General features: G+C 56.7%; 52 protein-coding genes, 1 tRNA gene and 2 pseudogenes (2 of these 55 only partly in view). 30 read left to right on the top strand and 25 right to left on the bottom strand.

All coding sequences use genetic code 11. From position 1 onward, the window contains the following. Window positions 1-948, bottom strand: partial view of an inorganic triphosphatase gene (locus tag ACOTX4_RS01105; RefSeq protein WP_045345585.1) — the 5' portion only. 354 nt of this gene lie to the left of the window's left edge; only the first 948 of its 1302 coding nucleotides appear in the window; the start codon lies at window positions 946-948; its stop codon lies beyond the left edge, outside the window. A gap of 237 nt (window positions 949-1185) precedes the next feature. On the opposite strand from ACOTX4_RS01105, the gene ACOTX4_RS01100 reads away from it, so the two are divergent. Further along, window positions 1186-1806, top strand: a complete 621-nt coding sequence (locus ACOTX4_RS01100) for a TIGR04211 family SH3 domain-containing protein (RefSeq protein WP_001303390.1) — start codon at window positions 1186-1188, stop codon at window positions 1804-1806. A 60-nt stretch (window positions 1807-1866) separates the two neighbouring features. Continuing rightward, window positions 1867-3108, top strand: coding sequence for a multifunctional CCA addition/repair protein (locus ACOTX4_RS01095; RefSeq protein ID WP_047654220.1), 1242 nt, complete (start codon window positions 1867-1869; stop codon window positions 3106-3108). 13 nt (window positions 3109-3121) lie between these two features. Here ACOTX4_RS01095 and bacA read toward each other — a convergent pair whose 3' ends face one another. Continuing rightward, window positions 3122-3943 carry an undecaprenyl-diphosphate phosphatase gene (bacA, locus tag ACOTX4_RS01090; protein ID WP_003862545.1) on the bottom strand — a complete coding sequence of 274 codons (822 nt, stop codon included), beginning with the start codon at window positions 3941-3943 and terminating at the stop codon, window positions 3122-3124. Between the two features lie 105 nt (window positions 3944-4048). Then, the gene (gene folB / locus ACOTX4_RS01085) at window positions 4049-4417 is read right to left on the bottom strand and encodes a bifunctional dihydroneopterin aldolase/7,8-dihydroneopterin epimerase (RefSeq protein WP_003862547.1); all 369 of its coding nucleotides are present in this window, start codon (window positions 4415-4417) and stop codon (window positions 4049-4051) included. Between the two features lie 107 nt (window positions 4418-4524). Between folB and plsY the strand changes: the two genes are divergently transcribed. From plsY to ureG, 10 genes are all read left to right on the top strand, one after another. Further along, window positions 4525-5139 (top strand): glycerol-3-phosphate 1-O-acyltransferase PlsY, encoded by a 615-nt coding sequence (gene plsY, locus ACOTX4_RS01080; RefSeq protein WP_003862548.1) that lies wholly within the window; start codon window positions 4525-4527, stop codon window positions 5137-5139. A gap of 92 nt (window positions 5140-5231) precedes the next feature. Next, complete coding sequence (locus tag ACOTX4_RS01075) at window positions 5232-6698, top strand: MFS transporter (protein ID WP_045332901.1); 1467 nt, start codon at window positions 5232-5234, stop codon at window positions 6696-6698. A gap of 156 nt (window positions 6699-6854) precedes the next feature. Continuing rightward, the gene (locus ACOTX4_RS01070; RefSeq protein ID WP_045332902.1) at window positions 6855-7682 is read left to right on the top strand and encodes an urease accessory protein UreD; all 828 of its coding nucleotides are present in this window, start codon (window positions 6855-6857) and stop codon (window positions 7680-7682) included. An 11-nt stretch (window positions 7683-7693) separates the two neighbouring features. Continuing rightward, window positions 7694-7996 (top strand): urease subunit gamma, encoded by a 303-nt coding sequence (locus ACOTX4_RS01065; RefSeq protein WP_003862556.1) that lies wholly within the window; start codon window positions 7694-7696, stop codon window positions 7994-7996. A gap of 10 nt (window positions 7997-8006) precedes the next feature. After that, a complete protein-coding gene (locus ACOTX4_RS01060; RefSeq protein WP_003862557.1) occupies window positions 8007-8321 on the top strand; it encodes an urease subunit beta in 315 nt (104 codons plus the stop codon). Then, window positions 8314-10017: an urease subunit alpha gene (ureC, locus tag ACOTX4_RS01055; RefSeq protein WP_045332903.1), complete on the top strand. Its 1704-nt coding sequence runs from the start codon at window positions 8314-8316 to the stop codon at window positions 10015-10017. The genes ACOTX4_RS01060 and ureC overlap by 8 nt, the downstream gene beginning before the upstream one ends. Before the next feature lie 9 nt (window positions 10018-10026). Next, window positions 10027-10491, top strand: coding sequence for an urease accessory protein UreE (ureE, locus tag ACOTX4_RS01050; RefSeq protein ID WP_421635352.1), 465 nt, complete (start codon window positions 10027-10029; stop codon window positions 10489-10491). Window positions 10492-10500: 9 nt separating this feature from the next. Then, window positions 10501-11040, top strand: a complete 540-nt coding sequence (locus tag ACOTX4_RS01045; protein ID WP_003862561.1) for a HupE/UreJ family protein — start codon at window positions 10501-10503, stop codon at window positions 11038-11040. Then, on the top strand, window positions 11040-11714 hold the full coding sequence (locus tag ACOTX4_RS01040; RefSeq protein ID WP_023314875.1) for an urease accessory protein UreF: 675 nt from the start codon (window positions 11040-11042) through the stop codon (window positions 11712-11714). The genes ACOTX4_RS01045 and ACOTX4_RS01040 overlap by 1 nt, the downstream gene beginning before the upstream one ends. A gap of 9 nt (window positions 11715-11723) precedes the next feature. After that, on the top strand, window positions 11724-12341 hold the full coding sequence (gene ureG / locus ACOTX4_RS01035; RefSeq protein ID WP_003862566.1) for an urease accessory protein UreG: 618 nt from the start codon (window positions 11724-11726) through the stop codon (window positions 12339-12341). Between the two features lie 32 nt (window positions 12342-12373). On the opposite strand, the gene ACOTX4_RS01030 is transcribed toward ureG, so the two are convergent. After that, window positions 12374-14149 carry a S8 family peptidase gene (locus tag ACOTX4_RS01030; protein ID WP_228463676.1) on the bottom strand — a complete coding sequence of 592 codons (1776 nt, stop codon included), beginning with the start codon at window positions 14147-14149 and terminating at the stop codon, window positions 12374-12376. 558 nt (window positions 14150-14707) lie between these two features. Here ACOTX4_RS01030 and ACOTX4_RS01025 point away from each other — a divergent pair. After that, window positions 14708-15388, top strand: a complete 681-nt coding sequence (locus tag ACOTX4_RS01025; RefSeq protein ID WP_045332905.1) for a LuxR C-terminal-related transcriptional regulator — start codon at window positions 14708-14710, stop codon at window positions 15386-15388. 31 nt (window positions 15389-15419) lie between these two features. On the opposite strand, the gene tsaD is transcribed toward ACOTX4_RS01025, so the two are convergent. Next, on the bottom strand, window positions 15420-16433 hold the full coding sequence (gene tsaD / locus ACOTX4_RS01020) for a tRNA (adenosine(37)-N6)-threonylcarbamoyltransferase complex transferase subunit TsaD (protein WP_022651877.1): 1014 nt from the start codon (window positions 16431-16433) through the stop codon (window positions 15420-15422). A 236-nt stretch (window positions 16434-16669) separates the two neighbouring features. On the opposite strand from tsaD, the gene rpsU reads away from it, so the two are divergent. The 3 genes from rpsU to rpoD all read left to right on the top strand — a co-directional run bounded on the left by rpsU (window position 16670) and on the right by rpoD (window position 20743). Continuing rightward, window positions 16670-16885 (top strand): 30S ribosomal protein S21, encoded by a 216-nt coding sequence (gene rpsU, locus ACOTX4_RS01015; RefSeq protein WP_001144069.1) that lies wholly within the window; start codon window positions 16670-16672, stop codon window positions 16883-16885. Between the two features lie 115 nt (window positions 16886-17000). After that, entirely contained in the window at window positions 17001-18749 is a 1749-nt protein-coding gene (gene dnaG / locus ACOTX4_RS01010) for a DNA primase (RefSeq protein WP_045332906.1), read from the top strand. Window positions 18750-18901: 152 nt separating this feature from the next. Then, window positions 18902-20743, top strand: a complete 1842-nt coding sequence (gene rpoD, locus ACOTX4_RS01005; RefSeq protein WP_063841075.1) for an RNA polymerase sigma factor RpoD — start codon at window positions 18902-18904, stop codon at window positions 20741-20743. 101 nt (window positions 20744-20844) lie between these two features. Here rpoD and mug read toward each other — a convergent pair whose 3' ends face one another. Next, a complete protein-coding gene (gene mug, locus ACOTX4_RS01000; protein WP_032607936.1) occupies window positions 20845-21351 on the bottom strand; it encodes a G/U mismatch-specific DNA glycosylase in 507 nt (168 codons plus the stop codon). A gap of 124 nt (window positions 21352-21475) precedes the next feature. On the opposite strand from mug, the gene ACOTX4_RS00995 reads away from it, so the two are divergent. Then, window positions 21476-21551, top strand: a tRNA-Ile gene (locus ACOTX4_RS00995). Window positions 21552-21700: 149 nt separating this feature from the next. Here ACOTX4_RS00995 and ACOTX4_RS00990 read toward each other — a convergent pair. From ACOTX4_RS00990 to ACOTX4_RS00980, 3 genes and pseudogenes are all read right to left on the bottom strand, one after another. Further along, window positions 21701-21886 (bottom strand): hypothetical protein, encoded by a 186-nt coding sequence (locus ACOTX4_RS00990; RefSeq protein ID WP_126523712.1) that lies wholly within the window; start codon window positions 21884-21886, stop codon window positions 21701-21703. After that, window positions 21849-22493: a hypothetical protein gene (locus ACOTX4_RS00985; protein ID WP_045332907.1), complete on the bottom strand. Its 645-nt coding sequence runs from the start codon at window positions 22491-22493 to the stop codon at window positions 21849-21851. The genes ACOTX4_RS00990 and ACOTX4_RS00985 overlap by 38 nt, the downstream gene beginning before the upstream one ends. A 615-nt stretch (window positions 22494-23108) precedes the next feature. Continuing rightward, window positions 23109-23839 (bottom strand): annotated as a pseudogene (locus ACOTX4_RS00980) (hypothetical protein); the annotation flags it as partial. Between ACOTX4_RS00980 and ACOTX4_RS00975 the strand changes: the two are divergent. Next, a pseudogene (locus ACOTX4_RS00975) lies at window positions 23838-23960 on the top strand (site-specific integrase); the annotation flags it as partial. The pseudogenes ACOTX4_RS00980 and ACOTX4_RS00975 sit on opposite strands and share 2 nt — an antisense overlap. On the opposite strand, the gene ACOTX4_RS00970 reads toward ACOTX4_RS00975, so the two are convergent. From ACOTX4_RS00970 to ACOTX4_RS00960, 3 genes are all read right to left on the bottom strand, one after another. Continuing rightward, the gene (locus ACOTX4_RS00970; protein WP_045332911.1) at window positions 23917-24327 is read right to left on the bottom strand and encodes a hypothetical protein; all 411 of its coding nucleotides are present in this window, start codon (window positions 24325-24327) and stop codon (window positions 23917-23919) included. The pseudogene ACOTX4_RS00975 and the gene ACOTX4_RS00970 sit on opposite strands and share 44 nt — an antisense overlap. A gap of 1163 nt (window positions 24328-25490) precedes the next feature. Further along, window positions 25491-25955, bottom strand: a complete 465-nt coding sequence (locus tag ACOTX4_RS00965; protein ID WP_003862587.1) for a hypothetical protein — start codon at window positions 25953-25955, stop codon at window positions 25491-25493. Continuing rightward, on the bottom strand, window positions 25933-26325 hold the full coding sequence (locus ACOTX4_RS00960) for a polymorphic toxin type 44 domain-containing protein (RefSeq protein WP_003862589.1): 393 nt from the start codon (window positions 26323-26325) through the stop codon (window positions 25933-25935). Before ACOTX4_RS00960 ends, ACOTX4_RS00965 begins: the two co-directional genes overlap by 23 nt. Before the next feature lie 206 nt (window positions 26326-26531). Between ACOTX4_RS00960 and ACOTX4_RS00955 the strand changes: the two genes are divergently transcribed. Next, complete coding sequence (locus ACOTX4_RS00955; RefSeq protein ID WP_003862590.1) at window positions 26532-27023, top strand: Hcp family type VI secretion system effector; 492 nt, start codon at window positions 26532-26534, stop codon at window positions 27021-27023. Window positions 27024-27478: 455 nt separating this feature from the next. Then, a complete protein-coding gene (locus ACOTX4_RS00950; protein WP_045332912.1) occupies window positions 27479-28648 on the top strand; it encodes a DNA repair protein in 1170 nt (389 codons plus the stop codon). On the opposite strand, the gene ACOTX4_RS00945 is transcribed toward ACOTX4_RS00950, so the two are convergent. After that, window positions 28649-29413: a siderophore-interacting protein gene (locus tag ACOTX4_RS00945; protein ID WP_421635344.1), complete on the bottom strand. Its 765-nt coding sequence runs from the start codon at window positions 29411-29413 to the stop codon at window positions 28649-28651. Between the two features lie 145 nt (window positions 29414-29558). Between ACOTX4_RS00945 and ACOTX4_RS00940 the strand changes: the two genes are divergently transcribed. After that, the gene (locus tag ACOTX4_RS00940) at window positions 29559-30053 is read left to right on the top strand and encodes a PadR family transcriptional regulator (protein ID WP_022651881.1); all 495 of its coding nucleotides are present in this window, start codon (window positions 29559-29561) and stop codon (window positions 30051-30053) included. Here the strand turns inward: ACOTX4_RS00940 and ACOTX4_RS00935 are convergent. Together ACOTX4_RS00935 and ACOTX4_RS00930 are read right to left on the bottom strand one after the other, a co-directional pair. Then, window positions 30050-31609, bottom strand: a complete 1560-nt coding sequence (locus ACOTX4_RS00935; protein ID WP_022651882.1) for a methyl-accepting chemotaxis protein — start codon at window positions 31607-31609, stop codon at window positions 30050-30052. The genes ACOTX4_RS00940 and ACOTX4_RS00935 overlap by 4 nt on opposite strands. 240 nt (window positions 31610-31849) lie before the next feature. After that, window positions 31850-33370: a methyl-accepting chemotaxis protein gene (locus tag ACOTX4_RS00930; RefSeq protein ID WP_045332915.1), complete on the bottom strand. Its 1521-nt coding sequence runs from the start codon at window positions 33368-33370 to the stop codon at window positions 31850-31852. A gap of 422 nt (window positions 33371-33792) precedes the next feature. Here ACOTX4_RS00930 and ygjG point away from each other — a divergent pair, with 422 nt between their 5' ends. Further along, the gene (gene ygjG / locus ACOTX4_RS00925; RefSeq protein ID WP_022651884.1) at window positions 33793-35172 is read left to right on the top strand and encodes a putrescine aminotransferase; all 1380 of its coding nucleotides are present in this window, start codon (window positions 33793-33795) and stop codon (window positions 35170-35172) included. Between the two features lie 85 nt (window positions 35173-35257). Here the strand turns inward: ygjG and ACOTX4_RS00920 are convergent, their stop codons facing one another. Further along, window positions 35258-35860, bottom strand: a complete 603-nt coding sequence (locus tag ACOTX4_RS00920) for a helix-turn-helix domain-containing protein (RefSeq protein WP_023314879.1) — start codon at window positions 35858-35860, stop codon at window positions 35258-35260. A 42-nt stretch (window positions 35861-35902) separates the two neighbouring features. Between ACOTX4_RS00920 and ACOTX4_RS00915 the strand changes: the two genes are divergently transcribed. Continuing rightward, window positions 35903-36592, top strand: coding sequence for a B3/4 domain-containing protein (locus ACOTX4_RS00915; protein WP_003862604.1), 690 nt, complete (start codon window positions 35903-35905; stop codon window positions 36590-36592). Window positions 36593-36686: 94 nt separating this feature from the next. Here ACOTX4_RS00915 and lsrG read toward each other — a convergent pair whose 3' ends face one another. From lsrG to lsrA, 6 genes are read right to left on the bottom strand one after another with little or no spacing between them, the layout of a single operon-like run. Further along, the gene (gene lsrG / locus ACOTX4_RS00910) at window positions 36687-36980 is read right to left on the bottom strand and encodes a (4S)-4-hydroxy-5-phosphonooxypentane-2,3-dione isomerase (protein ID WP_003862606.1); all 294 of its coding nucleotides are present in this window, start codon (window positions 36978-36980) and stop codon (window positions 36687-36689) included. Beyond that, entirely contained in the window at window positions 36977-37864 is an 888-nt protein-coding gene (lsrF, locus tag ACOTX4_RS00905; protein WP_032660401.1) for a 3-hydroxy-5-phosphonooxypentane-2,4-dione thiolase, read from the bottom strand. Before lsrF ends, lsrG begins: the two co-directional genes overlap by 4 nt. 11 nt (window positions 37865-37875) lie before the next feature. After that, window positions 37876-38877, bottom strand: a complete 1002-nt coding sequence (gene lsrB, locus ACOTX4_RS00900) for an autoinducer 2 ABC transporter substrate-binding protein LsrB (RefSeq protein ID WP_003862610.1) — start codon at window positions 38875-38877, stop codon at window positions 37876-37878. A gap of 1 nt (window position 38878) precedes the next feature. Further along, window positions 38879-39856, bottom strand: coding sequence for an autoinducer 2 ABC transporter permease LsrD (lsrD, locus tag ACOTX4_RS00895; RefSeq protein WP_063937866.1), 978 nt, complete (start codon window positions 39854-39856; stop codon window positions 38879-38881). Continuing rightward, complete coding sequence (gene lsrC, locus ACOTX4_RS00890) at window positions 39857-40888, bottom strand: autoinducer 2 ABC transporter permease LsrC (protein WP_023314884.1); 1032 nt, start codon at window positions 40886-40888, stop codon at window positions 39857-39859. It lies immediately after the preceding gene. Then, the gene (gene lsrA / locus ACOTX4_RS00885) at window positions 40885-42372 is read right to left on the bottom strand and encodes an autoinducer 2 ABC transporter ATP-binding protein LsrA (RefSeq protein ID WP_045332917.1); all 1488 of its coding nucleotides are present in this window, start codon (window positions 42370-42372) and stop codon (window positions 40885-40887) included. The genes lsrC and lsrA overlap by 4 nt, the downstream gene beginning before the upstream one ends. 215 nt (window positions 42373-42587) lie before the next feature. Here lsrA and lsrR point away from each other — a divergent pair, with 215 nt between their 5' ends. From lsrR to ACOTX4_RS00870, 3 genes are all read left to right on the top strand, one after another. Further along, window positions 42588-43559: a transcriptional regulator LsrR gene (gene lsrR / locus ACOTX4_RS00880; protein ID WP_023295481.1), complete on the top strand. Its 972-nt coding sequence runs from the start codon at window positions 42588-42590 to the stop codon at window positions 43557-43559. A gap of 32 nt (window positions 43560-43591) precedes the next feature. After that, window positions 43592-45187, top strand: coding sequence for an autoinducer-2 kinase (gene lsrK / locus ACOTX4_RS00875; RefSeq protein WP_045332918.1), 1596 nt, complete (start codon window positions 43592-43594; stop codon window positions 45185-45187). A 178-nt stretch (window positions 45188-45365) separates the two neighbouring features. Beyond that, entirely contained in the window at window positions 45366-47387 is a 2022-nt protein-coding gene (locus ACOTX4_RS00870; RefSeq protein WP_045332920.1) for an NADPH-dependent 2,4-dienoyl-CoA reductase, read from the top strand. On the opposite strand, the gene rlmG is transcribed toward ACOTX4_RS00870, so the two are convergent. Then, on the bottom strand, window positions 47384-48520 hold the full coding sequence (gene rlmG / locus ACOTX4_RS00865; RefSeq protein ID WP_045332921.1) for a 23S rRNA (guanine(1835)-N(2))-methyltransferase RlmG: 1137 nt from the start codon (window positions 48518-48520) through the stop codon (window positions 47384-47386). The genes ACOTX4_RS00870 and rlmG overlap by 4 nt on opposite strands. An 83-nt stretch (window positions 48521-48603) precedes the next feature. Here rlmG and ACOTX4_RS00860 point away from each other — a divergent pair, with 83 nt between their 5' ends. From ACOTX4_RS00860 to sstT, 4 genes are all read left to right on the top strand, one after another. Then, entirely contained in the window at window positions 48604-49107 is a 504-nt protein-coding gene (locus ACOTX4_RS00860; RefSeq protein WP_003862622.1) for a YgjP-like metallopeptidase domain-containing protein, read from the top strand. 70 nt (window positions 49108-49177) lie between these two features. Continuing rightward, entirely contained in the window at window positions 49178-50176 is a 999-nt protein-coding gene (locus ACOTX4_RS00855; protein WP_003862623.1) for a Gfo/Idh/MocA family protein, read from the top strand. Between the two features lie 251 nt (window positions 50177-50427). Next, window positions 50428-51393 carry a TerC family protein gene (locus ACOTX4_RS00850; protein WP_045332922.1) on the top strand — a complete coding sequence of 322 codons (966 nt, stop codon included), beginning with the start codon at window positions 50428-50430 and terminating at the stop codon, window positions 51391-51393. 274 nt (window positions 51394-51667) lie between these two features. Next, window positions 51668-52909: a serine/threonine transporter SstT gene (sstT, locus tag ACOTX4_RS00845; protein ID WP_003862628.1), complete on the top strand. Its 1242-nt coding sequence runs from the start codon at window positions 51668-51670 to the stop codon at window positions 52907-52909. Between the two features lie 138 nt (window positions 52910-53047). Here sstT and ACOTX4_RS00840 read toward each other — a convergent pair whose 3' ends face one another. Further along, window positions 53048-54535: a UxaA family hydrolase gene (locus ACOTX4_RS00840; RefSeq protein ID WP_045332923.1), complete on the bottom strand. Its 1488-nt coding sequence runs from the start codon at window positions 54533-54535 to the stop codon at window positions 53048-53050. A 17-nt stretch (window positions 54536-54552) separates the two neighbouring features. Continuing rightward, window positions 54553-55955: the 3' portion of a glucuronate isomerase gene (gene uxaC / locus ACOTX4_RS00835; protein WP_003862632.1), read on the bottom strand. The gene runs 10 nt beyond the window's last position; the window shows 1403 of its 1413 coding nt (coding positions 11-1413); the start codon falls outside the window, past its right edge; it ends in the stop codon at window positions 54553-54555.

Here is a 55955-nt window from a genome sequence, read left to right as displayed (position 1 = left end):
AAATTCGGTCAGCGCCAGTTTCGCGCTGGCGTTTTGCGGGCTGTAGATCGCCGTTTGTGCCGACACGTCGGAAAGCATCAGCGTTTCGGTTTGAGTGAGCAAATCACGTAAGTGAGTGCTGGCTTTACGCGGTACAATGCCGCCAAAGAGCGTCAGGGTATGACGTACCAGCCCCATAGCGGCCAGCACCTGTTTTTTGGCATTTTTCACGTTACGCGCCCACAGCTCCTCGTGGTACTGCCACTGAGAGAGTGCCAGCTCCAGCGCCGCTTCCATCCCCTGCTCAACGGAGGCTTTCGGCACAACGCGCAGAATCGGGGTTTCTCGCAGCACGCGCGGCGCATTCCCGGCGGCCAGGTGATAGCCGCGTGCCGCTTTACTCAGGCTGCCCTGACGCAGTCCAGGCTGGTTCACCAGCTTGCGCGCCAGCTTCAGCACATCGCTCGCGTCGCCATCAAGCAGTTCGAGTTCCAATTCGCAGATCGGCTCCTGCTCTTCACCAGCCTTAATTTCACCCCGATCAAACGCGATCTCAATGCGGCTCTTGCCTTCCGTCACCAGCCATTTCTCGCGCCAGAAATCGGTGCTGAACAGCGGTTGCGCCTCTGCCGACAGCGTTGCGGGCAGCGTTCCTTCCGGCCACACTTCCGCCGGAAAACGATCCAGCTCAAGTTCTGGCTTACTGATGTCGATATTGTATTCCGGACGCTGGTGTAAACCGCCCACCACGCGACCGGCGATTTTCATCGTCATCTCGTAGCGCCCGTTCGCACCCCGGATGCGCAGGCCCATATCATGGTTGCGCAGCCAGTTGTCCGGCGTTTCGTAATAGATGTTGAGCAGCTGTACGGGTTCATGGTGCTCGCCGGACAGCGTATTCAGATGCTGGCGGAGCGCGTCAGCGCTGTCTTTTTCGACGATAAACTTTAATTCGATCTCTTGTGCCATAGCCTTGTACTTTTGCGTGCGTCACAGACGCGTCGATGAAGGCGAACTTCCTCGCCATTTGTTTGTCAGTACATAGTATTTTGCGCCAAATTGCCACGCAATGAGCAATTTGACGGGCGTAAAAGTTTAAAGCGGTGGAAATCATGACACAGATGATTCCGATTGATGATGAATCCTTTGCGTAGCGACACTGATACCACTACTATCGTTCCACTTTTTATGAAAATAACGACTGATATGCTTAAATTACGCCTGATTGGACTTACTTTACTCGCTTTTAGCGCCGCAACCGCGGTCCACGCTGAAGAGAAACGTTACGTTTCTGATGAACTGAATACCTGGGTACGCAGCGGCCCTGGAGACAATTATCGCCTCGTGGGTACGGTAAATGCCGGCGAGGAAGTGACTCTGCTGCAAACCAATGCAGACACCAATTACGGTCAGGTTCGTGACAGCTCTGGCCGCACCTCATGGATCCCGCTGAAAGAGCTGAGCACGGTGCCAAGCCTGCGCACCCGCGTGCCGGATCTGGAAAATCAGGTGAAAACCCTGACTGACAAGCTGAACAACATCGACGGCACCTGGAACCAGCGCACCGCAGAGATGCAGCAGAAAGTGGCGCAAAGCGACAGCGTGATCGCCGGTCTGAAAGATGAAAATCAGAAGCTGAAAAATGAGCTGATCGTCGCGCAGAAGAAAGTGAACGCCGCGAATCTACAGCTGGATGACAAACAACGCACCATCATCATGCAGTGGTTTATGTATGGCGGCGGAGTGCTGGGCGTCGGTCTGGTGCTGGGTCTGGTGCTTCCTCACCTTATCCCAAGCCGTAAACGTAAAGACCGCTGGATGAACTAACTCGTCTTCTCTGCCACACTTACGTATCATCTTGCGAAAAGAGAAAACGGGAGTGTTGGCGTGAAGAGTTATCTGGTCGGTGGTGCGGTACGTGATGCGTTATTAGGTCTGCCGGTCAAAGATAAAGACTGGGTCGTGGTCGGTGCCACGCCCGAAGCGATGATTGACGCGGGCTACCAGCAGGTAGGCCGCGATTTTCCTGTGTTCCTCCATCCGAAAAGCCGGGAAGAGTACGCCCTGGCGCGAACCGAACGGAAATCCGGTTCCGGTTATACCGGCTTCACCTGCTATGCCGCGCCGGATGTGACGCTGGAGCAGGACTTACTGCGCCGCGATCTCACCATTAATGCCCTGGCGCAGGACGAAAACGGCCATATTATCGACGTCTACGGCGGCCAGAACGATCTGCGCGACCGTCTTTTACGCCATATTTCCCCCGCCTTTTCTGAAGATCCGTTACGCGTACTGCGCGTGGCGCGTTTTGCCGCCCGTTATGCCCATCTCAGCTTCCGCATCGCCGACGAGACGATGGCGCTGATGACGGCCATGACCGACGCGGGCGAGCTGGAACACCTGACGCCAGAACGCGTCTGGAAAGAGACCGAAAACGCCCTGACTACCCGTAATCCGCAGATCTTTTTCCAGGTTCTGCGCGACTGCGGGGCGCTGAAAGTGCTGTTCCCGGAAATAGATGCGCTGTTTGGCGTGCCCGCCCCGGCGAAATGGCACCCGGAAATTGATACCGGCATTCACACCCTGATGACGCTGAGCATGGCCGCTATGCTCAGTCCTGAAGTGGACGTGCGCTTTTCCACTCTCTGCCATGACCTCGGCAAAGGGTTAACGCCAAAGGAATTGTGGCCACGCCATCACGGGCACGGTCCGGCTGGCGTAAAGCTGGTTGAAGGGATTTGCCAGCGCCTGCGCGTGCCGAATGACATTCGCGATCTGGCAAAGCTGGTCGCCGAGTTCCACGACCTGATCCACACCTTCCCGATCCTGAAACCCGCCACCATCGTCAGGCTGTTCGATAACATCGACGCCTGGCGCAAGCCGCAGCGCGTGGAGCAAATTGCGCTGACCAGCGAAGCCGACGTGCGCGGCCGCACCGGGTTTGAAGCGTCCGATTATCCGCAGGGTCGTTTGCTGCGTGAGGCGTGGGACGTAGCGAAAGCGGTGCCAACGAAAGAGGTGGTGGAGGCAGGGTTTAAAGGCCCGGAGATCCGCGAAGAGCTGACGAAGCGGCGGATTGATGCGGTTGCGGCGTGGAAGGAAAAACGTTGCCCTCAGCCGAAAGACTGAGGGCGGTCGGTCATCAGAAGAAGACCACGTACACGGCAGCCGCGACGATAAAGCGGTAGATCGCGAACGGAATAAACGAAATACGCTTAATCAGTTGCAGGAAGGTTTTGATGGCGATCAGCGCCACAATGAAGGCGGTGATAAAGCCCACGGCGAACATCGGAATGTCACCCACGGTCAGGAAGCCGATGCTTTTGTAGAGATCCAGCGCGGTGGCGCCCATCATCATCGGCACCGCCAGCAGGAACGAGAACTCAGACGCCGCGTAACGGCTCACGCCCATCAGCATCCCGCCGGAAATGGTTGCCCCTGAACGGGAGAAGCCCGGCCACAGCGCCAGACACTGGAAGCAGCCAATCATAAACGCCTGACGATACGTCATATCGTCCAGACCTTCCGCACGCGGGGTTTTTGGCTTCAGCACTTCGGCGGCAATCAGCAGGAAGCCGCCGACAACCAGCGCGTACATCACGTTAATCGGGTTGAAGAGCGATTTAATGGTGTCGTGGAACACCAGCCCCAGCACCACTGCCGGGATCATCCCGAGCAGAATATGAATCAGCGTCAGACGCCCCTTGCCCTCTCCTTCACGCTGCGGCAAACGCCCGAAGTGGATGCCGATCAGACCAAACAGACGACGCCAGAACATCACAACCACCGCCAGGATAGAGCCCAGCTGGATCACCACCTCAAACGTCTTTGCGGTATCGCCTTCAAAGCCCAGCAGATGGCCAACGATAATCATATGGCCCGTACTGGACACCGGCAAAAACTCCGTCAATCCTTCGACCACACCCAGTATTGCCGCCACCAGCAGCGAGTGCATATCGCTCATCTATAAACCCCTAAAAAGATATAAAAAAACGGTTGCCACAACGGCTACCGTGAAACATACAGCTCTAAGACCGATATAACCTAAAATGGTTTAGCTATTATGACGTTAAATCTTTCCTTTCAGATTTGTGCCACGCTCGATAATCACGCCCACGTTGGCGGCGCGCGCCACCGCGCCCGGCTTGCTTAGCTTAATGCGCACCCACGGGGAGTTAAATTTGCTCAGCAGCAGGTCTGCCACCTCTTCCGCCACGCGTTCTACCAGCGCAAATCGTTGCCCTTCCACATGGCCGATGACCGTTTCACTGATGTCGGCGTAGCTCAGACAATCATTCACATCATCGCTTTTCGCTGACTTGCGGTTATCCCAGCCCATTTCGATATCGAACACCAGTTTCTGCTCGATGGTCTGTTCCCAGTCGTAAACACCAATTGTGGTGATTACCGAAAGTTGCTCTATAAATACAATATCCATCACGACCTGCCTGCTTTTTGGCTAAACCGGATACCACTTCCGGCGAATTATGCGTATTATCCACAGATGCTGAGAATACAGATACATTTTCAAAACGGAACAGCGTTATGAGTGCAATCGCGCCTGGAATGATTATCCTCGCCTACCTTTGCGGCTCAATCTCCAGCGCCATTCTGGTCTGCCGCATCGCCGGGTTGCCTGACCCGCGTGAAAGTGGTTCCGGGAATCCGGGGGCGACCAATGTACTACGAATTGGCGGCAAGGGAGCAGCCGTAGCGGTTTTGATTTTTGACGTTCTGAAAGGAATGCTTCCCGTCTGGGGCGCGTATGCGCTCGGCGTCACACCCTTCTGGCTGGGGCTGATAGCCATCGCCGCCTGCGTCGGCCACATCTGGCCTGTTTTCTTTGGTTTTAAAGGCGGTAAAGGCGTGGCCACTGCGTTTGGCGCAATTGCGCCGATCGGCTGGGATCTCACCGGCGTGATGGCGGGCACCTGGCTGCTGACCATCCTGCTGAGCGGTTATTCGTCGCTGGGCGCCATCGTCAGCGCACTGATCGCCCCGTTCTATGTCTGGTGGTTTAAACCGCAGTTTACCTTCCCGGTGTCGATGCTCTCGTGTCTGATCCTGTTGCGCCATCACGACAACATTCAACGCCTGTGGCGTCGTCAGGAAACGAAGATCTGGACGAAGCTCAGACGTAAAAAGAAAGACGCTCAGTAAACCGTTCGTTATGCCTTATAACTAAATGTGATTTTTGTCACCTTCTGCCTGTGGTAACTGTTAGAGACACAACACAACCACACAAAAAGAAAATGGCAGAAATCACAGATTCAACTCCCCTTCCAGCGGCAGGAAACACCCCGGATGGCGACATCAGGTGGGTACGCAGCGCATCGGACGTTTCACGTCTCGTTAATGACGGCTCTCAGGGCCGGGCCAATGCCCGCATCGTGGTCGGTATCGCGCTCGGGGGAATTTTTCTCGATGCCTACGATCTCGGCGCGCTGGCATTCGGCATCAAAGACATCACCCGCGAATTTAACCTGACGCCCGCCGGTACCGGCATGGTGGCTTCAGCCATTACGTTTGGCGCGATTGTCGGGGCGCTGCTCGGCGGCTATCTTACGGATAAAATCGGGCGCTACCGCGTCTTTATGGCCGACATGGTATTCTTTGTCGTTGCCGCTATCGCCTGTGCGCTGGCCCCGAACGAATATGTGCTGGCGGGCGCGCGCTTTGTGATGGGTCTTGGCGTTGGGATCGACCTTCCCGTCGCGATGGCGTTTCTCAGCGAGTTCGCCAGACTGAAAGGCCCGGGGAATAAAGCCTCCAGCGTCGCGATGTGGTGTCCCACCTGGTATGCGGCCATCAGCATCTCTTATCTTCTGGTGCTCTTCTTTTACGCCGTGCTGCCGGAAAGCCACAGCGACTGGCTCTGGCGTCTGATCCTTGGCTTTGGCGCGGTGCCCGCGCTGGTGATTATCGCCATCCGCAGCCGCTATATGAGCGAATCCCCGGTCTGGGCGGCGAATCAGGGCAATCTGAAGGAGGCGGCGTCTATCCTGCGGCAGTCTTACAACATTAATGCCCACGTACCGCAGGATGCGCTCGACCAGCCCGCGCCTGTTGTGAACAAGGCAAAATGGTCGAACTACCTGAACCTGTTCCGCGGTATCTATCTGCGGCGTACCACGCTCGCCACGCTGCTGTCGGTCGTCTCCTCGTTCGCCTATAACGCCGTAGCCTTTGGCCTGCCGGTGATCATCTCCAGCTTCTTTGTGCAGTCGATGCTGACGACCATTCTGATCTCGCTGGCGCTTAATCTGCTGTTCGCGTTTGTCGGCGGGCTGCTGGCGGTGCGCTATGTTCCGCGCTTCGGCGCATGGCGGATGTCACTGGCGGGTTATGCGTGCCAGCTGGCGGCGCTGCTCGGCCTGGCGCTGATTGGCCGCCCTGACGGGTCCACGGAAGGCGTGGTCGCCATCGCGATGCTGGCGCTGTTCCTGTTTGGCCAGGGTTTTGGTCCGGGTGCGCACACCATGACGTTTGCCTCTCTGAGCTACCCGACCTCGCTGCGCGGTGTGGGTGTGGGGCTTAACCAGACGCTGATGCGCAGCAGTTCAACGCTATCACTGTTTCTGTTCCCGCTGCTGGTCGCCTCGCTGGATACCGCCGTGTTCTGGGTGATTGCGCTGGCGCCGTTTATCGGCCTGGCCTCGCTGCTGGCGATCCGCTGGGAGCCGTCGGGGTATGATGTGGATGCAGAGGATTATCGCTAGCCTTTCTTGCCGGGTGGCGCTGCGCTTACCCGGCCTACATTACTGAAACCGGCTCACATGAGCCGGTTTTTTTATCCATAAGCGACTCATATGACAGCCTTCATTTCCGCCAGGGCATACTGAAACGTATCCCGATAGTGCGGAAGTGGAAGCACCATGTTAGCAACTCAGGTCACTGATAATTCATACAAAGGCTGGCAGGCCTCGCTTGCCCTCCAGTTTTGTCATACCCCTGAGAGAACCCTCCTCCATTCCGCGCGTCACACCGGGCCACTTACCGTTCAGCGTCCGTTTTATCCCGAAGGGGAAACCTGCCACCTTTACCTGCTGCACCCGCCAGGCGGAATTGTGGGCGGGGATACGCTGGATATTTCCGTGCGGCTCGACGCCAAAAGCCATGCCCTCATCACCATGCCCGGCGCCAGCAAGTTCTATCGCAGCAGCGGCCCGCTGGCCTGCCTCAGTCAGCATTTTCACCTCGACGAAGAGGCCACGCTGGAGTGGCTGCCGCAGGACACCATTATTTTCCCCGGCGCTAACGCCGCGCTGCGTTCCGTCTTTCACCTGCACGCCACCAGCACGCTGCTGGCGTGGGAGCTGTACTGTCTGGGCCGTCCGGTGATAAACGAAACCTTCAGCCAAGGCACGCTGGAGAGCCGCCTTGAGGTGTGGGTGGATGGCGAGCCGCGTCTGATTGAGCGACTGCATCTCAGCGGTGGCGATCTGACGCCCGTCGCGGACCATCCGTGGGTCGGCACGCTGCTGTTCTATCCGGCCCGGGAAGCACATCTCGACACGGTGCGCGAGCGGCTCGCCCCGCTGGAAAACTTTGGCGGGGCGACGCTCACCGACGATCTGCTGTCGGTGCGTTTTCTCTCGCACGACAACCTGATTTGTCAGCGGGTGATGCGCGATATCTGGCAGTCGCTTCGCCCGCTTTTAACCCCCAAAACCGCCTGTTCGCCGCGCATCTGGCAGACATAAAGAGAAACGCTATGGAACTGACTCCCAGAGAAAAAGACAAGCTGTTGCTGTTCACCGCCGCGCTGGTTGCCGAACGCCGCCTCGCGCGCGGGGTAAAGCTCAACTATCCGGAATCGGTCGCGCTGATCAGCGCCTTTATTATGGAAGGCGCGCGCGATGGCGAAACCGTCGCCTCGCTGATGGAAGCCGGCCGCCACGTCCTGACGCGCGATCAGGTGATGGAGGGCGTACCGGAGATGATCCCGGATATTCAGGTGGAAGCCACCTTCCCGGACGGATCCAAGCTCGTCACCGTCCACAACCCGATCGTGTAAGGAGCGCGTGATGATCCCAGGTGAATACCGGATCCAGTCCGGCAACATTGCTCTCAACGTCGGGCGCGAAACCCGAAGTGTGATAGTGGAAAACCACGGCGACAGGCCGATCCAGGTCGGATCGCACTACCACTTTTACGAGGTCAACCCGGCGCTGAAGTTCGATCGCGAGGCCACCCGAGGCTACCGGCTGAACATCCCGGCGGGCACCGCTGTGCGCTTCGAGCCCGGCCAGAAGCGGGAAGTGACGCTGGTGCAGGTGACGGGCGCACAGCGCATTTTCGGTTTTCGCGGCGAGATCATGGGCGAGGTGAAACATGGCTGAGATTTCACGCCAGGCGTATGCCGATATGTTTGGCCCCACGACCGGGGATAAAGTGCGGCTGGCCGACAGCGAACTGTGGATCGAAGTAGAAGACGATCTCACGATCTACGGAGAAGAGGTTAAATTCGGCGGCGGAAAAGTGATCCGCGACGGCATGGGACAGGGGCAGATGACCGCCGACGACTGCGTGGATCTGGTGCTCACCAACGCGCTGATCGTCGATCACTGGGGGATCGTGAAAGCGGATATCGGCGTAAAAAATGGGCGGATCTTCGCCGTCGGCAAAGCCGGAAACCCGGACATTCAGCCCGGCGTGACGATCCCGATTGGCGCAGCAACGGAGGTGATCGCCGCCGAAGGCAAGATTGTCACCGCTGGCGGGATCGACACCCATATCCACTGGATCTGTCCGCAGCAAGCGGAAGAGGCGCTGGTCTCTGGCGTCACCACCATGATCGGCGGCGGCACCGGGCCCGCGGCAGGTACAAACGCAACCACCTGCACGCCGGGGCCATGGTATATCGCCCGCATGTTGCAGGCTGCCGATACGCTGCCGGTGAATATTGGCCTGCTGGGCAAAGGGAACGGTTCAAACCCGGACGCGCTGCGCGAGCAGATCGCGGCAGGTGCCATCGGGCTTAAGATCCACGAAGATTGGGGTGCGACGCCTGCGGCCATCAACTGCTCGCTGGAGGTCGCTGAAGAGATGGATATCCAGGTGGCGCTGCACAGCGACACGCTGAACGAGTCCGGTTTTGTCGAAGATACGCTGGCCGCCATCGCCGGGCGCACCATCCACACCTTCCACACCGAAGGGGCGGGCGGCGGCCATGCGCCAGATATCATCACCGCCTGCGCGCACCCGAATATTCTGCCCTCCTCCACCAACCCGACGCTGCCCTACACGGTCAACACCATCGACGAGCACCTGGACATGCTGATGGTTTGCCATCACCTCGACCCGGATATCGCCGAGGACGTGGCGTTTGCCGAATCCCGCATTCGCCGGGAGACCATCGCCGCCGAAGACGTGCTGCACGATATCGGCGCGTTCTCACTCACCTCGTCAGATTCACAGGCAATGGGCCGCGTGGGGGAAGTGATTATCCGCACCTGGCAGGTCGCGCACCGCATGAAGGTTCAGCGCGGCGCGCTGCCGGAAGAGACCGGCGATAACGACAACTTCCGGGTGAAGCGCTATGTCGCCAAATACACCATTAACCCGGCGCTGACCCACGGCATCGCCCATGAAGTGGGCTCGATTGAGGCGGGCAAGCTGGCGGACCTGGTGGTCTGGTCCCCGGCGTTCTTCGGCGTCAAGCCCGCCACCATCGTCAAAGGTGGGATGATCGCCTGCACACCGATGGGCGATATCAACGCCTCGATCCCCACGCCGCAGCCGGTGCATTACCGCCCGATGTTTGGATCGCTGGGCGCCGCGCGCCACGCCACGCGGCTGACGTTTATCTCGCAGGCCGCCAGTGCGAACGGCATCCCGCAGCAGCTCAACTTGCAGAGCGCCACGGCGGTGGTGAAAGGTTGCCGGACGGTGAAAAAGGCGGACATGATCCACAACGCTCTGCAACCGAACATCACCGTCGACTCGCAAACCTACGAGGTGCGCGTCGACGGCGAACTGATTACCAGCGAACCGGCTGACGTTCTGCCGATGGCACAACGCTATTTCCTGTTTTGAGGAGTGATGATGATTTATCTGACCCAACGCCTGGACCACGCACACCCGACTACCGCCAGCGTCACGCTGCCGATTGACGTGCGGGTGAAAAGCCGCGCCCGCGTGGCCCTGAACGACGGTCGCGAAGCCGGGCTGATGCTGCCGCGCGGTTTGCTGCTGCGCGGCGGCGATCTGCTGACCACCGACGACTGCAGCGAGGTGATCGAAGTGATCGCGGCCCCGGAGTCGGTTTCCGTGGTGCGCTGCGCCGATCCGTTCCTGCTCGCCCGCGCCTGTTACCACCTGGGCAACCGTCACGTGCCGCTGCAAATTATGCCATGCGAGCTGCGCTACCACCACGACCACGTTCTTGACGACATGCTGCGTCAGTTCGGGCTGGAGGTGACCTTCGCCAGCCTGCCGTTTGAACCGGAAGCGGGGGCTTACACCAGCGATGCCCACAGCCATGGCCACTCCCACGCTCATTCACATTAAGGACTCATCATGCGCAAGTATTTACCGCTGTTTCTGCTGGCCTTTTCCGTTCCGGCGCTTGCCCATCCGGGCCACGGGACCGACAGCTTCCAGGCCGGATTTCTCCATCCGCTGACCGGGCTGGATCACCTGCTGATGCTGACGGGGGCTGGCGTGCTGTCCGCCCTGAGCGGCCGCAAGCTGCTGCTGCCGTTAGCAACGCTCGGCATGATGCTTGCTGGCGCCGTTGCGGGCAGCCTGCTCGGCGGTTTTAGCGGCATGGAAATGCTGATTATCGCCTCGCTGGCGGTCTGCGGCGTAATGATGTTCAAGACTGAAAATCGCCTGCTGCTGGCGGTGCCAGCCCTGGCGATGTTCCACGGCTGGGCGCACGGCGTGGAGATGTCCGGCCACAGCTTCTGGCTCTTCACCAGCGGGTTTATGTTAGCCAGCGCCACGGTGCTGTGCGCCAGCTTCGCGGCAGGGCTGCTGCTGCGCCGTCACGACGGCCTGCGTAAAACCTTCGGTGGCGGGCTGATCGTCTCTGCCCTGCTGGCGCTGATGAGCTGATGGAGCACGCCCGCCAGCGGCTGCGCCTGATGCAGCTCTCCAGCAGTAGCCTGCCGGTCGGATCGTTTACCTGGTCGCAGGGGCTGGAGTGGGCCGTTGAGGCCGGGTGGGTCACGGACGCTGAGGCCTTCAGGCGCTGGCAGATCCAGCAGATGGAGCAGAGCTTTTTCTGCGTCGACCTGCCGCTGTTTATCCGCCTTTATCGTGCCTGCGAGAAGCAGGACGTCGCGACAGCAAAACGCTGGACGGCATACCTGCTCGCCTGCCGGGAAACGCGCGAGCTGCGCGATGAAGAACGCAACCGTGGCGCGGCCTTTACGCGCCTGATTAAAAGCTGGGAACCCGCCTGCCCGCCAGAATGGTTGCCGCTGTTGACGCAGAGCCAGCTCTGCGGTATGGCGTGGCTCGGCGTGCGCTGGGGCATTAGCGCGCGCGAGCTGGCGCTAAGCCTGGGCTACAGCTGGATTGAGAGCGCGGTGATGGCGGGCGTCAAGCTGGTGCCGTTTGGGCAGCAGGCCGCACAACAGCTGATTATCGACCTGAGCGACCATTTTGCCGCCGGGTTTGAACAGGCATTTTTACGTGGCGACGACGCGCTGGGGGCCGCTACGCCGCTGTCCGCCATCGCCTCCGCGCGCCACGAAACCCAATATTCACGACTATTCCGTTCCTGAGGAGTCAATATGGCTGATTACAAACATCCCCTGCGCGTTGGCGTGGGCGGCCCGGTAGGGTCGGGCAAAACCGCCCTGCTGGAAGCGCTCTGCAAGGCGATGCGCGATACCTATCACCTGGCGGTGGTGACTAACGATATCTACACCAAAGAGGATCAGCGCATCCTGACCGAGGCGGGTGCGCTGGAGCCAGAGCGCATCGTGGGCGTGGAAACGGGCGGCTGTCCGCACACCGCCATCCGCGAAGATGCCTCAATGAACCTGGCGGCGGTGGAAGCACTCAGCGAGAAGTTCGGCAATCTGGATCTGATCTTCGTCGAAAGCGGCGGGGATAACCTGAGCGCGACCTTCAGCCCGGAGCTGGCGGACCTCACCATCTACGTCATCGACGTGGCCGAAGGGGAAAAAATCCCGCGCAAGGGCGGGCCGGGGATCACCAAATCCGATTTTCTGGTGATCAATAAAACCGACCTCGCGCCGTACGTGGGGGCGTCGCTGGAGGTAATGGAACGCGACACTAACCGCATGCGCGGCGAGCGTCCGTGGACCTTTACCAACCTGAAAGCGGGTGACGGGCTGGCGACGATCATTGCGTTTCTGGAAGAGAAAGGGATGCTGCGGATCTGAAAAAGGCCTGGCATAACGCCAGGCCGTGATGGTTATTTGCAGCTGTTATTGGAAGACCCTTGTTCGCGCCATGCGCCCCACTGGCCGCCGGTTCCCGGCGTTTCTTGCCCCGGGTTGACATACCACTGGTTGAGCCAAACTTTACCGTTGTAGGACACTTTGGTGCATCGGGTTGGATAGGCAATTTTGGCGTTATAGGCCGGTGCCGCAGGATTTACCGGTGTGTCATCTTTTGCCGGGGTGTCATCCTTAGCCGGTACCGCTGGCTTACTGACGGTGATGGTCATGCTGTCTGTCGCGGTTCGCCCAACCGCGCCGGTCGTCGTCAGCGTAAAGGTCGCTTCCCCCTCGCTGTTGGCAGGAATGACGGCATAGGCATGCGCGCTGTCCACGCTCTTCACCAGCGCGCCGTTCAGTGTCGCCTCAAGCGAGAAGGTTTCTGCCCCTTTTGTCACACGCCAGTTATACGATTTGGCATTCAGGCTCTTACTGCCGTCCAGCGCGTAGGTGATCACCCCCGTGGTCGGAGAAACCAGAGCGTAATCTGCGCCTGCCACAGCCGTTGGCGCCGGCGCGACAGGCGTGCTACCGTCTTTGAGCGCCATAATACGGGCCACCGCACGCTCCATGTCAGGTTGAGTACCCACTTTTGCCGAATCTCCGTTGGCCAGTGGCGTACCGGTCTCTGCCAGAATCTGACGCATCTGACGCGGTGTCACGGTAATACCGTTGGCTTTGGCGATGCCTGACAGGCTGGCTACCACACCCGCAATAATCGGGTTCGAGGAAGAAGTTCCGGCAAACGTCGCGGTATAAGAATCGTTAACGCCGCCATTTTTATAGAGATCGCCATAACCTGTGCTCACTACGTCCCAGCAGCCCCATGCAGAGCTGGTGACGCGCGAACCATAGGTGCTGAACGACGCTTTTTTACCGTCTTTTGCACAAAACGCGCCCGCCAGGATAGCCCCGGAGTCACGCACGTTCACGTCAAACTCCCCCTGGAAGCCTGGGCTATCCAGGTTGACGTTCCCGTTACCTGCCGCCTCAATAACGTGAACGCCTTTATCCGTCAGCGCTTTAATCACATCGTAATAGGCGGGTTCGGACTCCATTGCCACCCAGCAATCCTTTTGGCAACCCGCTGGATAACCGCCCGCTACGTGTACCCCGATCTGCACCACATCGCCAGCTTTTAGCAACGGAATTAAATTATAGAGGTTATTATGCGCTGAGGCCGCGTACCCCAGTCGGCTTTTCCAGCTTATCCCTCGAATACCGGTGCCAATATCTTTCGCTGCCATAATCCCGACAGAAGCGGTGTCATGATCTTGCTTTTCAACATACGTTGTCTTTCCAGAGCTGAGGCTCATTGGCGGTAAGTTGAGGTGCTGGGTATTCCAGGGATAAATTTCCGTTGAAATAATCGTCACCCCTTCACCCGCACTGCCTGCATAGTGATCTACGCTTTCGCGGTTTACGCCCCCCATATAATAACCGGCGCGCTTAACATCAGGTGCTTTGAGATAATCCTGCTTATTGCGAAAATCCGGAACGGCGGCAGACGTTAAATTATTATTTACCGAAGATTTAACCTGCGGCGTAAGGGCGTTTTCATCCAGCGACACCGGTTCGGCCTCCGGATAAACTAACTCTACGTTCTGATTCTGCTCCAGCTCAGTAATAATATGGTTAATGTAGGTTTTATCCTGACGTTTATCTTGCGGTAACGCGATACGCAGATAACGGTCAAAGCCATAGCGTTTATTGAGTTCCGTTAACTCGGATGACTGATTTGAACTCCGCAAATTAGTCGGCCTAAACATATTTGTGGTGATAAGGGAAGGATCATTCAGGGCAATTTTATTGTTTGTCGCTTTTAGCAAACCTGTAGTGGGTTTTAGCTTGAGTACAATTGCTGTGTAGGTCGCATTGTCATGTGCAAACTCATTTTGCACCTGATTTTCTGCCGCAGCGGAAAATGAAATTGCTGCACAAATAAAAAGGGACAAGGTACTTTTTTTCATGGTAATCACGGTTCCTTTGTGAATCGACATTTCTCCTTTTTCAGTATCTGTGATACATGCACCGTGATGAATAAGAGCATCCTAATCTGGGGGAACGATCTTTCTATAATTGAATAAGAAAAATCTTTAACTCGTTTCTTTATATTTCGCAACGCGAGGATACACCTGGATACAAAAACCGTAAAGATTAATCATAATGAAATAATCAACATCCACCGCCGTTAAAAATACTCTCATTGTTACTGCTATTTTACCGCAGTCTGGATTTTAATAAGGATATATCTTGCGAGGGATTCCAACCCCGCCATTATCATGTAAGGGTTAATACGACGCATCATTATGGACATTAAAATCGTTATCGCTGAAGAATCCTCGTTGATTCGCCGCGGCTTATCCTCAATGATGCAAGCGCTCTCGTTACCCGCCTCAGGCATGAATCAGAGATGTGTTTTGACCGGTGAAGCAACCTCTTCCGCAGAACTTCTGTCGCTTCTGGGTCAGCATAACCCCGATATCGTTATCCTCAGCTATTCACTGACAACCAGCTTTAATCGCTCTCCTCTCACGGGTATGGACGGTCTGAAGCTGTTGAGATGGCTCCATCAGACTTATCCTGCGCTCAGCATTATCCTGCTCTCGCCCTATGCAAACACCATGTTTATTCGTCAGGCGCTAAAGGAAGGCGTCAGATCGTATTTGTCGCGGGATATCAACGAGAAAACATTAAGCCAGGCGATTGCTACAGTTCTTAAAGGTGAGATCTTTATCGAAAGCCAGCTGGTAAATATGCTTTTTCGTCATGAGATGACAGATATAGAGAAACTCTCGCCGCGGGAAATCGATGTGCTGCGTCTGATATGTAACGGATTAAATTTGAAGGAGATTGCACAACATATGCACCTGAGCATCAAAACAGTCAGTGCGCATAAGATCCGGGCGATGGAAAAGCTGGATGTGCAAAACGACTGCCAGCTTTACTCGCTGATCATCAAGAACCAGATTTTCGACATCAGGATATAAAACTCCCCCGCCGCGATGACGGGAGAGCCGTTCACGCCTCAGGCAGCTCCGCCAGCGGCCAGCGCGGACGCACGGACACGCTCAGGTCAGCCGTGGCGCCAGCGTTCAGGCGCACCATCCCGGCGTAGGCGATCATCGCCCCGTTATCGGTACAAAATTCAGGACGCGCGTAGAACACTTCCCCACGACGCTTTTGCATCATCTCTGCAAGCTTCGCGCGCAGCGTACGGTTGGCGCTCACGCCGCCTGCCATCACCAGGCGCTTAAAGCCGGTCTGATCCAGCGCGCGTTTGCACTTGATCATCAGCGTATCCACCACCGCATCTTCGAACGCACGAGCGATGTCGGCACGCGTCTGCTCGCTGTCGTCGTTATTGCGGATGGTGTTCGCCGCGAAGGTTTTCAAACCGGAGAAGCTGAAATCCAGCCCCGGACGATCAGTCATCGGCCGTGGGAAGACAAAGCGCCCTTCCGTGCCCTGTGCGGCCATTTTCGAGAGCATCGGGCCGCCCGGGTAATCCAGCCCCAGCAGCTTGGCGGTTTTGTCGAAGGCTTCACCGGCTGCATCGTCAATTGACTCGCCCAGCAGCTCATACTTGCCAATACCCGTTACGCTGATCAGTTGGGTATGACCACCGGAAACCAGCAGCGCCACAAACGGGAACGCTGGCGGATTGTCTTCCAGCATCGGCGCCAGAAGGTGCCCTTCCATATGGTGAACCGGAATGGCCGGAACATCCCACGCGAAGGCCAGTGAACGCCCTACCGTTGCGCCGACCAGCAGCGCGCCGACCAGGCCCGGTCCTGCGGTATAGGCCACGGCATCAATATCTTTTGCACTCAACCCGGCCTCTTTCAGCGCCGCCTGGATCAGGGGAACCGTTTTACGCACGTGGTCACGAGAGGCCAGTTCAGGCACGACGCCGCCGTAGTCAGCGTGCAATTTCACCTGACTATACAGTTGGTTGGCCAGAAGCCCTTTTTCGTCGTCGTAAATCGCGATGCCGGTTTCATCGCAGGATGTTTCAATACCCAGTACACGCATGACTTGTTTTACCTCGTTTCAATACCGCGCAGTGTAGAGCCTGGGCGGATTGTTGTAAAACTTTGTTCGCCCCAGGAAGAAGCCTCGTGTATACTCCTCACCCTTATTAAAGTCCCTTTCAAAATCGCATCGGTGCTTTACAAAGCAGCAGCATTTGCAGTAAAATTCCGCACCATTTTGAAATAAGCTGGCGTTGATGCCAGCGGCAAACCGAATTTATTAAAGGTGAGAGTTACATGCCGGTAATTAAAGTACGTGAAAACGAGCCGTTCGACGTAGCACTGCGTCGCTTCAAACGTTCATGCGAGAAAGCAGGTGTTCTGGCTGAAGTTCGTCGTCGTGAGTTTTATGAAAAACCAACGACCGAACGTAAGCGCGCTAAAGCTTCCGCTGTGAAACGTCACGCGAAGAAACTGGCTCGCGAAAACGCACGCCGTACTCGTCTGTACTAATCTGTTGAGGGCCACAGCCCTCAATTGACAGACAGAGTTGTAGTCGTAAGGCCGTGCTTCCGGAAGGAATGCGCGGCTTGTTTTCGTTTATAAGTCGCTTAAATTTTTGGGGCATATGGCCGGAAGAATCCCACGCGTTTTCATCAATGACCTGCTTGCCAGAACCGACATCGTCGATCTCATCGACGCGCGGGTGAAGCTAAAAAAGCAGGGCAAGAACTACCATGCGTGCTGTCCGTTCCATAACGAAAAAACCCCCTCTTTCACCGTAAACGGTGAAAAGCAGTTCTACCATTGCTTCGGCTGTGGCGCACACGGTAATGCCGTCGATTTTTTGATGAACTACGACAAGCTCGAGTTCGTTGAAACCGTCGAAGAGCTGGCGGCGATGCATAACCTTGAAGTGCCGTATGAAGCGGGCAGTGGGCCAAGTCAGATCGAGCGCCATCAGCGGCAAACGCTGTACCAACTGATGGATGGCCTGAATTCGTTTTACCAACAGTCTCTTAAGCACTCTGCGGCTGAGCCTGCGCGTCAGTATCTGAACAAGCGCGGACTGAGCGACGATGTGATTGCGCGTTTCGCTATTGGTTACGCCCCGCCCGGCTGGGACAACGTGTTAAAGCGTTTTGGCGGCAATAATAGCGAAGATCGTAAATCCCTCATCGACGCAGGCATGCTGGTCACCAACGACCAGGGACGAAGCTACGACCGCTTCCGTGAACGGGTGATGTTCCCGATCCGCGACAAGCGTGGCCGGGTGATAGGTTTTGGTGGTCGCGTGCTGGGTGATGCCCTGCCGAAATACCTTAACTCCCCGGAAACCGATATTTTCCATAAGGGCCGCCAGCTTTACGGTCTTTATGAGGCACAGCAGGATAATGCGGAACCTCCGCGTCTTCTGGTCGTCGAAGGCTATATGGATGTTGTTGCGCTGGCGCAGTACGACATTAACTATGCCGTTGCGTCGCTGGGAACGTCCACCACGGCGGACCATATCCAGCTGCTGTTCCGCGTCACCAACAACGTGATTTGCTGTTACGACGGTGACCGCGCAGGACGCGACGCCGCCTGGCGAGCGCTGGAAACCGCGTTGCCGTATATGACCGACGGGCGTCAGTTACGCTTTATGTTCCTGCCCGACGGTGAAGACCCGGATACGCTGGTGCGTAAAGAGGGCAAAGCGGCGTTTGAAGCGCGGATGGAGCAGGCTCAGCCGCTCTCCACGTTTCTGTTTAACAGCCTGATGCCGCAGGTTGATTTGAGTACCCCTGACGGGCGCGCGCAGCTCAGCACGCTGGCGCTGCCGTTAATCAGCCAGGTGCCCGGCGAAACGCTGCGCATCTATCTGCGTCAGGAGTTAGGCAACAAGCTCGGCATTCTGGATGACAGCCAGCTTGAACGTTTAATGCCGAAACAGGCTGAAAACGGCACGGTACGCCCCGCGCCTCAGCTAAAACGCACAACCATGCGTATACTGATAGGGTTGCTGGTGCAAAACCCCGAACTTGCTCCGCAAGTGCCGTCGCTGGCGGGTTTGAACCACGAAAAATTGCCCGGGCTTGGCTTATTTTCAGAATTGGTCAACACTTGTTTGTCTCAGCCAGGTCTGACCACCGGACAACTTTTAGAGCATTATCGCGGCACAAAAGAGGCCGCTACCCTTGAAAAACTGTCGATGTGGGACGATATAGCAGATAAGGATATCGCAGAAAAAACGTTCACCGACTCACTCAACCATATGTTTGATTCGATGCTTGAGTTGCGCCAGGAAGAGTTGATAGCTCGCGAGCGCACCCATGGCCTAAGCAGCGAAGAACGCCGGGAGCTCTGGATGATTAACCAGGAACTGGCGAAGAAATAAAAAATTTAACGGCTTAAGTGCCGAATATCGATCGGGAAGCCCCCGGCAGCCGCACTGAGAGGCAGCGGCAAAAATATAAGTACGCCCTCGCTTTAAAGGTTGGCAGCCCATCGCCGACACCAATCAAACGAATTAAGTGTGGATACCGTCTTATGGAGCAAAACCCGCAGTCACAGCTGAAACTTCTTGTCCAACGCGGTAAGGAGCAAGGCTATCTGACCTATGCCGAGGTCAATGACCATCTGCCGGAAGATATCGTCGATTCAGATCAGATCGAAGATATCATCCAAATGATCAATGACATGGGCATTCAGGTGATGGAAGAAGCACCGGATGCCGATGATCTGTTGCTGGCTGAAACCTCCAACAACACTGACGAAGATGCGGAAGAAGCTGCTGCACAGGTCCTGTCCAGCGTGGAATCTGAAATCGGGCGTACCACTGACCCGGTCCGCATGTACATGCGCGAAATGGGTACCGTTGAACTGTTGACCCGCGAAGGCGAAATTGACATCGCAAAACGCATCGAAGACGGGATCAACCAGGTTCAGTGCTCTGTTGCCGAATACCCGGAAGCGATCACCTATCTGCTGGAGCAGTACGATCGCGTTGAAGCAGAAGAAGCGCGTCTGTCCGATCTGATCACTGGCTTTGTCGACCCGAACGCTGAAGAAGATATGGCGCCAACCGCCACTCACGTCGGTTCTGAGCTGTCTCAGGAAGAGATGGATGACGACGAAGACGAAGATGAAGAAGACGACGACAGCAGCGATGACGACAACAGCATCGACCCTGAACTGGCGCGTGAGAAATTTGCCGAGCTGCGTACCCAGTACGAAGTGACGCGTGACACCATCAAAGCGAAAGGCCGCAGCCATGCCGCCGCTCAGGAAGAGATCCTGAAGCTGTCTGAAGTGTTCAAACAGTTCCGCCTGGTGCCAAAACAGTTCGACTACCTGGTGAACAGCATGCGCGTGATGATGGATCGCGTACGTACCCAGGAACGTATCATCATGAAGCTGTGCGTTGAACAGTGCAAAATGCCGAAGAAGAACTTCATCACCCTCTTCACCGGCAACGAAACCAGCGAAACCTGGTTCAACGCCGCTATCGCGATGAACAAGCCGTGGTCTGAAAAGCTGCACGACGTGAAAGAAGACGTACAGCGCGGCCTGCAAAAACTGCATCAGATTGAAGAAGAGACCGGCCTGACCATCGAGCAGGTAAAAGACATCAACCGTCGTATGTCCATCGGTGAAGCGAAAGCCCGCCGTGCGAAGAAAGAGATGGTTGAAGCGAACTTACGTCTGGTTATCTCTATCGCCAAGAAATACACCAACCGTGGCCTGCAATTCCTGGATCTGATTCAGGAAGGCAACATCGGTCTGATGAAAGCGGTAGATAAGTTTGAATACCGTCGTGGTTACAAGTTCTCCACCTATGCTACCTGGTGGATCCGTCAGGCGATCACCCGCTCTATCGCAGACCAGGCGCGCACCATCCGTATTCCGGTGCATATGATTGAGACCATCAACAAACTCAACCGTATCTCTCGCCAGATGTTGCAGGAGATGGGCCGCGAGCCGACGCCGGAAGAGCTGGCTGAACGCATGCTGATGCCGGAAGACAAGATCCGTAAAGTGCTGAAAATCGCTAAAGAGCCAATCTCCATGGAAACGCCAATCGGTGATGATGAAGATTCGCATCTGGGTGATTTCATCGAGGATACCACCCTCGAGCTGCCGCTGGACTCTGCCACCACCGAGAGCCTGCGTGCCGCTACGCACGACGTGCTGGCTGGCCTGACCGCCCGTGAAGCCAAAGTGCTGCGTATGCGTTTCGGTATCGACATGAACACCGACCACACGCTGGAAGAAGTGGGTAAACAGTTTGACGTGACCCGCGAACGTATCCGTCAGATCGAAGCGAAGGCGCTGCGTAAACTGCGCCATCCGAGCCGCTCTGAAGTGCTGCGTAGCTTCCTGGACGATTAATCGGTCCTGAAATGAAAAAGCTCCCAATCGGGAGCTTTTTTTTGTTTATTCCCTCTCCCTGTGGGAGAGGGTCAGGGTGAGGGCATCAGGCCGCAGAGGAGCTAAAGCCCCCTCACCACAAGCGCCTCATCAAGTTCCCGATACGCCTCCACCAGCTTGTCCAGCGTCGCCCTGTTCAGCCCGCTGGGGTTCGGCAACACCCAAACCTGCGTTACGCCAATGGTAATGTTCTGCTTACCCCACTTCACACCGCGCTGGCTGAACGCCTGCTCGTAGGCCTGCTTGCCGAGGATCGCCAGCGCCGCGGGCTGATAGTCTTCAATTTTCGCGATCAGCTCACGCCCGCCAGCGCGCAGCTCATGCAGATTCACTTCGCTCGCCTGCACCGTGGGTCGCTCGACCAGCATGGTGATGCCACAGCGCGTATCCAGCAGCTGCTGCTCTTCTTCCGGCTTAAGCTGTTTGTCGGTAAATCCGGCCTGGTGGATCACCTTCCAGAAGCGATTTCCCGGATGAGCAAAGTGAAAACCGGTGTGCGCCGATGACTTGCCCGGATTAATACCGCAGAACACCACCCGCAGGCCAGGGGCCAGAATATCGTTGATCATCTCTACTCCTGTCTATGCATCTTAAGATAAGTATAAAGGATTGATTATGCGTTGTTTATAAAAACAGCAGGCAGGTGTGAATGGCTGGATTGCTGAGGGGAGTTACTTTATAATTCACCGCCACGGCCCCTTAGCTCAGTGGTTAGAGCAGGCGACTCATAATCGCTTGGTCGCTGGTTCAAGTCCAGCAGGGGCCACCAAATTTTTGCTTTAAAATCATATAATTAAGCCACTCGAAAGAGTGGCTTTTTTGTTAACGGAATTGCGGGTGTCCCCTTTTTGTCCCCTCACTATTTTTTGCAGGCATCCGCCAGGCCGCATTCTGCATAGCAGTGCATGATTTTTTTTATTATCCGCCTCTGATTTTTGCCGCTCCGTATGAAAGCAAGTAGCCGACTAACAATGCGCCAAAACACCCGGCGAATTTCATCCATGTGCTTTCAAACCAGAAGAATGACCCCATAGCAAAAATCACAGCCAGAAAGGTGATGGTTCCCTCAATTGCGTGGGACATTAACGATTTTACAAATTTCATTCTGTATTCCTTTGCAATCACTAGGGTGTCCTTCAATGAACACCAGGTAAGGCTCTAACTGCTGTTCAACGAGAAAGTAGACCATATCCAGATTCTCTTTTGACACCCTGGCGTATGTAGAGGGATATTTGGCTTTCATCCGCCTTGATGCTCTGGCTGACTCTTCGATGATTCCCTGAAACATCACTACGTTTAACGCTGCTGAAGCGCTGAACCGAATAAAATGCTTGTACGCCTGGTCAATCGCCAGACGGTTCAACATCAGACTTGCGGTTGTCTGTGCCAGAGCTATTTGCCCTGCTGTTCGCCCACCAACGCTCCCGGCTCCGTAACCCAATTTATTGTTTACGGCCTCTTTACCATCATCATTGAGTTTCTGATAGAACGACGTGAAAACGATAGTTATCAGTCTGCGTAATGGTGACTCAGCATTACCCAGGCTCTTGAGCATATAAAAAAAACGCTCCGTCTCAGCCTGGTTTCTTTGCCTAGCACTATCCCCGCCAAGCCCGCTTCCCTCCCAGCTTCTTACAACACCCATGTAAGCTGTGTTTGGTATGGAGGAGATCCCATCGAGAATCCCTAATGCAACCTGTTTAGCATCCATATCTCATCCGTATTGTTCTGAACCCGAACAAAGAATAACCAAAGCTTACGGGCGCTTCCAGACGTAATTTTTCAGTTTTCCAGAAACCCTTAATTTCCCCCTGTACCGCGCCAGCTCTGCCCTGTCGCCCGGTTGCGCCTTTAAGACAAGAAACCAAAACGATCCTTCGAACCTCACATAAAATTAACTTTCTTTTTATTTATCTTATGGTTACAGTTTTCTTTCGATCCTCCACAGATCCATAAAAGTGAAAAACACTGAAATTCTTTTCAATCTTTTCAGTTCTGGTTTTCCGCAAAGCCGCCAGCACTGGCGCGGTCTGGCGGTCTGGTTTGTAGAAAAATAAAACTGAAAAATTTTTATGATCCAAAAACCGCAGGCGGGTGCGGTGTAGTGCGATTTTGGTCTGCGAAAGATTTTTTTTGGCCGTGCTGTGACGCGCCAGCGCCCCGCTGTGGACACGATCTGTTTTAAGGGTGGCTATAAAGCTGAACGCGCCAGAGCGCCGCTGACAGCGCGTAGCGATAGCCGCTTAAGAGGTAAGAAAAGAGATATCCCCGCCAGGGGATGAAGCACATAAAAAACCCGCTTTCGCGGGTTATGTTCTGGACTGGTTTACTTACCAATCACCGGGGAGTATTTGCCGTTCAGCGTATCCGCTTTCGCTCCGGTGTTCCGGATTGCTCCCGCGTTGGTCGGTGCTCCCGTATTGCTGTGCGTGTGGCTTGCCGTTTGCTCTGCCAGCTCTTTAACCATGTCGAGCGTGTCCAGCATCAGCTGTGCCACATTGATAGTGCCAGAGCCAATCCACACTACCGGGGCAATAATCTGCTGTTACACGCCGCCACACTTTTACGTATCTAGCCAATTTTCACGATCAGGTCTTTACCCGTTGTGACTGTCTGGCTCCCGGCTATGTCCGTTTCATCATTGCCGCCGATACTCGCCACGCGGTTATTCACAGCCTGGCTGTAATCCCCCGTACACACCTGCTGAATGGCTCCGGCCATCAGCGTGGACGTGCCCAGCACGGTAATTTTATCCGTAGCTTTAACCGTGGTTTCGCGGCTGACCAGCTCCCGCTGTTCTGTATCGGCCTTAACTACCCGCGCCATTGAGGTTTTACTGATCGTCTGGTCTGTCTGCCTCACCCAGTCCCCCGCCTGGGTGACGCGCTGCGATACTTCCGCGCGCTGCTGTTGCAGCTGTTCGCCAGGCTGGATATCCGGGAGGCTGGTTCCGTCCGGCACGGTCTGCCGTACAAAAGACTTATCCGGCCGTCCGCCAGTAAAAGCGATTTCGACCAGCGTTTCTTCAGGCGGAAACTGGAACATCCCCGAATCATTACTTGGACATACTGATATAAAGATGACAATTCGTTATGCGCATTTTGCGCCTGACCATCCAGAGGATGCTGTAAGATTCAACCCTTTATGTGCATCAAAGGGGGAGCTCGTATCCTCTTAAACAGCACATGTAGCAGAAATTTTTCAAGTAAAAGGAAAGGTAAAAATCCTGCTGTTGTAGGATTTTTTACGTTAGTGACCAAGTTACAAAATAGGGGTAATACAGGATGGAAATTTTTTCTTTCTGTCGCACGTTCAAGGATGACGTGCATTGCGTATTCAAGATATGAGCTTAACAAAACCTCCTTATTCGAGGGCGGTTCTGGGTTTGGCTCTTCTTGCCGCACAGCCTGTAAACCAGCTTGAACAAACGCATCTTTCAAAGTTTGAGGGATGACATCTGCCAACGAAAGGTCACCAAAAGCTGACTCTATCGCCTGCAACATTTTCTCATCTGAATTATCTAGATCGTTGATGTCCAGCTTCAATCGAAACTCCTTTTACATCACTACCCTACTTACGAGTAACGCTGCTCCATTATCCATAAGCGCTCCGGAGGAAATGGCGCTTCCTCCAAATGAAAGAGGTGTTAAATCAGTGCAGATTTACCGTTAGTGTTAAGGTGATTATTCATATAACCCCCATGTAAACAAAAAGTTAACATTCAAGTTCAAGTTAGCTCAGTTTAAGTATCGCGCTAATGACCTCCTTGATTGCATGCCAATCAGCGCTGCCAATCGCTGACCAGAATTGAGGATGTAAATCGTTCGAAAATTTGTACAAATAGTACATAGCCGGAACGTAGCGTGCGGCACGTAGCAACAAATTTTCATTTACATCTTTACAACAACATGCAGTCTTATTACGTGTAGCTTGGTGGGTTGTAAGCTTCTTTTTCATATCCAATCTCCAAAATAGGATATGAAGGAAGCCGCCTTTACACCTTCTAACAGACCGGGGTAGCAAATCGGTCACTGAAGATATGAGGCCAGAGAAAGAACGGATCAACCCCACTGAAAACAAATAGTTAACCTTATACAAAATGGCGATAAAATGGCGGTTGAAATGAAGAAATCCAGACAATTGGTGATAATCAGTGACAATTCAATAGACTGATTTTAAAGGAAAATCATTGATTTTTGGTTGTTCAGGTAGGAACTCATAATCGCTTGGTCGCTGGTTCAAGTCCAGCAGGGGCCACCAAATACAGCAAGGGCTGGCGGGGAGTTACCCACCAGCCTCTTTTTTCCAGGGATATGCCGGGGATATTCCAAAAAATTAACCATAGTGTTTTATAGTTAATTTATGACCGTTCATACACTCCTGGATCTAATCAGCTTCATGCAGTAACCACTATTGCAAGGGGTATGAATGAAACGGATCTTCATCACTGCTTCGGTTCTGCTTGCCCCCCTCAATGATGCTTATGCTGGCTGTTCTGCTGCCAGCTTTGCGGCGTGTTCTTCCCTGGCAACATCAACCGGGTCACGTCCCAGCCACTGACCGGGCGGGGCAATCACCCTGTTCGAACCCGGTTGACAACCACAATGTACTTCTGACCCATGAACGGCTACGGGTACGCCGTGAAAACTTACACGCTGCTCATCGAGTCATTGACCCGACCGCAAGGGATTTTTAAATAAATATTTATCTATCGACTAAATTTCCCCTTGTCCCAGCTCTCGCCGCGGGCCGTTAAGTCAATTGACGGCGCGGCCGCTATTCCCTCAGCATCATAAAAAAATGCGGACGTTGTAAAGCTGTACACAGTGCCGTGAACAGTAAATGAGATATTGTTGCCTATGCCTTCAACTTTTGCGCGGGCGGTATTCGCTGTGAGCGTGGGCGCGATATGTTGTTTTTCGAGAGCCACCAGCGGATCACCGTCAATCTTACTCGCTAAAAAATAACGATACACTTCCCCGGTGGTCATGTTCGAGCCGTCATACTCAGTAATGTATAACCAGGTCCGGGGCGTGAGCTGGCGAACTTCATATAGCCGATCACTAACAGTTAAACGCTGTATATGTTGGAAATAACAGTACCCCGCGACCGCCAGGGCCATAAGAATAGTGGCGATCCAGTGCAGCGTCCTAAAAGTGATGCTGTTTAACATAGTCGATGCCTTGCTTTATCCAAAATTGGTCAATCGGATCATCACCAAACGGCGGGGCCCCCGTGAAATTACCCCATTCGGGTCTTGATGTGCCGGCTTTCCACTGCGCCGCGCCGGCAGCAATAAGCAAAATCTTTGCAGGGATGCACGCTGCATAACCCACAGCGCCGTAATGGAAATTCCCGAAGTCAGCATAAGCCCGTTTTTGTTGTTTGTAATCCCATGGCCCGCCGTTTCTTACTCGCTCATAAAACCACGTATACGTAAGCGGGGCGGCCATATTCTGGACTTCGTGACGCGCCCGCGCGAGCCTTATGTGTTCGCGCAATATCTCCAGCCCGCGGGGTGGATAAATTGGTATACATGCCATCGTTCTTCCTTTCTGCCAGGCAAAAAGGGCAACATAAGAGCAATAACGGTAACGCGTACTGCTGAAGATCAATTTATTAATTTTATTTGCAACATCAATAAGTAACGAAATTAAATAACACGAACCTATAACACAATTTGTATCACCTGCGATCCGTATTTAGTCATTAATGAGGGTTTATCCTCAATGGAAATGGAGTTTTAAAAATGGCTATTCCTGCTTATTTATGGCTTAAGGATGATGGCGGCAACCCGATTAAGGGATCTGTGGATGTTCAAAATAGAGAAGGTAGTATAGAGATCCTCTCTTTTAGTCACGGCTTGTTAGTTCCGACCGATAACAACACCGGCAAGATCACCAGCACGCGCTTACATGCGCCGCTCGTAATTGAAAAAGAGTTTGATAGCTCCAGCCCGTATCTCTACAAAGCGGTAGCCACCGGCCAAACGCTGAAAAGCGCAGAGATCAAGTGGTATAAAATCAACGATGCGGGCCAGGAGGTTGAATATTTCAATATGCTGCTTGAAAACGTCCGGGTAGTCAGCATTAACCCCGTCATGCATAACTGTAAAGAGCCAGCGTTACAGATACACAATCATAATGAGGGAATACAGCTCCGCTATGAGCGGATCACCTGGAAGTATTGCGATGGGAACATCCAATACTCGGACGCGTGGAACGAGCGGGTTACAGCGTAAAAAAGGGCGGTTAATCCGCCCTGTATTGTTTTTAGTGCCAATTCTTTCGCCCCCTCGGTTTGCCAGCACGTAGCCTCCCCTCGATGGCAACACCCCGCGCGATCACCTGGCGCCAGCTCTCCGCACTTCTTATGCATTTGGGGTATTTTAATCATGCTTAATGCTGTTAAGCATTCTCTGGCAGTTATTGCGGCGTACCGCTGCCGCTGCACGCCTCCAGAACCCCAAATTTTCGAGTTTCTCGGCTCACGCATTCAAAAGTGAACTCTAAGGTCACATTTAACCCCGTGCTCCCCGTTCCAGAAGGAAGATTCAATAACTCTCACTCTTTCACAAACCCTAAAAACTAAAGAAATCCCCCATCGCGCCGATCATCATCCGTGTGTATTATTTCCTGTAGCTTTTACAACAACTAACCTTAACTCAAATACTTAAGCGCCAGAGCGAAAGGCATCATGAGCACACCGATCAAACGGCTAGAAATCATTAAAAATGCCATTGAGCTGGAAGATGACGACATCATCCGGAGCCAGTTGAAACGTCTCAAAGAGGAAGCCTTTGACGATAATCTCCTGTCCATCGTCGCGGCGCTTGAGCAGAAAAACTATACCGCAGCCCTTCGCGCTATCACCGCCTGGCTGCAAAGCCAGCGCGCCGTTACCCCGTGGCGTGACCCGCAGCTGGCGGCCAGCAAGCTGGAGCTGAAAGCCCTGGAAGAGCGTCTGCGCGATCTGATTGATCGCCGTAACGCCCGGGTACAGCAGCTTGATGAGTTCAACGATCTCTATTTCTCCCGCCTCGGGCCGTTGATGCAGCAGATCCTCGCCCTGCGTAAAACGCTGGCGGAGCTTAACCTGCGTCGTCAGCAGGAGGAGACGCGTCGTCGGGAAGAGGATTACCGCCGCTGCCAGGGCTATATGGCGCAGGCCGTAGAGGTTCTGTCAACGCTCACCGGGCGCTGGCGAGATCTGCCTGCGGATTCCGTTCAGGCGGCAGAGGCGCGCAAGCATCTTCAGCAGCAAAGTAATCTGATTGCCAACCTGCTGGCCGAAGCGATGGAGCTGGAGACCGGTTTAACGCGTGAAGAAGAGCCAGCACGTCAGGCGCGCGATGAGGCCAACGAAGAGTACAAGAAGTATCGCGAACAGCATCATGATGCCGAAGTTCGCCTGCGTAAAGGCAAGGATCTCTCTGAAGAGGATCGGAACGAGCTGAAGCGGCTCTGGCGTCAGGCGAGCAAGCTATGCCACCCGGATCTGGTTGCCGATGATTTAAAAGAAGAAGCCAACAGGATGATGGTACAGCTCAACCAGGCCAAACAGCGCGGCGACGTGAAGGCCATTCGCTTGCTGGTCGCCCGTCTGCAACAAGGGTTTGAACCGATGATGGCGAGCGACAGGCTGAACGACCTGGAACGTATTCGTAAAAAGATGGCGCAGGTGCGTGAGCAAATCGACACCCTGGTGAACGAGCTGGCAGAGCTGGAGAAAGAAGAGTCCTGGCTGCTCGTCTCGTCGCTCAGCAATATGGAAGCCTACTTTGCCCAGCAGGAGAAAGCGCTGAAAGAGGTATGCGCCTCGCTCGAACATCAGGTGAGCGAAGCGCAGCTGGATCCCGCTGCCTGATTATTTGGCGTGCCAGTACGCGCTGGCACGCACCAGCTGTGGGTCAATTGCGTCGGTTTCAAACTGACGGCTCAGGCGTTTTACCACTTTCCCCTCTCCGGTCAGCCAGATAAAGTAATCCTCTTCCGGCACGGCCAGCGCTGCAAGATGGTCGGCTACCGCCTGCTCGTTGTGGCCAATAACCCAGGTAATGTTGAACCCGCTCAGGTGCGCCAGATAGTCCTGGTACGCCGTATCGCCCACGGTGACGATGGCGTGGATCGCCGGGCGAACAGGCAGTTTTGCGATGCCTTCTAAACGGCGGCGCAGCGCGGGCATGCCCGACTCGTCGCACACGTACAGCTGCCAGGCGTAATCTTCCGGCACCACCAGCGAACCACGCGGACCACCGATGGTCAGCTTGTCGCCCACCTTCGCCTCTACCGCCCAGTTGCTGGCAATGCCACCATCATGAACGAAGAAATCGAGCGCCAGCTCATGTTTTTCGTCATCGTACAGCGGGGTATAGTCACGCGCCTGCGGACGCACGCCGTCGCCCCAGTCGATGCGTTCATCAGTCACCACAGGCGGCACGAAAGTGGTGCCCGGTGCCGGGAAAAAGACTTTGGTATGGTCGTCAAAGCCGCGAGAGCTAAAGCCCTCCAGCGCCTCGCCGCCTAGCACAATGCGCTGAAATCCTGCACTGACTCGCTCAGTGCGCATCACGTTCAGCTCACGAAAACGCAGGTCATTGCGGACACGTTGAGGGTAACGGGTAGATGCCATGTTGATGCCCTTCTCAGGTGAATACGATATATCGGAATGAATTTTTAATGATAATGATTGCTATTAACTCAGAAATCAAGATTTTTTAGATTGCATCTGAATATATCTTAGATATAGTTTAGATATATCAAATTGAGGAAGAAACATGCGACACGAACACGACGGCGGCGGACGCCGGCCACGATTTTTTGGTCATGGCGATCTGCGGCTGGTGATCCTGGATATCCTGACCCGCAACGCGAGCCATGGTTATGAGCTGATCAAAGAGATCGAGAACCTGACGCAGGGACATTACACGCCAAGCCCTGGCGTGATCTATCCGACTCTGGATTACTTGCAGGATCAGTCGCTTATCATCATTACCGAAGAAGAGAACGGCCGTAAGCGGATTGCGATTAACGCCGCCGGAGAACAGTGGCTGGAAGATAACCGGGAACAGCTGGAGCAGATCCAGACGCGTATCAAGGCGCGCTCCGTCGGTTTCCAGCTGCGCAAAAACCCGCAGATGAAGCGGGCGCTGGATAACTTCAAAGCGGTTCTGGATCTGAAGGTTAATCAGGGAGAGCTCAGCGACGCGCAGTTAAAACAGATTATCGGCGTGATTGACCGCGCGGCACTGGAGATCTCCCAGCTGGATTAAGCCAGCACGCCGTCGCTCACGCGGAACACGCGGACCAGCTCCTTCAGGTGCATGGCCTGTTCGTTAAGGGATGCCGCCGCCGCAACGGACTCCTCCACCAGCGCGGAGTTCTGTTGGGTGGTGGCGTCTATCAGGCCAATCGCGCTGTTGATCTGCGAGATGCCTTCCGTCTGTTCGTGGCTGGCCTGGCGAATCTCACGCAGGATGACGTCCATCTCTTCCACGTTGCCGACCATGCCGTTGATAAGCCCGCTGGCCTTCTCCACAAGGTTCATGCCGTCCTGCGTCTGGCTTGTGGAGCTTTCAATCAGCTGGCGGATCTCACTTGCGGATGTTGCACTTTTCTGCGCGAGCTGACGTACCTCGCCCGCCACCACCGCAAAGCCACGACCATGCTCACCCGCGCGCGCCGCTTCGACCGCCGCGTTCAGCGCCAGAATATTAGTCTGGAAGGCAATGGCGTCGATCAGGTCGATAATGTCGGACATCCTGTTCGATGTTTCGTTGATCAGGCGCATCTTGCTGGTGACCTGCTTCATCATCTCGCCGTTGTTTTTGACCACAGCAGCCGCATCGGCAGACAGGTTCGTCGCTTCTCCGGTGTGGGACGCGGTATTCTTCACCGTGGCGGTAATCTGCTCCATCGACGCAGCCGTCTGTTCAACGGAACTGGCCTGCTCTTCCGTGCGGGCAGCCAGATCCTGGTTGCCCGCGACAATCTGCGCGGCGGCGCTGGAGATGTTTTCCGATCCGGTTTGCACCTGCTGCACAATCTCCAGCAGGCGCGTTTTCATCTCCATCAGTGCGGTGAGTAGCAGTCCGGTTTCATCTTTACCGTGCGAGGTAATGCTGCCGGTGAGATCGCCATCGGCAATGGCCTCCGCAAAATTCACCGCGTCGTTCAGCGGGCGGGTAATGGATCGCACAATGAACCAGCCAGTCAGGCTGGCTGCCGCGACGCTGAAAAGCGTAATCAGGATCAGCAGGAGACGATTGGTGCGGAAATCACCTTCCACCTGCTCGCCCGCACTCTGCATTTCATGGTCCTGGATCGCAATCAACGCCTGCACTTTCGCTTTATAGGACTGTTGCAGGTTCAGGGTGTTGGTCATCATTTCGTTTATCGCGCCCGCACGGTCGTTATTCTGCACGGCCTGCAAAATGCGGTAGCGCGAGTCAAGATATTGCTGGCGCACGCCGTGGATATCGGCCAGCACCTGTTGGGATTTTTTATCCTTGAGAGCGTTGTCCAGCTCGCTCAGGATTGCGGCGATGCGCTCGCTGATCGCCTTCAGACGCTGCTCTGATTGCGCCGTGTACGTCCCCTGTTCGTCCAGCAGCATGAGCTGCTGTGTGCTGATAAATTCCTGGAAGTTGTCGATTAACTGGTTCGCTTTTACCGTCGTTGGATAATCGCTGGTAAGGATGGTTTGCATTCCATTGTTTGCCCGATTCAGGCTCATCAGAGACAAGCTTGCGCTGACGACCATCAGGACAATAAATAATCCAAACGCCAGAAATAATTTCGTGCCGATCTTTACGTCATGTATGAACATATTTACCCCATCGATGTGATTATTTCTCAGACGATCGCTGTTATCGACAGAAAAATCTCTAACTTTATGACTTTGATCGTTTTTTTATTTCTCACTTTCAATAAATCCGGGGCGTAGCAATTAAAAATCGGGTGCTTTTTTTTAGTTACTTAATATTTCATTAACAACATAACTTATTCTGAAAAACAAAAAAGCCGTTTACCCCGGAGGAATAAACGGCTTTATCGAAGCATGCATTTCTTAATGCAGCACGGTAACCGCATCTTCAAGACGTCCGGCCCGGTGCTTAACCATCGCGGAAATCTGCGCGCTCTCTTCGACCAGGTCAGCATTTTTCTGCGTAATGCTGTCCAGTTCTGCCACGGCACGGGTCAGCTCTGTCAGGCCTGTCGCCTGCTCGGAGGTGGCGTGGCTGATCTGCGCGATAAGCTGCGTGACGTTTTTCACCTGCTCGACAATATCATCCATGGTACGTCCCGCGGCGTGGACCTGATCGGCGCCCGACTGCACTTTGCTGGCGCTGGCGTCGATCAGCTTACGAATATCGTTAGCTGCATTCGCGCTGCGGCTGGCAAGATGACGCACTTCGCCCGCCACCACCGCAAAGCCTTTCCCCTGCTCGCCCGCGCGTGCCGCCTCAACCGCGGCGTTCAGCGCCAGAATATTGGTCTGGAAGGCAATGTCATTGATAAGCGAGGTAATAGAGCCAATGCGCTGGGTACTGTCGGCTATGTCATCCATGGTTTTCACCACGGTCTGCATCACGGTGCCCCCCTGCGTGGCCGCGCTGCTGGCGGCCATCGACAGCTTGTCGACTTCGGCTGCGGTCTCAGAGTTACTCTGCACCGACGCCGCCATCTGGTTCATTGTTGCCACGGTCTGCTGCACGTTAGCCACGGTCTGGCGCGTGCGATCGTTGAGATCTTCATTACCCTGCGCCAGCCTGTCGCTGCCGTCGCGCACGCTCACCACCTGGCTGGAGACGTCGTTGATCAGCCAGCGGCACATCAGCCCCAGCTGTCCGACGGCCCGCAGCGTTAGCCCCAGTTCATCGCTGCGGCTAAGATGCTGCACGCTGCTACGCTCTCCGGTAGCGACCCTGAGCGCCTGCCGTGCGACGTTTTCCACCGGGCGGACAATCTGTTGTTCAAACACCAGGGTGCCAAGCAGCATCACTACGGCTGCCGCCACCAGCGAAGCCCAGCCCGCAGCACTGGCAACCAGCGTTGCGGCCATCACCGCAAAAAGTACCGCCATTACGCTGCGCACGCGCCAGCGCAGCGGCATCGCCGGTAATTTGCCGAGCCAGCCTTTGCGCACCACCAGCCCTTTATGAATGCGTTTTTTGCTACGTCCTTCGTTGAGCGCCTTATAAAGCGGCTCCACTGCGGCGACCTCGTCCTCGGTGGCGCGGGTACGAATGGACATATAGCCCGTCATCTGGCCGTTACGCACCATCGGTACCGCATTGGCGCGTACCCAATAGTGATCGCCATTTTTACGTCGGTTTTTGACAATCCCGCTCCAGGGTTCGCCCTTTTGCAGCGTGTACCACATGTCGGCAAAAGCCGCTTTCGGCATATCCGGATGGCGCACAATGTTGTGCGGTTGCCCGAGCAGCTCCTGGAGCGTAAAGCCGCTCACTTGCACAAAGGTGTCGTTAGTGTGGGTCATGTAGCTGTGGAGGTCGGTGGTCGACATAAGCGTGGTGTCATCGTCCAGCGGATATTCATTCTGGGTGACATAGTCAGGAGAGGACATAGTGAGCATCCCTTGCAGGTTATTTGAATGTTAATTTTGTGGCTTATGTTTTTTCGGCGATAAAAAATTTATCTTTAGTTGTTAAATATGATTGAGATCGCAAATCTCGGTTAAACCGCACTTTTCGTGCGTTTTTCTAATTAATTGATTTAAAATACTTTCGAGACGAAACTACCTACAAAGCATGATCCCCCGGCGCACACTTAAGGCGCATTTCCTGCCCTGGGGTAGTGCAATTGACGACACCCCATCCCCGGCTCGTTATCCCTTATCCCGTGCGGCGCGCAATGGCATGATTAAATATTGTGCAAATTTGATTTCACCTGGCGTTTATCCCGATTTTTGTTAAGGCATCTGAGGTGGCGTAATCCCTGCAATAATTAACTCAGTATCATGTGATACGCGATCCCCGGGAGCATATTTTGAACAGGTTACCTTCCAGCGCCTCGGCTCTTGCCTGTACCGCGCACGCACTGAATCTCATTGAAAAGCGAACGCTTGATCATGAGGAGATGAAACAACTTAACCGTGAGGTCATTGATTACTTTAAAGAGCATGTGAATCCTGGTTTTCTGGAGTATCGCAAATCTGTTACCGCCGGCGGGGATTACGGAGCCGTAGAGTGGCAAGCGGGCAGTCTGAATACGCTTGTCGACACCCAGGGACAGGAGTTTATCGATTGCCTGGGTGGTTTTGGTATTTTCAACGTGGGGCACCGTAATCCAGTTGTGGTTTCCGCCGTACAGAATCAACTTGCGAAACAACCTCTCCATAGCCAGGAACTGCTCGATCCGCTTCGCGCCATGCTCGCGAAAACGCTGGCAGCCTTAACGCCCGGCAAACTGAAATACAGCTTCTTCAGCAACAGCGGCACCGAATCGGTCGAAGCGGCGATTAAACTCGCCAAAGCGTACCAGTCGCCACGCGGGAAATTTACCTTTATCGCCACCAGCGGCGCGTTCCACGGGAAATCCCTGGGCGCGCTGTCGGCGACCGCTAAATCCACTTTCCGTAAACCGTTTATGCCGCTGCTGCCGGGCTTCCGCCACGTACCGTTCGGCGACATCAACGCCATGCGCACCATGCTCGGCGAATGCCGTAAAACCGGCGACGACGTGGCGGCGGTGATCCTGGAGCCGATTCAGGGTGAAGGCGGCGTCATCCTCCCGCCGCAGGGCTATCTGCCCGCCGTGCGTCAGCTGTGCGATGAGTTTGGCGCGCTGCTGATCCTCGACGAAGTGCAGACCGGGATGGGGCGCACCGGCAAGATGTTCGCCTGTGAGCATGAGAACGTTCAGCCGGATATTCTGTGCCTGGCAAAAGCGCTCGGCGGCGGCGTGATGCCGATTGGCGCAACGGTCGCCACTGAAGAGGTGTTCTCGGTGCTGTTCGACAATCCATTCCTGCATACCACCACCTTTGGCGGTAACCCGCTGGCCTGCGCGGCCGCGCTGGCGACCATCAACGTGCTGCTGGAGCAAAACCTGCCTGCGCAGGCGGAGCAGAAAGGCGACATGCTGCTGGACGGCTTCCGCCAGCTGGGCCGGGAATACCCGGATCTGGTACAGGATGCGCGCGGGAAAGGGATGCTGATGGCGATTGAGTTCGTTGATAACGAAACCGGTTATAGCTTCGCAAGCGAGATGTTCCGCCAGCGGGTACTGGTGGCGGGAACGCTTAACAACTCCAAAACCATCCGCATTGAACCACCGTTGACGCTCACCATTGAGCAGTGTGAGCAGGTGCTGAAGGCGGCGCGTAAGGCGCTGGCGGCGCTGCGGGTGAGTGTGGAAGAGGCGTAAAAAAAGCCGGGTGGCGCTACGCTTTCCCGGCCTACAACATACTGCATATGCAAGCCCGGTAAACGTAGCGCCACCGGGCTGCTTTTTATCGGTGAAACTCTGCCACCGTCATGGTGAAGCGAAGCACGGTATCGCTTTCATTGGCATAGCCGTGCGCCGCTTCCGTTTTCGCCACCGCCGACGCCCCGGCAGCTACCTGCGTTACCGTCTCGTCCACCGTCAGGGTTAACATGCCTTCGTTCACGTGCAGCAGCTCAAACGTTCCCGCCGGATGTCCCGGAGAGGTGAACGTTTCTCCCGGATGCATCTCCCACTGCCACAGCTCAATCATATCCGGGCCTGCGGTGCCTGCCAGCAATCTGGCGTAACCGCCCTGTGCGCCCTGCCACAGAACCGGGATCGCCTCTTCCTGAATAATGTGTATCTGCGGCTCGCTGGAGACGTTAACGATATCTGCCACCGAGACGCCAAGCGCGGCGGCCAGTTTACACAGAATGGCAATGCTGGGGTTGGCAGCCCCTTTTTCGATCTCTACCAGCATGCCTTTGCTGACGCTGGCGCGGCGAGAAAGCTCGTCCAGCGACAGTTTTTTCTCTTTCCGCCAGCTGCGGATACGGTTCGCGACGGCCAGGCTTACCTGGGCAACATCGGCACCCGCATCGGTCATTATATTGACTTTATCAGTCATTGGTCACTACCATGGTATAAAACAGTCAATACAGGATTATTTATGTCTCTTGTAACACCGTCAATAGATTCGCGACTTGTCGGGATCGCGCCCGGCTTTCGGGCGCTGAGCATTCTGGTTGAAGCTGCCCCGATTACCCAACCGGAGGTTGCGCCCGCTGCGCTGGCGCAGGCCTGCCAGCAGATGCTCAATGATGATGTGCCCTGGGCAGAAAATCATCTCGCCGCCTGGGATGAGGTGTTTAAAGCCTTTGGTGCAAAACCCAAACGTACGCCCTGCTCGGCCTCGGCCCTGCGCAAGCGCGTGATGAGAGACGGTTCGCTGCCGCCGCTCGACCCGGTGGTGGATATCTATAATGCCATCAGTATCCGCTACGCGATTCCGGTAGGGGGAGAAAATCTGGCGGCTTACTCGGGAGCGCCGCGCCTGACGCTGGCCGACGGCAGCGAGCCGTTTGATACCGTCAAAGAGGGTGAGCCGGTAGTCGAAAATCCGGAGCCAGGCGAAGTTATCTGGCGTGACGATCTTGGCATCACCTGCCGCCGCTGGAACTGGCGACAGGGGATACGCACGCGTCTGGACAGCCAGGCGCAGTCCATGTGGTTTATTCTCGAAAGCCTGCCGTCGATGCCGCTGGCGGCATTACAGGAAGCTGGCGATGAGCTGGTGAGCAATCTGCAAAAGCTGATGCCGGGCGCGACGGCGCGTATTCAGTTGCTGGAGCTGGCGTGAACAACGCCGGGTGGCGCTTCGCTTACCCGGCCTACAAAATCAACACCCCCCGTACCCGTAGGCCCGGTAAGCGCAGCGCCACCAGGCAAAACCGCTACTCCGGCAACAATCCGACAAAGCTGCGTTTTTTGCGCGGCTCCGACATCAGCTCCTCCAGCTTATCCACGCACGCGAGATAGTGCGGGGTTTGCTTATGTGCCAGCACCGCCTCTTCGTCTTTATAGGCTTCGTAGATAAAGAACCGGGTTTTCACCCGCGGGTCCTGCAATACGTCGAAGCGCAGGTTGCCCGGCTCCTTGATCGCCCCCTCGTGGTTGGCGCGAAATACCTCCAGAAACTCGTCCACCCGCTCGGGCTTAATGTTGATCTCCACCAGCGTCACGTTCATTTTGCTTCTCCCTGTTTCTCTTCCTGCCAGAACTGGAACGCCTCCCGGGCGCTCATGTTCTCATGAACCACTTTCTTCACCGCCTTCAGCATGGCGAGCGGCGCGCTGGACTGGAAGATGTTGCGCCCCATGTCCACGCCGGACGCGCCCTGGTCTATCGCGCGCCAGCACATCTCCAGCGCCTCGTGCTCCGGCAGCTTTTTGCCCCCTGCGATAACGATCGGCACCGGGCAGCTGGCGGTCACTTTTTCAAAACCCTCATCCACGTAATAGGTTTTGACGAACTGCGCCCCCATTTCGGCGGCGATGCGGCTTGCCAGCGAAAAATACCGAGCGTCACGCGCCATCTCTTTCCCCACGCCCGTCACCGCCAGCGTCGGCATGCCGTAACGCGCCCCCGCATCCACCAGCTTGATGATGTTGTTGATCGACTGATGCTCAAACTCGCTTCCGATGTACACCTGCGCCGCCACCGCGCAGACGTTCAGGCGCAGCGCGTCTTCCATCGCCACCGCCACGCACTCGTTAGACAGCTCGCCCAGAATCGAGTTACCGCCGGAGGCGCGCAGCACCACCGGTTTGTTCGTCGCGGCAGGTACCTGGCTCCTGAGGATGCCGCGGGTACACATCAGCACGTCGGTTTCGCCAAACAGCGGCGCGATGGAGAGATCGATACGCTCAAGGCCGGTGGTCGGTCCCTGAAAGTAACCGTGGTCAAAGGCCAGCATCACCGTGCGGTTGCTCTGCGGGTTGAAAATGCGCGAAAGCCTCGACTGCATACCCCAGTCCAGCGAGCCGCAGCCCTTCAGGGTGTACGGCACATTCTGCTGCGGCGTACCGATGCCAAAATCCTTGCCGTCTTTGATGTCGTCTAAATCAGCCATTTGCTCCCCCGTCAGAAATCGTATTTGCTGATGTTCTCTTTGGTGAACACCACGCGCTCCGGCAGCAGCACGATGCCGTTGCCCTTCGCCTCATACTGGTAGCCCTGCACGCTGTTCGGCTCGACCTTCAGCGTCCCGATATTTTTCACGTCTACGCTGTCGCCGACGTTAAGATCGCCTTTTTTCAGCAAACGATCGGCGACATTGACCGCAATTTTGCCCTGTTGCACCACGTCCCACAGGCCGAAGGCCTTCACCGTGCCGCGCTCAACGTACGGGCGCATCACATTCGGCGTGCTGAAGCCGACAATCGCCACCCCTTCCCGCTTCAGGTTTTCTGCCGCCTGTGCCGCCGCCGGCAGGGCGTTGGCGTCCGGGGCGATGATCGCATCCAGATCCGGATAAGCCTTTAAGATCCCTTCGGCGGTTTGCAACGATTTGGTGGCGTCGTTATAGCCAAACTGGGTGGTGACGACCTGCCACTGAGGATGATCTTTCTCGATTTTGGCCTTCGCCTCTTTCACCCACTGGTTCTGGTCGGTGACGGTCGGGCTGGAGTAGAAGAACGCCACTTTCGCGTTCGGTTTGGTGACCTGCTTGCCCGCCATCTCCACCAGCAGGCCGCCCAGCTGTTCCGGCGTCCCCTGATTGATGTAGATGCTGCGGCACTCCGGTTTGGTGTCGGAATCCCAGGTCAGGACCTTGACGCCGCGCTGCATCGCGCGCTTCAGCGCCGGGCAGAGACCGTCCGGTGACACGGCAGAGACGATGATGGCGTTATAGCCCTGGTTGACGAAGTTATTGATGAGCTGCACCTGACCGGAGACGCTCGGCTCGGTCGGGCCGTCGTAGGTCACGTCCACGCCAAGATCTTTCCCCGCCTCTTTCGCACCGTTGCCGCCGCTGGTGAAGAATCCCACGCCTACCAGTTTCGGGATAAAGGCAATGCGGTCCGCCGCCTGCGCCGAAGCGAAGCTGAGGGCCATTGCCAGGACGAGCAGTTTTGTTTTCATCTTACGCTCCGGATAGTTTTCTGAAGAGAGATCGCACCCATTCGCGGTGCAGACTCAGCGAACGCCCCATCACCACCACAACCAGCAGCGCCCCCGACAGCGCGCTCGACACCTGGTTGGGGATGCCGACCATCTGTAAACCCTGTTGCAGATACCCCACCAGCAGCGCCGCCAGCGCCGTACCGACAACAGAACCTGACCCGCCGTAGATATTGGCTCCGCCGAGCACGGCGGCGGTGAGCGCGGGCATCAGCAAATCGCGCCCCAGATCCGAACGCGCAGAGCCGAAATAGGAGACCATCACCAGCGCGGCAATCGCCGAGGCCACGCCCACCAGGCCGTACAGCGCGTAGGGCATGCCGTTCACCGGCAGCGCCGCATAGCGCGCCGCGCGCGGGTTCTGCCCAATCAAAAACAGGTGCCGACCAAAGCGCCCACGGTGGGTAATCAGCCAGAAGAAGGCGGTATTCACCGCGAACAGCACCAGCGGGATCGGCAGCCCCAGCACCGTGAGGTTAGCGAAGGCGGTAAAGCTGTCCGGGAAGCCGCCGATGCCCTCGTAGCCCGTCGCCCCCGCCATGCCGGAGAGCAGCAGCGCGCCGCCGCCGTAGAGGTAGAGCGTGCCGAGGGTAATGACCAACGGGCTGATGCCGGTGTAGTGGATCAGCGCCGCATTCACCAGCCCGCACAGCAGACCCAGCAGCAGCGTCAGCGGAACGGCGACCGCCATCGGCCACCCGGCCTGCATCATCACCCCCAGCGCAATCGCGCACAGGCCGATGGTCGAGCCGAGGGAGATGTCGATCCCGCCGCTGATGATCACCAGCGTAAGCGGCAGCGCCACGATGCCAATACAGATGAAATCGCTGGTGCTGAACAGCAGCATGTTGATATCAAGCATGCGCGGGTTGATGGCGCCGAAGAGCAGGATCTCCAGCACCAGTAAAATCAGCAGCGCGCTTTCCCAGTTAAGCCTCATTTACGCCACCTCTTTTTTGCGTTTGGGAAACGGGGTAACGTGCTTTCCCCCTTTGTTACCGGGCTGGAAACGGCTGTATTTCAGCGCCCGCTGATGCCGCGCCAGTGCCTGACGCAGACGCCCGTCGAGCACCAGCACGCCCAGCAGCACCAGCCCGGCGATAAAGTCGTTCCACCACGCCGGGAGCCTGAACAGCACCAGCACGGTATCGATTTGGGTGAGGAAGAACGCGCCGAGGAACGCACCGACCAGCGTGCCGGTGCCGCCCAGCAGCGAGATGCCCCCCAGCACGCAGGCAGCGATGGCTTTCATCTCCAGCCCGCTGCCGGTCTGGTTGGGCACAAAGCCTATCTGCGCGGCAAACACAATCCCGGCGCAGGCCGCCAGCAGGCCGTTCAGGGTAAAGGCGATCATGCGGGTGCGGTTCACCGCCACGCCCAGCTGGCGCGCGGCGGTGAGGTTATCCCCCACGGCGTAAAAATCCCGCCCAAAGGCGGTGCGCGACAGCGTCCACGCGCCGGTGGCCGCGATAATCAACACCAGCATGCCGAGCGGCGAAATGCCGACGGCGGCAGGCTCAGAGAGGGATTTCAGCCCCGGCGGCAGCCCTTCTATCCACTTCCCGCCGGTCCAGAGCAGCATCGCCCCGCGATAAAGCCCCAGCGTGCCGAGGGTGGCGACAATCGCCGGAATGCGCAGGCCCACCACCAGAAAACCGTTGAACGCCCCGGCCAGCGCGCCGATCGACAGCGCGAAGAGAATGGAAACGGGCAGGCTGTAGCCGCTGTTAAGCGCCACGCCGACGGCAATGGCGGACAACCCGACCGTGGAGCCGACGGAGACGTCAATATTGCGGGTCAGCATCACCAGCGCCGCGCCGATAGCCAGCAGGATCAGGATCTGCGAGCTGGCGAAGATCATCCCCAGCGTCTGTAAGCTCAGGTACGACGGGTTCAGCGCCACCAGCACGGCGAACAGCGCCAGAATGGCGAGAAACGCGCTCAGCTCGCGGTTTTTCAGTAAGATCTTCATGATTGCCCTCCAAACGCCAGCGCCATCATCCGGTCGAGGCTGACGGCGTGGCGCGGCAGCTCGCCGCTGAGCACGCCCTGATGCATTACCAGCACCCGATCCGCGAGGCCGGGAAACTCATCGAGATCGCTTGAGATCACCAGCACCGCCACGTTCTGCGCCGCCACGCTTTTAATGAGCTGGTAGATATCGGCGCGCGCCGACACGTCCACGCCGCGCGTCGGTTCATCGACGATCAGCAGCAGCGGGTTGGCCTCCAGACAGCGCGCCAGCAGCACCTTCTGCTGATTACCACCGGAGAGCGTGCGCACGGTTTGATCCGCATGGTTGAGCTTGATCCCCAGCGCCCGGTGATAGCGTTCCACTACCGCAGACTCCCGCTTTCGCTGCTGCCAGAGCGACGGCTCGTTCAGCGCCACGGTGTTCCAGCGGATCGGCGCGTCGAGAAACAGGCCGGACACCTGCCTGTCTTCCGGCAGATAGACCAGCCCTTTTTGCAGGCGTGAACTGACCGGATCGGCGGTGATCTCCTGGTTCTCCAGCCAGACGCGCCCCCCGCGAACCGGACGCAGGCCGTAGAGCGTTTCGGCAAACTCGGTGCGCCCGGAGCCTACCAGCCCGGCCAGGCCGACGATCTCCCCGGCGTAAATCTCCAGGCTGAGATCGATAAAGCCCTCTCCGGTGAGATCTTCCACCCGCAGCACGGGAAAATCCTGCGCCTGGGTGCGGCGGTTGCCCGGCAGCGCCAGCCACAGCTTTTGCGTATCGCTCAGGGAGGTCTCCCGGCTTACCGGCGTCATGGCGGCGATCAGGGCGTTATCGTCAAACTGCGCGGTTTCGCCGCTAAGCACCACGGCGCCGTCGCGCATCACCGAGACGTGACTCGCCAGCTGCCGAATCTCCGGCAGCTTATGCGAGATAAAAACAATCCCGACGCCAAGATCCTGCAAGGCGCGGATCTGGCGAAACAGCCGTTCGGTTTCACCGGGCGTCAGCGAGGCCGTGGGTTCATCGAGGATCAGAATTCTGGCGTTGCGCATCAGCCCGCGCAGGATCTCCACCATCTGCTGGTCCGCCACTTCCAGGGTGCTGGCCGTTGCGTCGAGATTAAGCTGACATTGCAGCTGCTGGAGTTTCTCCGCCAGCCGCTTTTCCCGATCGCGCTCTCGCGGCAGGCGGAACAGGATGTTTTCCCGCACGGTCAGGTTGGGGAAAAGCAGAGGCTCCTGCGGTACCAGATAAATGCCTAACCGGTGCGCCTGCGCCGGGGTAAACCGTGCAAAAGACTCGCCCGCAACCGAAAGTTCACCGCTATCCGGCGTTTCCACCCCGGCGATGATCTTCATTAGCGTCGATTTTCCCGCGCCGTTACCGCCCATCAGCGCGTGCACCTGCCCCGCAAGCAGCGTGAAATCAATGCCTTTTAAGACCGGTACGCCTGAAAACTGCTTGCTGATATCACGCGCGTCGAGAAGTGGTGTCATCATCGCTCCGCTATTGAACAAATGATTTTTAGATTTAATAATGTTCAAAAGCGTAGACGGTGAACTATATTTACAACCGTGCAGGGATCACAATTTTATCGATTGAGATTTAGATAAACCGGAATCGATCGAAATAATCTGTTTTGTCGCGTGGCTCACATTTTCACGTCGCGCCATCACGAACATATGATCTAAATTTTTATAAGAGTTCAATTATGAGCGATAAACGCACTGCGGAAGAAGGACGGTTTGCCGGGCTGGCACTGGCGGAAGAGGAGCTGGTGGCGCGCGTGGCCTGGTGCTACTACCACGACGGGCTGACCCAGAACGACATCGGCGAACGGCTCGGGCTGCCGCGCCTGAAGATCTCCCGCCTGCTGGAGAAGGGCCGTCAGTCCGGGGTGATCCGCGTGCAGATCAACTCCCGCTACGAGGGCTGCCTGGCGCTGGAAACCGAGCTACAGCAGCGCTTTGGCCTGAAGCTGGTGCGCGTGATGCCTGCCCTGAATACCCCGCCGATGAACGTGCGGCTGGGCATTGGCGCGGCGCAGTCGCTGATGGGCGTGCTGGAGCCCGGCCAGCTGCTGGCGGTGGGGTTCGGTGAAACCACCATGAGCAGCCTGCAACACTTAAGCGGCTTTATCAGCTCGCAACAGATCCGCCTGGTGACGCTTTCCGGCGGCGTGGGGCCGTATATGACCGGTATCGGCCAGCTGGATGCGGCCTGTAGCGTCAGCATGATCCCCGCCCCGCTTCGCGTCTCATCTGCGGAAGTGGCCGGGATCTTAAAGCGCGAAACCAGCGTGCGGGACGTGATCCTCGCCGCGACCGCCGCTGACGTGGCGGTGGTCGGCATTGGTTCCGTGAACCAGCGCCGTGACGCCACCATCCTGCGCTCCGGCTATATCAGCGAAGGTGAACAGCTGATGTACGCCCGTAAAGGCGCGGTGGGCGATATCCTCGGCTATTTCCTCAATGCCGAAGGTGAATGCGTCGAGGAGCTGGAGATCCACAAAGAATTACTGGGCGTCACGCTCGATGAACTGGCGCAGCTGCCCACCATTGTCGGCGTGGCCGGAGGGGAAGAGAAAGCCGATGCGATTTATGCCGCACTGAAAGGTCGCCGTATTAATGGCCTGGTGACGGAAGAGACGACAGCCCGCGCGGTGCTGGCTCTGGCCGGATAAGAGCAGCCCTGCGCTAACAGCGAGGCAAGCTCATGAGTTACCTTTTAGCGTTAGATGCAGGGACAGGCAGCGTTCGCGCCGTGATTTTCGATTTACAGGGCAACCAGATTGCCGTTGGCCAGGCCGAGTGGAAGCACCTGAGCGTGGAGAACGTGCCGGGCTCGATGGAGTTCGACCTCGACACCAACTGGCGGCTGGCCTGTCAGTGTATTCAGCAGGCGCTGGAGCGCGCACGGCTTAGCGCGGCGGATATTCAGTCCGTCGCCTGCTGTTCGATGCGCGAAGGGATTGTGCTGTACGACCGCAACGGCGAGGCTATCTGGGCCTGCGCCAACGTCGACGCCCGCGCCAGCCGCGAGGTGGCTGAACTCAAAGAGATCCACGATTACCGTTTTGAATCCGAAGTGTATGAGGTCTCCGGCCAGACGCTGGCGCTGAGCGCCATGCCGCGCCTGCTGTGGCTGGCGCACCACCGTCCGGATATTTACCGCAAGGCCGCGACTATCACCATGATCAGCGACTGGCTGGCGGCGAAGCTCTCCGGCGAGCTGGCGGTCGACCCGTCCAATGCGGGCACCACCGGTATGCTGGATCTCTTCTCCCGCGACTGGCGTCCGGCGCTGCTCGACATGGCCGGGCTGCGCGCCGATATCCTTTCCCCGGTGAAAGAGACCGGCACCGTGCTGGGCGCGATTACCAGACAGGCCGCGCAGCAGTGCGGCCTGCGTGAAGGCACGCCGGTGGTGATGGGCGGCGGCGACGTGCAGCTGGGCTGTCTGGGGCTGGGCGTGGTCCGCGCCGGACAAACGGCGGTGCTGGGCGGCACCTTCTGGCAGCAGGTGGTTAACCTGCCGCAGGTGCGCACCGATCCTGAGATGAACATCCGCGTAAACCCGCACGTCATCCCCGGCATGGCACAGGCGGAGTCGATCAGCTTCTTTACCGGGCTGACCATGCGCTGGTTCCGTGACGCCTTCTGCGCCGAAGAGAAGCTGATTGCCGAGCGGATGGGGATGGACACCTATTCCCTGCTGGAAGAGATGGCGAGCCGCGTCCCGGCGGGCTCCCACGGCGTAATGCCAATCTTCTCCGACGCGATGCATTTTAAGCAGTGGTACCACGCCGCGCCGTCGTTTATTAACCTCTCCATCGACCCGGAAAAGTGCAACAAAGCGACGCTGTTCCGCGCCCTGGAGGAGAACGCGGCGATCGTCTCGGCCTGCAACCTGGCGCAGATTTCGCGCTTCTCCGGCGTGACGTTTGAGAGTCTGGTGTTTGCAGGCGGCGGGGCCAAAGGCGCCCTGTGGAGTCAGATTTTAAGCGACGTTACCGGCCTGCCGGTGCGCGTGCCGGAAGTTAAAGAGGCAACGGCGCTCGGCTGTGCCCTTGCCGCAGGAGCTGGCGCGGGGCTGTTTGCGGATATGGCTTCGACGGGCGAGCGGCTGGTGAAGTGGAGCCGCGAGTTCACGCCAAACCCGCAGCACCGGGAACTGTACGACGGCATGATGCAGAAATGGCAGGCGGTGTACGCCGACCAGCTCGGGCTGGTGGACAGCGGGCTGACCACGTCGATGTGGCAGGCACCGGGGCTGGTGCGGGCATCCCCCTCACCCCGGCCCTCTCCCTAAGGGAGAGGGAGATTAAGTCCCCTCTCCCTTAGGGAGAGGGTTAGGGTGAGGGCATCAGGCCACACCAATATTTGAATCCCATCACATTCACCGCATTCCCCTTTTCCCTTTTACTCCCCGCTGGCTAAATTAGTAACTCATCCGACCACATAACAATAATTTTACACTGGAAGAGACTATGAGCCGCTACCCGTCGTTATTCGCCCCTCTCGATCTGGGGTTCACCACCCTCAAAAACCGCGTGCTGATGGGCTCAATGCACACCGGGCTGGAGGAGCGTCCGGACGGGGCTGAACGTCTGGCAGCCTTCTATGCCGAACGCGCGCGCCACGGGGTGGCGCTGATTGTCACCGGCGGCGTAGCCCCTGCCCCTTCCGGGGTGACGATGGAGGGCGGCGCGGTGTTGAATGATGCGTCACAACTGTCGCACCACCGCATTGTGACCGACGCGGTCCACCGCGAGGGCGGCAAAATCGCCCTGCAAATTCTGCATACCGGGCGCTACAGCTATCAACCGAACCTGGTTGCCCCCTCGGCTATTCAGGCGCCGATTAACCGCTTTACTCCTCACGCCCTTAGCCACGACGAGATCCTGGCGCTGATCGACGATTTTGCCCGCTGCGCCGCGCTGGCAAGGGAAGCAGGCTACGACGGCGTGGAGGTGATGGGCTCTGAAGGCTATCTGATTAACGAATTTCTCGCCGCACGCACCAACCAGCGCGACGACGAATGGGGTGGCGACTATGCCCGCCGCATGCGTTTTGCCGTGGAGGTGGTGCGCGCGGTGCGTGAACGTGCGGGTGCGGATTTTATTATCATCTTCCGCCTGTCGATGCTCGACCTGGTGGAAGGCGGCGGCACCTTCGACGAAACCGTGCAGCTGGCGCAGGCAATTGAAGACGCCGGTGCCACCATTATCAACACCGGGATTGGCTGGCACGAAGCGCGCATCCCCACCATCGCCACGCCGGTGCCGCGTGCGGCGTTCAGCTGGGTAACGCGCAAGCTGAAAGGCAAAGTCTCCGTTCCGCTGGTGACCACTAACCGCATTAACGACCCGCAGGTGGCGGACGATGTGATCTCCCGCGGCGACGCCGATATGGTCTCGATGGCGCGTCCGTTCCTCGCGGATGCCGAACTGCTCTCCAAAGCGCAAAGCGGCCGTGCGGATGAGATCAACACCTGCATCGGCTGTAACCAGGCCTGTCTGGATCAAATCTTCGCTGGCAAAGTCACCTCCTGCCTCGTTAACCCCCGCGCCTGCCATGAAACCAAAATGCCGGTGGTTACGACGGTCAATAAAAAACGCCTGGCCGTGGTGGGCGCTGGCCCCGCTGGGCTGGCGTTTGCGGTCAATGCCGCCTCGCGCGGGCACAGCGTGACGCTGTTTGATGCGCTGGCGGAGATCGGCGGGCAATTTACTATCGCCAGACAGATCCCCGGCAAAGAGGAGTTCTACGAAACGCTGCGCTATTACCGCCGGATGATCGAGGTGACGGGTGTCGATCTGCGGCTTAACCAGTTTGTCAGCGCGGCGGATCTGATCGGTTTCGACGAGGTGATCCTCGCGAGTGGGATCGCCCCGCGCACCCCTGCGATCGAGGGTATCGATCATCCGAAGGTATTGAGCTATCTGGACGTGCTACGCGACAAAGCACCGGTTGGCGAGAAGGTGGCGATTATCGGCTGCGGCGGGATCGGTTTTGATACCGCGATGTATTTAAGCCAGCCGGGCGAGGCCACCAGCCAGAACATCGCCGAGTTTTGCGTAGAATGGGGCATTGATACCAGCCTGAGCCAGTCCGGCGGATTACGGCCGGAAGGGCCGCAGCTGCCAAAAAGCCCGCGCCAGATCGTGATGCTCCAGCGTAAGGCCAGCAAGCCGGGTGAAGGGCTGGGCAAAACTACTGGCTGGATCCACCGCGCCACCCTCCTCTCGCGCGGGGTGAAGATGATCCCGGCGGTGAGCTACCAGAAGATCGACGACGACGGGCTGCATGTGCTGATCGGTGGTGAACCGCAGCTGCTGCGCGTGGATCATGTGATTTTGTGCGCCGGACAGGAGCCAAAGCGCGATCTGGCCGATCCGCTGCGCGAAGCGGGTAAAACGGTGCATTTGATCGGCGGGTGCGACGTGGCGATGGAGCTGGATGCGCGGCGGGCGATTGCGCAGGGCACCCAGCTTGCACTGGTTATTTAGCGACGACGCCCCAGCTTCACCGCTTTCAGCACCACGAATTTGTTATTGGTGGCAATGGTGACGCAGTTGCCGAAAATCTTCTTCAGCTTGTGGAAGTAGTCCAGGTGGCGGTTCGCCACGATATACAGCTCGCCGTTGATTTTCAGGCAGCGGCGCGCGTGGTGGAACATCTCCCACGCGACGTTATCCGTCAGGGCGTGCTTCTGGTGGAACGGCGGGTTACAGAATACCGCGTTGAAGCGGAAAGGCTCTACGCCCGACAGCGCGTTATTGATCATAAACTCGCAGCGATCCAGCGCTTCAGGCAGGTTAGTTTCCACGTTCAGACGGCTGGAGGCCACCGCCATTGGCGATTCGTCGCTGAACACCACGCTGGCCTCCGGGTTCTTCGCCAGCAGCGTCAGGCCAATCACGCCATTGCCGCAGCCCAGGTCGACAATCTCACCCTCAAGATTTTCCGGCAGATGTTCCATAAAGAAACGCGCCCCGATATCCAGACCGGTACGGGAAAAGACGTTCGCGTGGTTGTGGATGGTCCAGTCGGTACCTTCCAGTTTCCAGCTCAGCGTTTCTGGCGCGTCGGCCAGCGCCGGTGCGCTGAAGGTGCAGTTGATCAGGCGCGCTTTTTTCCAGGCAAGCGTCGTGGTGGTCGGGCCGAGGACCTTCTCGAACAGCTCCAGCGTCGAGGTGTGAATATCGCGCGCTTTGGCACCCGCGATAATGCGGGTTTCTGGCGTGACGACTTTACGCAGCGCGCGCAGCTGCTGCTCCAGCAGCGCCATGGTTTTTGGCACCTTAATCAGCACCACGCCCGGCGCCTGCGGGTAGTCCGCGGTGCTGTCGAGGAACTTCACGCTGGACTCTTCGATGTCGTTATGGCGCAGGTTTTCACGCGTCGCCAGTTCGCTTAAGTAAGAATCGCCGATACTGTAAGGCGCATGTTCCGCCAGCGCGCAGGCCAGCGCGCCAAACGCGTCATTCAGGATCAGAACCGGGCCGCTGATTTCAGTCTCATCCAACTGTTGCAGCAGATATTCATCCGCCGCTTCCCACGCCTGAAGCGGGTTCACGTCGTCCGTTTCCGGGAAACGTTTAAGGTTGAGTGAACGGAAACCGTTGTCTAAGTGGCTCATCGGCCCTCCTGAATGGTAAAATTTGGCGTATCCCTGAAAAGGGTGCGTGAGTATACCCGTTTTCACACTATTTTGGGGTTTTGATGAACCAGCTGACTTATCTCCAGGGCTATCCGGAGCATTTACTTTCCCAGGTTCGTGACCTGATTGCCGCGGGAAAGCTCGGTGCGGTGCTGGAAAAACGCTACCCGGGCACGCATGATTTCGCGACTGACAAAGCCCTCTGGCAGTATACGCAGGATCTGAAAAACCAGTATCTTAAGAGCGCCCCGCCGATCAACAAGGTGATGTACGACAATAAGATCCATGTGCTGAAAAACGCGCTCGGCCTGCATACCGCCATCTCCCGCGTGCAGGGCGGCAAGCTGAAGGCTAAAGCGGAGATCCGCGTCGCGACCGTCTTTCGCAATGCGCCGGAAGCCTTTCTGCGGATGATCGTGGTGCACGAGCTGGCGCACCTGAAAGAGAAAGAGCACGACAAAGCCTTCTATTCCCTGTGCTGCCACATGGAGCCACAGTACCACCAGCTGGAGTTTGATACCCGTTTGTGGCTGACGCATTTATCGTTAAAGAGTAATGCGCAGTAGCGCACGCGAAATGTCATGATGACGTGCTACAGTGGTTTTAAGTTCCCTGCTACGGAGTACGTAAACGTTTATGATACGTTTCGCAGTCATCGGTACGAACTGGATCACGCGCCAGTTCGTCGACGCCGCCCACGAAACCGGCAAATATAAGCTCACCGCAGTCTATTCCCGCAGCCTTGAGCAGGCGCAGAGTTTTGCGAATGACTACCTGGTTGAACATCTGTTCACCTCGCTCGATGAGATGGCGCAAAGCGACGCCATTGACGCGGTCTATATTGCCAGCCCGAATTCTCTGCATTTCCCGCAAACGAAGCTGTTCCTCAGCCACAAAAAACACGTGATTTGCGAGAAGCCGCTGGCCTCGAATATTGAGGAAGTGGAAGCCGCCATTGCGCTTGCCCGGGAAAACCAGGTGGTGCTGTTTGAAGCGTTCAAAACCGCCAGCCTGCCGAACTTCCTGCTGTTGCAGCAGTCCCTGCCGAAAATTGGCAAAGTGCGTAAAGCCTTTATCAACTACTGCCAGTATTCCTCGCGCTACCAGCGCTACCTGGACGGCGAAAACCCGAACACCTTTAACCCGGCCTTCTCGAATGGCTCGATTATGGATATCGGTTTTTACTGCCTGGCCTCTGCGGTCGCCCTGTGGGGTGAACCGCACGGCGTAACGGCCACCGCCAGCCTGCTGGAGAGCGGCGTGGATGCACATGGCGTTGTGGTGCTGGACTACGGTGATTTCAGCGTGACGTTGCAGCACTCGAAGGTCAGTGACTCCGTACTGCCAAGCGAAATTCAGGGCGAAGACGGCTCGCTGGTGATCGAAAAAATCTCCGAATGCCAGAAGCTAAGCATCGTTCCCCGCGGCGGCAAAGCGCAGGAGCTGACGCAGCCTCAGCATATTAACACTATGCTCTATGAGGCAGAGGTCTTCGCCCGTCTGGTAGAAGACAACGAAGTGAACCACCCGGGGCTGGCAATCAGCCGCACCACGGCGAAGCTGCAAACGGAGATCCGCCGACAGACTGGCGTGATTTTCCCCGCAGACGGCGTGAATGTGGAAGCCGTCGCGTAAAGCTGTGTAATGAAATCGTGCAGACCATTGACGAAACCGATGGTCTGACATAATTTGTTACCTGCAAAGGGGAGTAACTTCTTCGCCGGTGGATCGTCATTACGATGCGTGCAAAACCGCATCCGGTCGCCGGGCAACCTTCGAGGTTGTAAGTGAGACCTTGCCGGAAGGCGAGGTCTATGCATAAAAAGCTAACGGCTATCGTCTTCTGACCATAGCCGTTTTTGTTTTTTATGTGTAAGGAAAATAGTATGCATTCTGTCGGCACTCCAGTGCTGTGGGGCGGATTCGCGGTTGTCGTGCTCATCATGCTGGCGATCGACCTCTTTTTGCAGGGTCGTCGCGGCGAACACGGCATGAGCGTCAAGCAAGCCGCCGTCTGGTCGCTGGTATGGGTTACCCTCTCACTTCTTTTCTGCGCCGCCTTCTGGTGGTATCTGGCCTCAACCGAAGGCCGCGCGGTGGCCGATCCTCAGGCACTCGCCTTCCTCACCGGCTATCTGATTGAAAAAGCACTGGCGGTTGATAACGTCTTCGTCTGGCTGATGCTGTTCAGTTACTTCGCCGTGCCTGCGGCTCTGCAACGCCGCGTGCTGGTGTACGGCGTTCTGGGCGCTATTGTCCTGCGTACCATCATGATCTTCGCCGGTAGCTGGCTGATTACCCAGTTCGAATGGCTGTTGTATGTATTTGGTGCGTTCCTGCTGTTCACCGGGGTCAAAATGGCGCTGGCGAAAGAAGACGATACCGGTATCGGTGATAAGCCGTTGGTGAAGTGGTTCCGGGGTCATCTGCGCATGACGGACAAGATCGAGAGCGAGCATTTCTTCGTGCGTAAGAACGGCCTGCTGTTCGCCACCCCGCTGCTGCTGGTGCTGATTCTGGTCGAGCTGAGCGACGTGATTTTCGCGGTGGACAGTATCCCGGCTATCTTCGCAGTTACCACCGACCCGTTCATCGTTCTGACCTCGAATCTGTTCGCCATCCTCGGCCTGCGTGCGATGTACTTCCTGCTGGCAGGCGCGGCAGAGCGCTTCTCAATGCTGAAGTACGGCCTGTCGGTGATTCTGGTGTTTATCGGTATCAAGATGCTGATCGTCGATTTCTACCATATCCCGATCGCCATTTCGCTCGGCGTGGTGTTTGGCATTCTGCTGGTGACGCTGATTATCAATACCTGGGTTAACCGCCAGCACGATAAGAAGCAGCAGGTTTAGTGCAACGTTCGGTGCGGGCTGATGCCCTCACCCCACCCCTCTCCCACAGGGAGAGGGGGAAATGCAATGCAGGCCGGGTAAGCGTAGCGCTACCCGGCGCTTTCGTTAACCAATAGTTAAAAAACATGACGCAACACGTAAAATCCAGCATTTTACGCTTCCCTCCTTTCACGTATTCCCTATACTCGACCAGGCAAACATTTACTTACATCCGGAAATAAATGTGACTTAGAGCACATCCAGGATGGAACGCAATTTCACTCAGGAATAACGTATGAGCACACAATCACGCGGTCTGTTCGCGCGCCTGGCGCAGGGCAGTCTTGTAAAACAAATTCTGGTCGGGTTGGTACTGGGTATTCTGCTGGCCATGGTGTCGAAACCTGCCGCGGAGGCCACGGGACTGCTCGGGACGCTGTTTGTGGGCGCCCTGAAGGCCGTCGCCCCGGTACTGGTGCTGATGCTGGTGATGGCGTCGATTGCCAACCACCAGCACGGACAAAAAACCAACATTCGCCCTATTCTGTTCCTGTATCTGCTGGGAACCTTCTCTGCTGCCTTAACGGCCGTTGTGTTTAGCTTCCTGTTCCCGTCTACGCTGCACCTGACCAGCGCGGCCGGTGATATCACCCCGCCGTCCGGGATTGTGGAAGTCCTTCGCGGCCTGCTGATGAGCATGGTCTCTAACCCCATCACCGCACTGATGAGCGGAAACTACATTGGCATCCTGGTCTGGGCGATTGGTCTGGGCTTCGCGCTGCGTCATGGCAACGAGACCACGAAAAACCTGGTCAACGATTTGTCCAATGCCGTGACTTTCATGGTGAAGCTGGTGATTCGCTTTGCACCAGTCGGTATCTTTGGTCTGGTTTCTTCGACGCTGGCCACTACCGGTTTCGACGCACTGTGGGGCTACGCGCAGCTGCTGGTCGTCCTGGTCGGCTGTATGCTGCTGGTGGCGCTGGTGATCAACCCGCTGCTGGTGTTCTGGCAGATCCGCCGCAACCCGTATCCGCTGGTGCTGACTTGCCTGCGCGAGAGCGGCGTGTATGCCTTCTTTACCCGCAGCTCGGCGGCGAACATTCCGGTCAACATGGCGCTGGCGGAGAAGCTGAACCTGGATCGCGATACCTATTCCGTGTCGATCCCGCTGGGTGCGACCGTGAACATGGCGGGTGCGGCGATCACCATCACCGTGCTGACCCTGGCGGCAGTGCATACGCTGGGTATTCCGGTGGATCTGCCAACCGCGCTGCTGCTGAGCGTCGTTGCATCACTGTGTGCCTGTGGCGCATCCGGCGTGGCGGGCGGATCGCTGCTGCTGATCCCGCTGGCCTGTAACATGTTCGGTATCCCGAACGAGATTGCCATGCAGGTTGTCGCGGTCGGCTTCATTATCGGCGTATTGCAGGATTCCTGCGAAACTGCGCTGAACTCCTCTACCGACGTGCTGTTTACCGCCGCAGCCTGTCAGGCGGAAGACGCGCGGTTAGCGAAGAACGCCCTGCGCAGTTAAAAAGAAAAGCCCGGTGGCGGCTACGCCTTACCGGGCCTACAAGGTAAATGCAAAACGGCAACATGTGTTGCCGTTTTTAGTGTTGCACCCTCTCCCTGTGGGAGAGGGCCGGGGTGAGGGCACCAGCCCGCACCCGACTTAAAGCGTCACACCACTCTTAAAGATCGCCAGCTCGCGGAAGTCGTTCTTCTCGTTACAGGTCTGCCTGCCGTTAGCAAACTCCACGATAGTATCCACGAACTCCGTCAGCAGCTGTGGCATCGCTTTGCCGTGGATCAGCTGGCCTGCGTCGAAATCGATCCAGTGCTTTTTCTTCGCCGCCAGTTCGCTGTTGGTGGCGATTTTGACCGTCGGCACAAAACCGCCGTACGGCGTACCGCGACCGGTGCTGAACAACACCATGTGACAACCCGCCCCCGCCAGCGCGCTGGTGGCGACCGCATCGTTACCCGGTGCGCTCAGCAGGTTCAGGCCGTGGGTTTTCAGGCGTTCGCCGTAGCGCAGAACGTCCACCACCTGGCTGGCCCCCGCTTTCTGGGTGCAGCCGAGGGATTTCTCCTCCAGCGTGGTGATTCCGCCCGCCTTGTTCCCCGGCGACGGGTTCTCGTAAATCGGCTGATTGTGGGCAATGAAGTACTGTTTGAAGTCGTTCACCATGGTGACGGTCTTCTCAAACGTCTCTTCGTCGCGACAGTGGCTCATCAGAATGCGCTCTGCGCCGAACATCTCCGGCACTTCGGTCAGCACCGTGGTGCCGCCGTTGGCAATCACATAATCCGAGAAGCGGCCCAGCATCGGGTTAGCGGTAATGCCAGAAAGCCCGTCAGACCCGCCGCACTCCAGGCCAAACTTCAGTTCGCTCAGCTTGCCCGGCTCGCGCTTGTCGTGACGCATCACCTCGTACAGCTGGTGCAGTTGTTCAACGCCCGCTTCCACTTCGTCGTCCTGGTGCTGACACACCATAAAGTGCACGCGCTCAGGATCGAACTCGCCCAGCGTATCGCGGAAGGCGTCAACCTGATTATTTTCACAGCCGAGGCCAATCACCAGCACCGCCCCCGCGTTCGGGTGGCGCACCATATTTTGCAGCATGGTGCGGGTATTGATGTGGTCGTCGCCCAGCTGGGAACAACCGTAGGTGTGGCTGAACAGATGCACGCCGTCGGTGCCTTCAGCATTGTTAGTCTCTTTCAGGAAACGCGTCTGAATTTGACGCGCGATCCCGTTCACGCAGCCGACGGTCGGGAGGATCCACAGTTCATTGCGGATCCCCACCTCGCCGCTGGCGCGGCGGTAGATCTGCACCTCACGATCGGCCGCCTGTCCTTCTTCTGCCTGGAAGTCAGGTTGATAGCTGTACTCGTCCAGATCGCTGAGATTGGTGCGGGTATTGTGGGAATGAATGTATTCACCCGGCGCAATATCCGCCAGCGCATGACCGATGGGCAAACCGTACTTCACCACGTTCTCCCCTTTCGCGATGGGGATCAGGGCAAACTTATGTCCACGTCCAATGGCCTGGCGTAACGTCACCGACTGGTTGTCGAAGGTCACTTCCGTCCCTTCGGCTAAATCGGCCAGCGCGACGGCAACGTTATCCAGCGAATGGATTTTGATGTATTGCATATCAACCTCAAACGGCCTTAGTTCAGTTCAATGGCGAAGTAGTCACGCGCATTGTTAAAGCAGATGTTTCTCACCATTTCGCCCAGCAGCTGGATATCCGCTGGCGCTTCGCCCGCGTGCACCCAGCGGCCAATCATCTGGCACAGAATGCGGCGGAAATATTCATGGCGGGTATAGGAGAGGAAACTGCGGCTGTCGGTCAGCATGCCAACGAAGCGGCTCAACAGGCCGAGCTGCGCCAGCTGCGTCATCTGACGCTCCATGCCGTCTTTCTGATCGTTAAACCACCAGCCGGAACCGAACTGCATCTTGCCCGGCATCCCTTCGCCCTGGAAGTTGCCGATCATGGTGCCCAGCACTTCGTTATCGCGTGGGTTCAGGCAGTAAAGGATGGTTTTTGGCAGCAGGTTTTGCTCGTTCTGTTTGCTCAGCAGTTTTGACAGCTCTTCCGCCATCGGACGGTCGTTGATGGAGTCAAAGCCCACGTCCGCGCCCAGCAGTTTGAACTGACGCTGGTTGTTATTACGCAGCGCGCCGATGTGATACTGCTGAACCCAGCCGCGGCGGGCATATTCCGCACCGAGGAACACCAGTACCGCCGTTTTGAACTGCGCCACTTCGTGCTCACTCAGGGCTTCGCCGGAGAGACGACGCGCCAGAATGCTGTCCAGCTCAGCTTCGCTGGATTCCGCGAACAGCACTACGTCCAGCGCGTGGTCAGACACTTTACAGCCGTGTGCGGCAAAGTGATCCAGACGTTTGGTCAGCGCGGTTTGCAGATCGCCAAAGCGACGGATATCGGTGTCAGACACTTCCGCCAGCTTCGCCATGTAGTCGTTAAAGGTCGGCAGCTCGATGTTGAAGGCTTTATCCGGGCGCCAGCTTGGCAGCACTTTGATGTCAAACGTGCTGTCCTTCGCGACAACCGCGTGGTGCTCCAGAGTGTCGACCGGATCGTCGGTGGTGCCCACCATCTTCACGTTCATCTGCTTCATGATGCCGCGCGCCGAGAAGCTATCCTGCGCCAGCAGGTCGTTGCACTGATCCCAGATTTCATCCGCCGTGGCGGGAGAGAGCAGCTTGCCGGTGATACCAAACGGACGACGCAGTTCGAGGTGCGTCCAGTGGTATAACGGGTTACCGATGGTGTGGGGAACAGTAGCGGCCCAGGCGTCAAACTTCTCGCGATCGGTCGCGTCGCCGGTACACAGGCGCTCGGCCACGCCGTTGGTGCGCATTGCGCGCCACTTATAGTGGTCACCCTTCAGCCAGATATCATACAGGTTTTTGAAACGGTAATTTTCGGCAACCTGCTGCGGCGGTAAATGGCAGTGGTAGTCGAAAATCGGCTGGTCTTTTGCGTAGTCGTGGTACAGGCGGCGAGCAAATTCGGTATCTAACAGAAAATCGTCGGTCATAA

This window comes from Enterobacter cloacae complex sp. IR5459 (assembly GCF_049238005.1).
Classification (GTDB): domain Bacteria; phylum Pseudomonadota; class Gammaproteobacteria; order Enterobacterales; family Enterobacteriaceae; genus Enterobacter; species Enterobacter hormaechei_C.
This window is presented reverse-complemented; position numbering and strand designations above follow the sequence as displayed.

Excerpts from the sequence above, each read along its gene's own strand:
- ACOTX4_RS01100 (WP_001303390.1), top strand. The coding sequence starts at position 1,186 with ATGCTTAAATTACGCCTGATTGGACTTACTTTACTCGCTTTTAGCGCC.
- bacA (WP_003862545.1), bottom strand. The coding sequence starts at position 3,943 with ATGAGCGATATGCACTCGCTGCTGGTGGCGGCAATACTGGGTGTGGTC.
- folB (WP_003862547.1), bottom strand. The coding sequence starts at position 4,417 with ATGGATATTGTATTTATAGAGCAACTTTCGGTAATCACCACAATTGGT.
- plsY (WP_003862548.1), top strand. The coding sequence starts at position 4,525 with ATGAGTGCAATCGCGCCTGGAATGATTATCCTCGCCTACCTTTGCGGC.
- ACOTX4_RS01075 (WP_045332901.1), top strand. The coding sequence starts at position 5,232 with ATGGCAGAAATCACAGATTCAACTCCCCTTCCAGCGGCAGGAAACACC.
- ACOTX4_RS01070 (WP_045332902.1), top strand. The coding sequence starts at position 6,855 with ATGTTAGCAACTCAGGTCACTGATAATTCATACAAAGGCTGGCAGGCC.
- ACOTX4_RS01065 (WP_003862556.1), top strand. The coding sequence starts at position 7,694 with ATGGAACTGACTCCCAGAGAAAAAGACAAGCTGTTGCTGTTCACCGCC.
- ACOTX4_RS01060 (WP_003862557.1), top strand. The coding sequence starts at position 8,007 with ATGATCCCAGGTGAATACCGGATCCAGTCCGGCAACATTGCTCTCAAC.
- ureC (WP_045332903.1), top strand. The coding sequence starts at position 8,314 with ATGGCTGAGATTTCACGCCAGGCGTATGCCGATATGTTTGGCCCCACG.
- ureE (WP_421635352.1), top strand. The coding sequence starts at position 10,027 with ATGATTTATCTGACCCAACGCCTGGACCACGCACACCCGACTACCGCC.
- ACOTX4_RS01045 (WP_003862561.1), top strand. The coding sequence starts at position 10,501 with ATGCGCAAGTATTTACCGCTGTTTCTGCTGGCCTTTTCCGTTCCGGCG.
- ACOTX4_RS01040 (WP_023314875.1), top strand. The coding sequence starts at position 11,040 with ATGGAGCACGCCCGCCAGCGGCTGCGCCTGATGCAGCTCTCCAGCAGT.
- ureG (WP_003862566.1), top strand. The coding sequence starts at position 11,724 with ATGGCTGATTACAAACATCCCCTGCGCGTTGGCGTGGGCGGCCCGGTA.
- ACOTX4_RS01025 (WP_045332905.1), top strand. The coding sequence starts at position 14,708 with ATGGACATTAAAATCGTTATCGCTGAAGAATCCTCGTTGATTCGCCGC.
- tsaD (WP_022651877.1), bottom strand. The coding sequence starts at position 16,433 with ATGCGTGTACTGGGTATTGAAACATCCTGCGATGAAACCGGCATCGCG.
- rpsU (WP_001144069.1), top strand. The coding sequence starts at position 16,670 with ATGCCGGTAATTAAAGTACGTGAAAACGAGCCGTTCGACGTAGCACTG.
- dnaG (WP_045332906.1), top strand. The coding sequence starts at position 17,001 with ATGGCCGGAAGAATCCCACGCGTTTTCATCAATGACCTGCTTGCCAGA.
- rpoD (WP_063841075.1), top strand. The coding sequence starts at position 18,902 with ATGGAGCAAAACCCGCAGTCACAGCTGAAACTTCTTGTCCAACGCGGT.
- mug (WP_032607936.1), bottom strand. The coding sequence starts at position 21,351 with ATGATCAACGATATTCTGGCCCCTGGCCTGCGGGTGGTGTTCTGCGGT.
- ACOTX4_RS00990 (WP_126523712.1), bottom strand. The coding sequence starts at position 21,886 with ATGAAATTTGTAAAATCGTTAATGTCCCACGCAATTGAGGGAACCATC.
- ACOTX4_RS00985 (WP_045332907.1), bottom strand. The coding sequence starts at position 22,493 with ATGGATGCTAAACAGGTTGCATTAGGGATTCTCGATGGGATCTCCTCC.
- ACOTX4_RS00965 (WP_003862587.1), bottom strand. The coding sequence starts at position 25,955 with ATGTTAAACAGCATCACTTTTAGGACGCTGCACTGGATCGCCACTATT.
- ACOTX4_RS00960 (WP_003862589.1), bottom strand. The coding sequence starts at position 26,325 with ATGGCATGTATACCAATTTATCCACCCCGCGGGCTGGAGATATTGCGC.
- ACOTX4_RS00955 (WP_003862590.1), top strand. The coding sequence starts at position 26,532 with ATGGCTATTCCTGCTTATTTATGGCTTAAGGATGATGGCGGCAACCCG.
- ACOTX4_RS00950 (WP_045332912.1), top strand. The coding sequence starts at position 27,479 with ATGAGCACACCGATCAAACGGCTAGAAATCATTAAAAATGCCATTGAG.
- ACOTX4_RS00945 (WP_421635344.1), bottom strand. The coding sequence starts at position 29,413 with ATGGCATCTACCCGTTACCCTCAACGTGTCCGCAATGACCTGCGTTTT.
- ACOTX4_RS00940 (WP_022651881.1), top strand. The coding sequence starts at position 29,559 with ATGCGACACGAACACGACGGCGGCGGACGCCGGCCACGATTTTTTGGT.
- ACOTX4_RS00935 (WP_022651882.1), bottom strand. The coding sequence starts at position 31,609 with ATGTTCATACATGACGTAAAGATCGGCACGAAATTATTTCTGGCGTTT.
- ACOTX4_RS00930 (WP_045332915.1), bottom strand. The coding sequence starts at position 33,370 with ATGTCCTCTCCTGACTATGTCACCCAGAATGAATATCCGCTGGACGAT.
- ACOTX4_RS00920 (WP_023314879.1), bottom strand. The coding sequence starts at position 35,860 with ATGACTGATAAAGTCAATATAATGACCGATGCGGGTGCCGATGTTGCC.
- ACOTX4_RS00915 (WP_003862604.1), top strand. The coding sequence starts at position 35,903 with ATGTCTCTTGTAACACCGTCAATAGATTCGCGACTTGTCGGGATCGCG.
- lsrG (WP_003862606.1), bottom strand. The coding sequence starts at position 36,980 with ATGAACGTGACGCTGGTGGAGATCAACATTAAGCCCGAGCGGGTGGAC.
- lsrF (WP_032660401.1), bottom strand. The coding sequence starts at position 37,864 with ATGGCTGATTTAGACGACATCAAAGACGGCAAGGATTTTGGCATCGGT.
- lsrB (WP_003862610.1), bottom strand. The coding sequence starts at position 38,877 with ATGAAAACAAAACTGCTCGTCCTGGCAATGGCCCTCAGCTTCGCTTCG.
- lsrD (WP_063937866.1), bottom strand. The coding sequence starts at position 39,856 with ATGAGGCTTAACTGGGAAAGCGCGCTGCTGATTTTACTGGTGCTGGAG.
- lsrC (WP_023314884.1), bottom strand. The coding sequence starts at position 40,888 with ATGAAGATCTTACTGAAAAACCGCGAGCTGAGCGCGTTTCTCGCCATT.
- lsrA (WP_045332917.1), bottom strand. The coding sequence starts at position 42,372 with ATGACACCACTTCTCGACGCGCGTGATATCAGCAAGCAGTTTTCAGGC.
- lsrR (WP_023295481.1), top strand. The coding sequence starts at position 42,588 with ATGAGCGATAAACGCACTGCGGAAGAAGGACGGTTTGCCGGGCTGGCA.
- lsrK (WP_045332918.1), top strand. The coding sequence starts at position 43,592 with ATGAGTTACCTTTTAGCGTTAGATGCAGGGACAGGCAGCGTTCGCGCC.
- ACOTX4_RS00870 (WP_045332920.1), top strand. The coding sequence starts at position 45,366 with ATGAGCCGCTACCCGTCGTTATTCGCCCCTCTCGATCTGGGGTTCACC.
- rlmG (WP_045332921.1), bottom strand. The coding sequence starts at position 48,520 with ATGAGCCACTTAGACAACGGTTTCCGTTCACTCAACCTTAAACGTTTC.
- ACOTX4_RS00860 (WP_003862622.1), top strand. The coding sequence starts at position 48,604 with ATGAACCAGCTGACTTATCTCCAGGGCTATCCGGAGCATTTACTTTCC.
- ACOTX4_RS00855 (WP_003862623.1), top strand. The coding sequence starts at position 49,178 with ATGATACGTTTCGCAGTCATCGGTACGAACTGGATCACGCGCCAGTTC.
- ACOTX4_RS00850 (WP_045332922.1), top strand. The coding sequence starts at position 50,428 with ATGCATTCTGTCGGCACTCCAGTGCTGTGGGGCGGATTCGCGGTTGTC.
- sstT (WP_003862628.1), top strand. The coding sequence starts at position 51,668 with ATGAGCACACAATCACGCGGTCTGTTCGCGCGCCTGGCGCAGGGCAGT.
- ACOTX4_RS00840 (WP_045332923.1), bottom strand. The coding sequence starts at position 54,535 with ATGCAATACATCAAAATCCATTCGCTGGATAACGTTGCCGTCGCGCTG.